This window comes from Janthinobacterium sp. GW823-FHT06H09 (genome assembly GCF_058794735.1).
In genome coordinates, this window is the sequence record NZ_JBXAHC010000011.1 from 1 (window position 1) to 57,491 (window position 57,491).

Here is a 57,491-nt window from a genome sequence, read left to right on the forward strand (position 1 = left end):
ACAAAACGCCCGATGCGGTGCATCGGGCGTTTGTGCAGCAATAAATACTGTCAACCTATTTTAGGACTGGACAGTAAACGCCCAACCAAACCTACTGCGCGCGGCGCTTTGCGGCCTGCGATGCTCACCGTACTAAAGTACGGTTGCGCTTCTTAGCCACAAATCACTGGCGCTCGCTACGGTTTTGTTGGGCGTTGCTACGTCCAAGTGCATTCACAATTAAAAAAGGCTGGCCCGGTTTCCCGGGCCAGCCTTTTTAATGCGCGGCAGGTTCTGATGCCTGCCGCGAATGTAGCGCTTATTTCAACTGGTCGTTCAGCAGACCCAGGATCTTCTCGGCCACTGGCGAGGTATCGGGTTTGCCTTCGTTGCTGAGGACGCTGACCAAGCTGGTCGAGCCAGTGCCGGCCTTGACCAGGACGCGGTAGCGCTGCGCTTCCTTGTCCTTGTCGGACGACGAGCCCCAGCTGAACAGCTTCGAGAAGAAGCCATCTTTCTTGACCGCGTCCGGATCGACGTAACGCACGAAATACGTGCCTTGCGTGCGGTCGCGGTCTTCCACGGTGAAGCCGACGCGGTCCAGCGCCAGGCCGACACGGCGCCAGGCGCGGTCGAAACCCTCATCGACTTCGATGGCGCGCGCCGGCGTGGCGGCATCGCCCACCAGCTTGGCGTGCTGCGGCTGCACAATCGCGGCATCGACGGACGTCTTCGCTTGTGCTTCGTCGCTGGCCGCGCCCAGGCGCGTCATCAGCTTGGCCAGGAATTGCGCTTCCAGGCCCGGATCGTTCGGGCGAGCGGTCCAGGTGGTGGTTTCCTTGTCGCGGCCGGTGACAACCTCTTCCACGCCGCGGTGGCTGATGTAGATCTCGGTCGAACCGTCGGCCAGGCGCTCCACGCGGGTACGGAACTTGTCTTTTTCACCGGTCGAGTACAGCGAATCGAAGGCCTTGCCGATGGTGCTGCGGATAAAGTCTTGCGGCACCTTGGCGCGGTTTTCGTTCCACTCGGTTTCCATGATGCCAGCCGTCGGCTGGTCGACGGCAATGGTAAAGCCCGAATCTTCCCAGAATTGCTTGAGCTGCGGCCACAGCACCTCGGGCGACTGCTTGACGACCAGCCAGCGCTGGTTGCCCGCGCGCTCGACCTTCACGCCGCCTGCCGTGACCGGCACCACGCCGACCACGCCGTCGGCGCCCACAACGACCGGGGTACCGGCCGTGGCATTGCGCTGCGCGTTGTAGCCGGACGCCGTGGCCACGCCGTTTTTCGCATCCGGCAAGGAGTAGCGGTTGTCCTGCTGCAATTGCGTCAGGTCAGGCGGCACGTCCAGGGTGCCGGCTTTCTTGACCGACTTGTAGTCGACCTTGTCGCCGCCGACTACCGAACTGATCATGCCGCAGCCCGCGAGGCTGGCTGCGACGGCGCCGATGACGATGCCGCGGACGGCGATGGTGGCAGGCGCCGATTGGTTTTTCTTGCAATTAGTCATGTCGTAACTGGATAAGAAGCTAAGTAGCAGCTGGAATCAGGGAAGGTCCGGACTGGTCAAGTCCGGGCTTGAAGTTCGGCCTTAAGACAGGACGCCGGCGTCGCGCAAGGCATCGCGCACGGTGGCATGGCAGTTTTCAGCCAGCGGCACCAGTGGCAAGCGTATGCCGGCAGGCATCAGGCCCATTTCGGCCATCGCCCATTTGACGGGCACCGGGTTGGGCTCGACAAACAATTTCTGGTGCAGAGGGAAAACTTTGTTATTGATGGCAATCGCCGTGGCACGCTCGCCCGCCATGGCCGCGACGCACAGTTCGTGCATGGCGCGCGGCGCGACATTGGCCGTCACGGAAATGTTGCCGTGGCCGCCGCAGAACATCAGCGCCATGGCCGTCGGATCGTCGCCCGAGTACACGGCGAAGTCGGCCGGCACCAGGCGCAGCAGGTCGATGCCGCGGCCGATATTGCCGGTCGCATCTTTCACGCCGACGATATTCGGGATGGCGGAAAGGCGCACGATCGTTTCGTTGCTCATGTCGGCAACCGTGCGGCCAGGCACGTTGTACAGGATGACGGGGATGTCGACGGCTTCGGCGATGGCCTTGAAGTGCTGGTACATGCCTTCCTGGGTAGGACGGTTGTAGTACGGCACCACTTGCAAGACAGCATCGGCGCCCGCTTCTTTCGCGTAACGCGTCAGTTTGATGGCCTCGGCCGTGGAGTTGCCTCCGGCACCGGCGATGATAGGAATGCGTCCCTTGGCATGTTCGACGGTCAACTGGATCAGTTCGCAGTGTTCCTCCACGCTGACTGTTGCCGATTCGCCCGTTGTGCCAACGATGACGATGCCGTCCGTACCCTCGGCGATATGCCAGTCGATCAGCTTGCGCAGACCTGGAAAGTCCAGACTGCCGTCTGCGTGCATCGGGGTGACGATTGCTACAATGCTGCCCTTGATCATAGTAAGTTTATAGCGCCGATAAATAAAACAACGATTGTAGCGGATAGCCCGCGCCTGTGGTGCATTCTGACATAGTATGGCCGCTCAAAACGTCGGCAGCAAGGCTGCCAACCGTGGAAAATCCGGCCGGACGGCACAAATTCGTTGCACCAGAGCAGCTTTTGGCTGTTCGACGCGCCCATCTTCATACGCTACCACACGCAAGCCCTGCTGCACGGCCCAGGTCAGCATTTCGCCTTCCTTGAGCAGGAATTTCGGATTCGACGGCTTGCCGAACTGCTCATTACCCTCGGCAAACGTTTCATACAGCAGCACGCCATCGGGCGCCAGGCTGGCAATCATGGCTTCCAGCAACGGCCGGTGCAGATAATTGGTGACGACGATGCCGGCAAAGCGGCCGGGAGCGAAGGGCCACACGGCGCCCGGCGCCTCCAGGTCCACCAGCGAGGTGGTGATACCCGTGCCGGCCGCCTTTTCCAGCATTTCCGGATCATGGTCGAGCGCGAGCACCGGGTGGCCCAGGCTCACCAGATGGCGCGCATGGCGGCCTGCGCCGCAGGCCAGGTCCAGCACTTCGCCGCCCGGGATCAGGGGCGCCCAGCGGCGCAGCCAACCGGAAATCGTTTCAGTGTCTACTGTTGGTTCAATTGCTTGCATCGGTACTTCCATCAATTATTTACAACCATCCAGTTGCTTGCATCAAGTCAACAGGGCCGTCAGGGGCGTGACCACGGTGACAAAAATGCCTATGACAAATTCGATCGCCGTCAGCAGGGCGCGGTTCAGGATGCCCGTGTACATCAGCAGCACCAGGGCGCCGAACACATACAGGCTGTAGCGCTCGATGCTGGCGTACGGGCGCGCCAGCTGCATCGGCAGCAAGCCCGTCATGATGCGTCCGCCATCGAGCGGCGGCACGGGAATCAGGTTAAAGACGAACATGGCCGCATTGACGCTGACGCCGGCGCCCGCCATCTTGCGGAAAAACATGCCCATTTCCGTCGGCGGCAGCACGCTGAGCACGACAAAGGCGATCATCCAGCCCAGGCCCATGACGAAATTGGCGCCAGGCCCGGCAAACGCCACCCAGGCCATCTGTTTCTTCGGATTGCGCAGGCGGCTGAAATCGACGGGCACCGGCTTGGCATAGCCGAACGGTACCTGGATCGTGAAATACAGTATCAACGGCAGCAGGATCGTGCCGAAAGGATCGATATGCCGGATCGGATTGAGGCTCAGCCTGCCCTCGTTCGAGGCCGTGGGGTCGCCGAAATAGCGGGCGGCGTAGCCATGCGCCGCCTCATGCAGGGAAATGGCAAACAGCACCGGCACCAGATACACCGCAACGGTCTGGACTATCGTATTGAAATCGCTCATGACCGCGATTCTACCAGAGGCGTCCCAGGCCCTTTCTTACGTTGTCATTAAGAACAAATGAAGAGCTGCGCCGCAACAGGTGGGCAATGCCCCTCTACAAGCCCAGCACGGCAGGGTCGCCGCGTCCCACGCGCACCACTTCCGGCTCCGGACCCGTCAGGTCGATCACGGTGCTGGGGCCGTGCGCGCAGACGCCGCCGTCGATGATCAGGTCGACCAGTTTTTCCAGCCGTTCGCGGATGGTGTCGGCATCCGTCAGGCTCTCCTCGTCGCCGGGCAGGGTCAATGTCGCACCCAGCAGCGGCTGGCCCAGCTCTTCCAGCAGGCATTGCACGATGCGGTGCTGCGGCACGCGCAGGCCGATGGTCTTGCGCGAAGGATGGCTGAGACGGCGCGGCACTTCCTTGGTCGCTTCCAGGATGAAGGTGTAGGCGCCCGGCGTGGCCGCCTTGAGCAGGCGGAACTGGCGGTTGTCGACCCGGGCATACACGCCCAGCTCGCTCAAGTCGCGGCACAGCAAGGTCAGATGGTGCTTTTCATCCACGCCACGGATGCGGCGCAGGCGCTCGACGGCGCCCTTGTCGTCGAGCTGGCACACCAGCGCGTAGCAGGAATCCGTGGGCAAGGCCACGACGCCGCCGGACTGGATGATCTGGGCCGCCTGCTTGATCAGGCGCAATTGCGGATTCTCAGGGTGAATCTGGAAAAATTGACTCATGTGTAAGCGTTCTGGCGAACCAGCTTGTTAAGTTAGCATTATTGTACGCTGCGCAGCGCGGCGATACGTTCTTCGATGGGCGGATGGGTGGCGAACAGCGCGCCCCAGCCGCCATTGCCGCCGCTGATGCCCAGCGCCTGCATCGATTGCGGCAGTTCGCCCGGCGGCACGCCGCCCAGGCGGGCCAGCGCATGCATCATCGGCGTGGGGCTGCCCAGCAGCTTGGCTGAACCGGCATCGGCGCGAAATTCGCGCTGGCGCGAGAACCAGGCGACGATGATGGAAGCGAGCAGGCCGAAGATCACTTCGCACACCATCACGGTCACAAAGTAACCGATGCCGCGCCCGCCGCCTTCGCGGTTGTTATTTTTCAACAGCACATTGTCGACAAAGAAACCCACCACGCGGGCCATGAAGACGACAAAGGTATTCACCACGCCCTGGATCAGGGTCAAGGTGACCATGTCGCCATTGGCAACGTGGGCGATCTCGTGGCCCAGCACGGCTTCGACTTCATCGCGGTTCATGCTTTGCAGCAAACCGGTGGACACGGCCACCAGCGCCGAATTCTTGAACGCGCCCGTGGCAAACGCATTCGCGTCGCCTTCGTACACGGCCACTTCCGGCATGCCGATGCCGGCCCGCTCGGACAGCGCACGCACTGTATTGACCAGCCACAATTCCGTCGACGAGGTCGGATTGTCGATCACGCGCGCGCCCGTGCTCCACTTGGCCATCGGCTTGCTGATCAACAGGGAAAAGATGGACCCGGTGAAACCCACCACCAGCGAAAACACCAGCAGGCTGCCCAGGTTCAGCGTACTGCCGCGCGCCGGATTGCCCACGCCCAACAAGCTGAGGACGAGCGACAGCACCAGCATCACGGCCAGGTTGGTTGCGATAAAAAGGACGATACGTTTCATGGGCGATGGCTCCAGATGACTATGTATAACAAGAATAACAAAAAGATATGCACGCAAACGCAGATTTCAAGCAGCGACACGACGGCGCATCGGCAGCCAGGAAAATCGTCACGAGCGGCAGTGATTTGTGGCCGAGAAGCGCAACCGTACTGGAGTACGGTGAGCATCGCCGGCCGCAAAGCGCGCCGCGCAGCAGATTTGCCTGGCTGCAAGCTAGAACCAGTCGTGCCAGATCGGGGTCACGTTGGCCGGCAACGGCGGCAACATGGCAAAATCCACGCGCGATTCGCCCGGCGCATGGAAATCCGTGCCGCGCGAGGCGAGGAAGCCGTAGGCATTGGCCAGCTGCGCGTATTCCGGATACTGGTCCGGACTGTGGCTGCCCGTGACGACTTCGATGGCCGCGCCGCCGAGTTGCTTGAATTCATCGAACAGCACGCCTTGCGCCATGTCGCTGAAGCGGTAGCGGCCCGGGTGGGCGATAACGGCCACGCCGCCCGCGCCGCGTATCCAGCCCACGGCTTCGGCCAGGGTGGCCCAGCGGTGCTCGACGTAGCCCGGCTTGCCTTCCGACAGGTATTTCTTGAACACGTCGGGGATATTCGCGCATTTGCCCATTTCCACGATGTAGCGGGCAAAGTGCGTGCGCGACATCAGGTCCGGGTTGCCGACGAATTTCAAGGCCCCTTCATAGGCGTCGGGGATGCCGGCCAGGTCCAGCTGGCGGGCAATCTCGCGGCCGCGCGCGTCGCGCCCCGAACGCGTCTGGTGCAAGCCCTGCACGAGGCCCGGGTTGTTTTCATCGACTTGCAAGCCCACGATGTGCACGGTTTCGCCGGCCCACGTGATCGAGATTTCCACGCCGGCCACGAAACGCATGCCCAGGTCCAGCGCGGCAGTGCGCGCGGCGGCGACGCCCGATACTTCATCGTGGTCCGTCAGCGCCCACACATCGACGCCCGCCTTGCGCGCGTGCGCAGCCACGGCGGCCGGTGACAGCACGCCGTCGGAGATATTCGAATGACAATGCAGGTCGACTTTAAGCATGTGAAAACAATACCCTGCACGGGCTCAGCATGGAAGAAGTTTTCATTGTACGCTGCTTGTCAAATCGCGCTGCGGCGTTCCCGATACACATCAGGTCAAAAATGCTTCCACCAGGCGCGCCAGTGCCGCCGGCTGATCATGATGCAGCATGTGGCCCGCGTCCAGCATCATCTCGCAGCGCACATCCTTGATGCAGGCCAAACGCCGGTCGATCTCGATGCGCGCCTGTTCCTTGGGCCCCATCCATTGCCACATATTCGTCTCAATAGCTTCCACCCACAGCACGGGCGCCGTGATGCGGCGCCAGCAGGCCATCACTTCTTCCACCTGGTACAGGATGGGATTGACGCGCTTGTGCTGCGGGTCGCCCATGATGTCCCACTCCCCCGCCTCGTTCTGCGCCGACCAGTGTTCGGCGAGAAAGGCCGCGCGGTCGTCCGGCAGGCGCGGATTGGTCTTTTGCAGGCGCTCGGCTACGGCCTTTTGCGTGGGATAACTGCGCATGGCGGGCGGCTCGCGCAATTCATCCAGCCACTTGGCGTAGCGGCCCGGCGCCTGCTCCGGTTTTGTTGCCATCATGCCGAAGCCCTCCAGGTTGATGAAGCGGCTGATGCGCTCGGGCCGCACGCCCGCGTACAGGCCAGCCACGTTGGCGCCCATGCTGTGACCGAGCAGGTTAACGGGCGCGTCCGGCGAATAGTGCAGCAGCATGGCGTCCAGGTCGGCCAGGTAGTCGGGGAACCAGTAGGTGTCCGATTGCGTGTAGTCGCTCAGGCCAAAGCCGCGCCAGTCGGGCGCGATCACGTGCCAGTCGCCGTGCAACTCGTCGACGACGAACTGGAACGAGGCGGCCACGTCCATCCAGCCGTGCACCATGAACAGGATGGGCGCGCCTTCGCGGCCCCAGTGGCGCACATGCGTGCGGGCGCCGCGGATGTTGATGAATTCGGAACGGGAAAGTTTCATGGGTTTCATCTGATTGCCTGCCTTGAAAGTGGCGCAGATGGCGCCACATGCTGTGTCTGTAGATAGGATGGACATAAAAGTACGACCGTTCGATAATTATACCGGATTGACGGTCGGCGCTCGGACTTGTCCTGCAACAGCGTAAAATAGCGCAAAACTTTCGCGTCCGGCCGCGCCCGGCGCTTCCACCACCGCCACAGGCTGACGATGACACTCTACCAATTGGGCGACTATGCGCCGCAGATTGATGCTTCCGCTTTTGTTGCCGACACGGCCAACGTGATCGGCAAGGTGACCCTGGAAGCGAATACCTCCGTATGGTTCGGCGCCACGATTCGCGGCGACAACGAACGCATCACCGTGGGCGCCAACAGCAATGTGCAGGAAGGCGCCGTGCTGCACACGGACCCGGGCTACCCGCTGGACATCGGCCGGAACGTGACCATTGGCCACCAGGCAATGTTGCATGGCTGCACGATCGGCGATGGCGCCCTGATCGGCATCCAGGCCGTGATCCTGAACGGCGCGAAGATCGGCAAAAACTGCCTGGTCGGCGCGGGCGCGCTGGTCACGGAAGGCAAGGAATTTCCCGACAATATGCTGATCATCGGCTCACCGGCGAAAGCCGTGCGGGCCCTGACGGCAGACGATATCACCAGGCTACAAGGCAACGCCGTGAACTATGTGCAGCGCGGCCAGCTATTTAATACGCAACTCAAGAAGATTGGATAAGAGAATGACGACTGAAACCACGGGCGCAGTCAGCGCAGCCGTTAGCGGCCAGGATACCCTGCAAAAATTTATTTTCGACAACGCCGCCGTGCGCGGCCAGTTCATCGACGTATCGACCACCTGGCAGGAAGTGGTGTCGCGCCACGCCTACCCCACGGCCGTGAAAAAAGTGCTGGGCGAAATGGTGGCCGCCGCCGCCCTGCTGTCGGCCAACCTGAAATTCAACGGCTCCATCATCATGCAAATCCACGGTGACGGTCCCGTGCGCCTGATGGTCGTCGAATGCGATTCCGACTTGCGCCTGCGCGCCACGGCCAAGCTGGACCCGGACGCCGCCATTCCCGACGTGGCTACCGTGCCGCAATTGCTCAACGCCACGGGCAAAGGCCGCTTCATCATCACCCTGGACCCGGCCGACAAGGTGCCGGGCCAGCAACCGTACCAGGGCATCGTGCCGCTGGACGGCGACGACATGGCCACCGTGATCGAAAACTACATGTTGCGTTCGGAACAGCTCGACACGCGTCTGTGGCTGGCCACGGACGACACCGTCTCGCGCGGCCTGCTGCTGCAAAAACTGCCGCACCATGGCGGCAAGGCCGAGGCGACGCCCGTGTCGGAAGAAGATGCGCTGGACACGTGGAACCGCGCCGTGATGCTGGCATCGACCCTGAAAGAGACGGAAATCCTGTCGACGGACATCGATACCCTGATGCAACGCTTGTTCTGGGAAGAGACGATCCGCGTCTTCGACCCGCTGCACCCGAGCTTCCATTGCAGCTGCACGCGCGAAAAAGTGGGCAATATGCTCAAGATGCTGGGCGAGGAAGAAGTCAACAGCACCCTGGAAGAAGTGGGGCAAGTGGGCGTGAACTGCGATTTCTGCGGCCAGCATTATGAATTCGACAAGGTCGATTGCGCGCAGCTTTTCATCACGGATGCGCCGGCCGAGGTGCTCATTCCACCCGCAGCCAGCATTAACTAATTGTAATATTCTTCGCGCCGCCTCTCAGGCGGCGCCTTTGTTTCTGCTGTCATCTTCCCGTCATCAGTTCGTCATCAGCCCGTCACGCGCCGCCGTTACGCTGCGCAGCTTGTATTACTTCCCACTTTCCACAGGCTGATGATGACCACCCACTTGACGCTGGCCCTGCGCCGCCATTCCTTCCACGTTTTGCTGGGCGCCTGCGCCGCAGGCTTGAGCTTGCCGGCCCTGGCGCAAACGGCCGTGGCCGCCGCCGTGGCATCCGCCACTACCGACATGGCAGCCGCTGCCGCCCCGGCTGCCGACGACAACGCACCGATGGCCACCGTGGAGATTTCCTCGCGCAAAACGCGTTCTTCCGTCGCCCTGAGCAAGAATGAAATCCAGAAAATCCTGCCCGGCACGAATCCCCTGAAAGCCTTGCAAACCTTGCCTGGTGTCAGCTTCCAGACGGCCGATCCATGGGGCAACAACGAGCAGAACCTGTCGCTGTTCGTGCATGGCTTTTCCGGCCAGCAACTCGGTTACACCATGGATGGCGTGCCGCTGGGCGACCAGCAGTACGGCAACTACAACGGCCTGTCGCCGCAGCGCGCCGTCATCAGCGAAAACGTGCGCAGCGTCGTGCTGTCCTCGGGCGCGGGCGACCTGGCGACGGCTTCGACCAGCAACCTGGGCGGCACCATCGAAACCTATTCCAGCGATCCGCTGGCCACGCAAGGCGCCAGCGTGCAGCAGACGGTGGGCAGCCACCGCACCTCGCGCACATTTGCCCGCTACGACACGGGCGTTTTCGGCGACGGCAGCAGCGCCTACTTTTCCATTCTGCACCACGAAGCGCGCGCCTGGGATTTCGATGCGCGCCAGGGCGGCGACCAGTTCAACGCCAAATACGTCAACCGCAGCGAGGCGGGCAAGCTGACCCTGTTCTTCAATTACTCGGACAAGATCGAGCCGAACGAAGACAGCACCGTGCACGTGGCGGGAGAAACGAGCGCACCGTACACGCGCCCCTTCCTGTACCCGGACTTCAAGGCGGCCCTGAACTACCTGTCGCCGACGGGCGCCACGCCTGCCGCGGACGGCAACAATTACCGCAATTACTACAGCGATGCGCAGCGCACCGATTACCTGGCCTACGCCAAGTTCGATGCAAACTTGTCCGATGGCATGACCTGGTCCAACCAGGTGTATTACCACAAGGATGACGGCGCCGGCGTGGTGGCCGGCCCCATCGGCGTGGCCGGCTTGCCGGGCCTGTTCAGCGTGTACTACCCGAAACAGAACCTGAAACAGGTGTTCGGCAACTCGGGCTACGCCGTGCGCACGACGGAATACGACATCAAGCGCGGCGGCTTCATTTCCACCGTGCGCAAGGAAATCGGCGAGCACCAGCTGGAAGCGGGCCTGTGGCTGGAACAGAACCGCTCGTCCGCCTACCGCCGCTGGTATGCGCTCGATGTCAACAACCCCACCTCGCCGTATGACCGCCCCAGCAATCCCTTGATCACGCAGTACGGCAGCGAGATCGACAACAAGGTGGTGCAACTGCACTTGCAGGATGAATGGCGCATCCGCCCCGATATCGCCCTGCAGGCCGGTTTCAAGTCCAGCCTGCAGTTTGCCGACGGTCAATTCCCCGTGCAGCCGGCGCTGGGCGCCATCGCGGGCGGCTCGACGGCCTTGCCGGTCGGCACCATCAACACGAAAAAATGGTTCCTGCCGCAAGTGGGCGCGCGCTGGGACTTCACGCCGCAAGACCAGCTGTACTTCAACATCCAGAAAAACATGCGCCAGTTCGTCACCTATGGCGGCGGCGGCGCCTCGCCGTGGAGCTTGTCGAGCCAAGCTGCTTTTGATTTGTTCAAGCGCGACGCCAAGCCGGAAACGGCCCTCACCTATGAAGTGGGCGTGCGCGGCAGCCATCAGCTGAACCTGGGCGCCATCACGGCCATCGATGGCCAGGTCAACGTCTACCACGTCGATTTCAGCAACCGTTTGCTGCAGATCAGCCCCACGCCCGTGATTTCCTCCATCATCGGCGGCAATCCCGTGCTGGCCAACGTGGGCAGCGTGCGCACGGACGGCATCGATATCGCGGGCACCGTGCACTTTGGTAACAATTTTTCGTTCTACAATGCCCTGTCGTACAACCGCTCGCAGTACGCGGACAATTACAACAATGGCGCCGCGCTGGTCTTGACCGCTGGCAAGAACGTACCGGGCTCGCCGGAATGGCTGAACAAGTTCGTGGCTTCCGCCACGTTTGGCGATATCGAAGTGCAACTGACGGGAGACTATGTGGGCAAGCGCTACGCGACGTACACCAACGATTTGTCGGTCCCCAGCTATTTCCTGATGGGCCTGGGAGTGTCGGGCAAGCTGCCGGCCATGGCCGGCTGGCTGAAAAACCCGCGCTGGCGCGTGAACGTCAGCAACCTGGCCAACCGCGAAGGATCGCTGAACGTGGTCGTGGGCGCGGCCGACAAGACGTACAACACCTTCCCCATCGCCCCGCGCCAGGGCTTCCTGACCTTGACGGCGGACTTCTGATGCGCTCACCCATCCTCGCGCAACGGCACTTTTCGCGCCGCAACTTCGTCCAGGTGGCCGTGGGCGGCCTGGCCCTGGCGGCAGCACCGGGCTTTGCCGCCGGCCTGCTGGCCACGCCCCCGAGCCGCCCGCTCGTGTTCGCCCACCGGGGCGCCAGCGCCCTGCGCCCCGAGCATACCCTGGCGTCGTACGCCAAGGCCATCCTCGACGGTGCCGACTACGTCGAGCCGGACCTGGTGGCCACGCGCGACGGCATCCTCGTGGCGCGCCACGAAAGCAACCTGATCGACACCACCGACGTGGCGCGCCGGCCCGAGTTCGCCAGCCGGCGCGGCAAGAAGATGGTCGACGGCGAATGGCACGAAGGCTGGTTCGTCGACGATTTCACCCTGGCGGAACTGAAAACCCTGCGCGCCATCGAACGCTTGCCGAAAGTCCGCACCGGCAACACCTTGTACGATGGACAATTCCAGATCCCCACGTGGGAAGAAATCATCGATTTTGTTGCAGCGCAATCTGCCGCCAGCGGCCGCGTCATCGGCCTCGTGCCGGAGCTGAAAAGCTCGACCTACTTCCGCGATGCGGGCCTGGCGCTGGAAGACCGTTTCCTGTCGACCATGCTGGCGCACGAATACACGCGCCGCGCGCCGATCGAAATCCAGTCCTTCGAAGTGGCGAATCTGAAGTACCTGCGCGAGAAGCTGGGACGGCGCGCCAACGTGCGCCTGATGCAGCTGGTGGTGGGCGGCGACGTGCATCCGATGGATGTCGTCAAGGCGGGCGGAAAGTTAACGTTTGGACAAATGACCACGCCGGCCGGCCTGCGCGACATCGCCGCCTACGCGGACGTGGTGGCGCCGCCAACGCGAGCAATCATCGCGCTGGACGCCGACCAGCGCCTGGCAAAACCCTCGTCCATCGTCGACGATGCGCACCAGGCGGGCTTGCTGCTGCACACGTGGACCTTCCGCCCGGAAAACCGTTTCCTGGCGGCCGACTTCCGCGATGGCAATGGCGAGAATGCGCGCAACGAAGCCGGTTCCGTGGCGGAAATGCGGCGTTACATCGAGACGGGACTGGACGGCTTTTTCAGCGACGATCCCGGTTTGGGACGCATCGCCGCCGGATAAACATTTGGTAACAAATTCTTTTTCAGGGCGTGGCCGGCGGCTACGCCCTTATTATTCGTTTCTTGAATTTCTGAAATTGGAATTTGAAATTAGACATATATCGCCAACTCCATTATTGTGCAATGCAACAACAGACCATTCATGGAGGGCATATGTCCACTTTTACCAACACCTACAGCAACGACAACGACAACTACTTCAGCAACCTGGGCCGTGCGACGCGCGCCTTCCTGGGCGCCCTGCTCGCTTCCAAGCCGTACAGCGAACTGGCCCAGAAGGAAGTCATCGCCACCGCGACGACCAGCGCCGACGACGAGCGCTATGTGCGCCCAAGCAAGCGCGATTTCGCCCTGCTGAACTCGGAAGCGAACCGCTACGAAAAGCTGATGCCTAACCTCGCAGCCGAGTTGCGTTTCTTGGCCTCGCGCGGCTAACTAAATACTGAAAGGATTTTTATATGATGTTTCTCGAAACCGCACTGATCGCCGTAGCCGTCGTCGTTACCGGCATCCATTTCTACCTGATCTCGACCGGCAAGGCGCGTTTCTGATCAGCAAGCAGCAAGCAGCAAGGCAATAGTGTGCAGCAGTACAAGGTAACAATATGACAGGTCAGCCTGGCAATCGGTCCAGGCTGGCAAACGGGAAATGTGTATGACTTAGTGCGGCGCAGCAGCGTCCACCGGTGTTTCCAGCAGTGGCGGGGTTTGTCCCTTGCGCACGATCTGCACGAAAATCTCATTCTGTTTGACCATGCCCAGCTCATAGCGGGCACGCTCCTCGACGGCGCCCGTACCATCTTTCAGGTCGCGCACTTCGGATTCGAGCTTGGCGTTGCGCGCCTTCAATTCCATATTCTTTTTATTCGCCACCGCCACCTGGGCTTCCATGTCGGCAACGCGCAGCCAGCCGCCTTTACCCAGCCAGAGGGGAAATTGGATCAGCAGCAGCAGGGCTGCCAGGGCGAGCGTAATCAGGCGCATGGGGTAGTCGGTTAACAAACCGGCCGGATATCTCCGGCCGGCCAGTGGGTTTTACATCAGCTTACTTCAGATTATAGAACGCATCGCGGCCAGGGTAGCTGGCGATGTCGCCCAGGTCTTCCTCGATACGCAGCAGCTGGTTGTACTTGGCCATGCGGTCCGAACGCGACATCGAGCCGGTCTTGATCTGCAGGGCGTTCGTGGCAACGGCGATATCGGCGATGGTCGAATCTTCCGTTTCGCCCGAGCGGTGCGAAATGACGGCCGTGTAGCCGGCGCGCTTGGCCATTTCGATGGCGGCGAAGGTTTCCGTCAGCGTGCCGATCTGGTTGATCTTGATCAGGATCGAGTTGGCGATGCCTTTCGAGATGCCTTCTTTCAGGATCTTGGTGTTGGTGACATACAGGTCGTCGCCGACCAGTTGCACTTTCTTGCCCAGTTCCTTGGTGAGGATCGCCCAGCCGTCCCAGTCGCCTTCATGCATCGCGTCTTCGATCGAGATGATCGGGTACTTGTCGCACCAGGTCGCCAGCAGGTTGGTGAACTCGGTAGCCGTCAGGCTCAGGCCTTCGCCTTCCATTTCGTACTTGCCGTTCTTGTAGAACTCGGACGCGGCGCAATCGAGGCCGATGGCGATCTGCGTGCCTGGCTCGTAGCCCGCTTCTTCGATGGCCTGGATGATCAGCTTGATGGCTTCTTCATGGTTGGCCAAGGATGGCGCGAAACCGCCTTCGTCGCCCACGTTGGTATTCAGGCCCTTCTTGTGCAGGATCTTTTTCAGCGTGTGGAACACTTCCGCGCCGTAACGGACGGCTTCCTTGAACGATGGGGCGCCCACGGGAATGATCATGAATTCCTGGATGTCCAGGTTGTTGTCGGCGTGCGCGCCGCCGTTGATGACGTTCATCATCGGCACTGGCATCTGCATGGCGCCCGAACCGCCGAAATAGCGGTACAGCGGCAAGCCCGCTTCTTCGGCGGCAGCCTTGGCGACAGCCATGGAGACGGCCAGGATGGCGTTGGCGCCCAGGCGCGATTTGTTTTCCGTGCCGTCCAGGTCGATCAGGGTACGGTCCAGGAAAGCCTGTTCATTGGCGTCCAGGCCCATGATGGCTTCGGAGATTTCGGTATTGATGTTTTCGCATGCTTGCAGCACGCCCTTGCCGAAGTAGCGCTTGGCATCGCCATCGCGCAATTCCACGGCTTCGCGCGAACCGGTCGAGGCACCCGACGGCACGGCCGCACGGCCCATCACGCCCGATTCCAGCAACACATCGCATTCGACGGTCGGGTTACCGCGCGAGTCCAGGATTTCGCGACCGATAATATCAACAATAGCACTCATGTCATTCTCCAAAGTTAAGCGTAACAGGGGCTGCACACTGCGTTCTGATGCGCAATTGCACAAAGGGGGCAAAGAAACTCCCGGCGGGAACCATCTGGCCGGGAGCTGTCTTACGGGTAATACTGTCGTGATCGACCGCGTTATTGCGCAGCGGCGTTGGCTTCTTTGTGCGCCAGCGCTGCCTTGATGAACGAGGTAAACAACGGATGGCCGGTGCGTGGCGTCGACTTGAACTCGGGATGGTATTGCACGCCCATATACCATGGGTGGGCATTTTCACCCGTGCGTGGCAATTCCATGATTTCGCACAAATCTTCGCTCGGCGTGCGGGCCGAGACGATCAGGCCAGCCGCTTCGACACGGGCCAGGTAGTGATTATTGGCTTCGTAGCGATGGCGGTGACGCTCGGTCACCACGCTGCCGTAGATCTCGGCAGCGAGGGTGCCCGGATTGACGGCGCAGGTCTGCGCGCCCAGGCGCATGGTACCGCCCAGGTCCGAGTTTTCATCGCGCAACTCGACTTTACCATCGTGGTTTTGCCACTCATTGATCAGTGCAACAACAGGTTGATCCGTATCAAGGTCGAACTCGGTCGAATTCGCGTTCGGCATGCCAGCCTTGTTGCGCGCGTATTCGATCAGGGCCACTTGCATGCCCAGGCAGATGCCCAGGTAAGGGATCTTGTTTTCGCGGGCGAACTGGGCCGCCTTGATCTTGCCTTCCACGCCGCGCTTGCCGAAGCCGCCCGGTACCAGGATGGCATCGTACTTGGCCAGGTTCTCGCAACCCGTCGTTTCGATTTCTTCCGAATCGATGTACTCGATGTTGACGCGGCTTTCCGTGTGGATGCCGGCGTGGCGCAGCGCTTCGATCAGCGACTTGTACGACTCGGTCAGCTCGACATACTTGCCGACCATGCCGACGGTCACTTCCGCCTTCGGGTGCTCCATCGTGTAGATCAGCTTGCTCCAGATCGACAGGTCGGCCGGTGCGGGATCGAGGTCCAGCGCATCGCAGATGATCTTGTCGAGGCCCTGGTCGTGCAGCATTTGCGGCACTTTGTAGATGGTGTCGACGTCCCACACGGAAATGACGGCGTCTTCCTCGATGTTCGAGAACAGCGAGATTTTCGCGCGCTCGTCTTCCGGGATGGCGCGGTCGGCGCGGCACAGCAAGGCGTTGGGCAAGATGCCGATTTCACGCAGCTTTTGCACCGAGTGCTGGGTCGGCTTGGTTTTCAGTTCACCGGCCGAGGCGATGTACGGCACCAGGGTCAGGTGGACGAACGCCGTGTTCTTGCGGCCGGCGCGCAGGCTCAGCTGACGCGCCGCTTCCAGGAATGGCAACGATTCGATATCGCCGACGGTGCCGCCGATTTCGCACAGGGCCACGTCGTAGCCTTCGGCGCCACGGCGGATGTAATCCTGGATTTCATTGGTGATATGCGGGATCACCTGCACGGTCTTGCCCAGATATTCGCCCCGGCGTTCCTTGCGGATCACCGATTCATAGATCTGGCCAGTGGTGAAGTTATTCACCTTTTTCATGCGGGTGGAAATGAAGCGCTCGTAGTGACCGAGGTCGAGGTCGGTTTCGGCCCCGTCGTCGGTGACGAATACTTCACCGTGTTGCATAGGGCTCATCGTGCCAGGATCGACGTTGATGTACGGGTCGAGCTTGAGCATGGTGACTTTAAGGCCGCGCGATTCGAGGATCGCGGCGAGGGAGGCGGCGGCAATCCCTTTTCCAAGGGAGGACACAACGCCACCAGTGACGAAGACAAATTTGGTCATTGCAGATGGTGCCGAACGGCACGTGCGGGAAATTGAAATTATACACTAAAGCCCGCCTGCGTCGCCCCCCGCGCGCGGAAATTTGCGCCAAATACCGACTATCCCTCCCCCTCCTGCTGTCTACGCACAACAAAATTACCCGATAGCAAGAATTGAAATATTTCCAATTCCATACTTTGTGTGGGCGAGCGAACAGACCCTGCCGCGCCCTGGCCGCAGACTGGGATTTTTCAACAGGAGGTCACCATGAGCTACGAAGAACGCGACGCCTACGGCATGTATGTCAACCGCGGCCACAAAGGCCCCGGCCCTGAACTGATGGGTGCCGACACCCTGATCGGCGACCATGTGCACAACGCCAAGGATGAACACCTGGGCGAAATCAAGGAAATCATGATCGACATGCGCAGCGGCAAGATCGCTTATGCCGTCATGTCGCACGGCGGTGTCTTCACCATCGGCGAAAAACTGTTCGCCGTGCCCTGGGAAGCGCTGCTGCTCGACACCGTCAACAAGCGCTTCACCCTGAACGTCGACAAGGAACGCATCGAAAACGCGCCCGGCTTCGATACCGATAACTGGCCGAACATGGCGGACCAGACGTGGGCCAATTCGATCCACAGTTACTACGGCACCACGCCGCGTGAGTATTAATTAAGCCAAAGCGCGGGGCTGAGGTCTGCTCTAAAAGCGGTACTCCAGCCCCGCCACATAGGTCCTGCCCCGCGCCGTGCTCAGCGGCGTGTTGTCCTGCGACTGCGACGGCATCGAGTTCAGGCGGTTCAGCGCTTCCGAAAAATCCTTGTTCATGGCGTTCTGCACGGACAGGCGCAGGAACAAGTTTTTCGACATCTGGTAACTCGCATACAAGTCGATCACGGCCGGAATCTTCGGATTGTCGGCCTTCAGCACTTCACCCGTCGCTTCATCAGCTTCGTTGTCCGGCGACAAGCGGCGGTTCGACCCCGTGTGCTTGATGATCGCGCCGATCTCCATTTTATTGTCCAGCAAACGCGTGCCCACGTCGAGATTGTAATAAGTGCTGGGCAGCTCGCTGATGTCGGCCGCGCCGAACCAGGCGCTGGCGATCGAGGTGGGCTGGCGCGTCGTTTCACGCGTGTACGACAGGCGCGCATACGCCGGTCCCAGATGATATTGCGCTTCCAGTTCCCATCCGCGCGAATACACGGGCGTGGCCGAGTTGATGTAGATATACATATTCGTCATGTAGTCATCGACATTCTGCCAATCATTGGCAAGCACTTCCGCGATATTGCACTTGCGGCCGCGGTCGCACACGAGGAAGGACTGGCTGGTGATATAGCCATCAATCTTGCTCTTGAAATACAGCGCCTTGAAATTCAGCACGTCATTCTTGCTCAGCAAGCCATGCAGGCTGGAATTGAAGCCCAGCTGATAGGTCGTCGCTTTCTCGCCCTTCAGAAACGGGTTCATCGAAGCCCCGCCGTCATTCGAGAAAAACACTTCCTGCGGATTCGGCCCGCGCATGGTGCGCTCGGCGCTGGCAAACGGCTGGAACCACGGCGTCACTTGCGCGGAAACGAGCAGCGAAGGGTTGATGCCGTGTTCCTTCAGTGCAATGTGCGAAGCCCCTTGCGGGAAACATTTCACGCGTTCATCGCAGGCCGGCTTGTAGCCGGTCAATTCAAAACGCGTGGTGTTCAGCCCCGCGTTGACTTGGTAGATGCCGCGGTTGTATTGCAGGCCCGCATACAAGCTGCTGATCTTTTGCACGCCTTCGGGGCCGAAGGTATTGTTTTCAATCGATTGCTGGTTCGCATCCGGGTTGTCCGGATCGTCGACGAGGCTTTCCACGTGCTTGCTGTACTTGTTGCGCATCAGCTTGCCGCCCACCGTCAGCAGCGCATCGCCGCCGGCCAGCTTGAAGCTGCTCGTGTTGTTGATGTCGATGGCATCGGCGCGGTTGGCCGCATTCGTGTTGATGAAATTGGTCAACGCTTCAGGCATATATTTCTGGTTACCACGGCTGCTGCTGGCCACCACATTGAGGTCGATTAACTCCGAAAACGGCGTGTAGTGATATTTGACGTAGTAGTCATTGCTGCGGATATCGCGGCGCGTAAACGTGTTGCGGTAGTCGCGTGCCGACAGCTCCAGCGCGTGGAAGTCGCTCAATCTGAGATCCAGCTTGAGCAGCTGCGACTTGGGCTTTTGCTTGTAATAGCGGTTATAACCGAAACCGAATTCCTCGCTGTTGACGCCTTTCGCATTCGTGTAGTTGTTGCCGATCACACTGGCGCTGGTGGCCGCCATAAAGCCTACGCTGCCGCCATCGAAGGCGGGGTTTTTCATGGCCACGGCCAGCATGGCGCTGCGTCCTACACCGTTGTTCCCTGTCGACATCTTCGTGCGCGCGCCCACCTTTTCGCCGGCGAAGACCACGTCATCGACGCCGATGGTGCGGAAATTGGCGCTGCCGGCCAGCGCATTGACGCCGTCGCCGCCGACGACATTGCCGCGTGACACATCCACGCCGATGATGAAGTTCGGGTCGATCAGGGCGCCGAACTGGCTGCTGGGCACGCCGCCGTGCGACACGGACGACGGCGCGCTGCCATAGTAATTCTGGCTCACGCCATCGACCATCATGTTGACGCGCCCCAGACCCGACAAGCCGCGGATGTTGACGCTGACGGCGCCCTGCGCCGGATCGATCTGGGTAAACGTGCCCGGCATGCTGCGCACGATCTGGTCCACGGGTTGCAAGCGCGTGTCCGCGCCGCGCGCGCTGACGGCGCCCGGTTTTTCCAGCGCCTGCTGTTCCGCCGGAACCGTTTCACCTGATACATTCAGCGGCGAAAACACCACCTTGCCGTCGCTACTCTCTTGCGCCCATGCCTGCTGCGCCAGCAACGCCATGCAGACGCCCACGGCTCGTGTCATTGTCTTGATATGCATACACCCTCGATTTGTTATGGTTGGATTTTTAATGAATACAATCGGCATCCTCATGCCTTGTCCTGCCCTGGCTCCAGCTTGAACGAGACGGGCAAGGTGACGGTCACCGTGCCCTGGTGTAAGACCTTGTCGGGCGGCGCCGGCAGCGGCTGCGCGCGCTGCAGCACTTGCAGCGCTTCGCGGTCGAGCAGCACCGTGCCCGATGAAGTGACCAGTTCGCTGGCCAGCAGCTTGCCGTCGCGGTCCACCTGGAAGCGTACCCAGGCGGCGCCGGCCCGCTTGCGCTGGCGCGCGTCGCCCGGATAGCGTTTGAAATGGGCCAGGTGGCTGAGCACCCGGCTTTGCCAGCTGGCGGGCGCAGCGCTGGCGGGCGGCGTGTCGCTGTCGAACGGCGCCGCCTGCGGACCGCGCACCGAACTTGGCGCCGGCGTGGCGCTGCTGCTGGCCTGGGCTTGCATGGATGCTTCCCTGGCGGCATCCTTGCCGGGATCTGGCGACGGACTGGCTTCTGCCTTCGCTTCTTTTTCGGCCGCGACGATTTGCGGCGCGGCGGCGCGCGCCAGCACGGGCAACGCTTCTTGCCCGGTCGCACTCTTTTTCGGTTGGGCTGCGCTGGACGCGGCCGACTGGCGCGCCCCTGCCGCTGCCGCCTGTTGCGTCTCCGGCGACATCGCTTGCGCGGCAAATACGACCATCACGCTGGCGGGCGGCTGCGCGGGCGCGACAGCGACGGGCTGCCAGGCCATCCACAGCAGCAGCGACAGTGCGGTAGCCGCCACCAGCGACGTGGCGATGCCCCAGCTCAATACCGGACGGGGATTCACCCGCCCTCCCGGCCCACCAGGCCCACTTTCAGATAGCCGGCCTGGCGCAGGGCATCCATCACGCCCAGCACGTCTTCATACGCGGCTTGCTTGTCGGCCTGGAAGAACAGCGTGCGCTGGCGGTCGCCGCCCGTCTGTGCATCGAGCAGGTTGCCCAGTTGCCCGCGCGCCACGGGCGACTCGCCCAGGTACAGGCTGTGGTCGGCTTTCAGGGAAACGAACACCGGTTTTTCGGGGCGCGGCTCGGGCTTGGCCGTGGCGGCCGGCAAGTCGATCTTCAGGTCGACGGTGGCCAGCGGCGAGACCACCATGAAGATGATCAAGAGCACCAGCATCACGTCGATGAAGGGCGTGACATTGATCTCACTCAATTCCGGCATGTCGGCCGTGTCGTCGTCCTGCGATGGGAAAAGGCTGGCCATGGCTCAGGCCTGCTGGCGCACGTCGAGGTCGCGGCTCAGCATCAGCAGCACTTGCGCGGAAGCGGCCCGCAGCTGCGCCTTGTACTGATTGATGCCACGGCTCAAGACGTTGTAGATGACGACGGCGGGTATCGCCGCCACCAGGCCCAGCGCTGTCGCCAGCAAGGCTTCCGCGATACCGGGCGCGACGGTCGCCAGATTCGTGCTCTGGCTGACGGCGATGCCGATAAAGCTGTTCATGATGCCCCACACGGTGCCGAACAGCCCGACGAACGGTGCCACGGCGCCTATGCTCGCCAGCAAGCCGATGCCTTGCGCCATGCTGCGTACCTTGTGCGCGATCAATTGCTCCTGGCGAAACCCGGCACGCTCCTTCAGGGCCGCCGCCGGCGCGCTGGCATGCGACAGACTCAGTTCCTGCTGCACCTCGGCCAGCAGCTGCTGCGCCAGCGAATTGCTGCCTGCGCCCTCCACTTTGACGGCCGCGTCCGGCAAGGACGTTGCCGTCTTCAGCATGGCGACGGCTTGCGCCGCCGCGCGCCGCGCTTGCAGCAAGCTGGCGCCCTTCACCAGCAAGACCACCCAGGTGGCCAGCGCGGCGAGCAGCAAGCCGATGAGCACGCTTTTGACGATCTGGTCGGCGGCGAAGAACATGCCCAGCGGCGACATATCGTGCGGCAAGGCGGACGCTTGCGCCGTGGCATGGAACAGGGAAAGAAACACGCCGCCGGCGGCGGCTTTGATACAGAGGATACGCATGGGAGCTTCAACAGGTAACAGGCATGGCTGCGCCAACGGCGCGCACGCGCATGCAAAAAAATCGGAAAAACTACCTGGCTGCTGCGAAGAAGCTTGCTGGGGAGGAGTGCCGGGCTGAACGCCCGGCGGAGTTACAACGGATTACTTGGCGCTGGCGACGGCGGGTGCCGCCACCGGCGTGTACCACACAAAATCCGCCTGCGGCGCCAGCACCGTGGCGCCCTGCTGGGCGAGGACCAGTACCAGCGGCGCGGGGCCGCCCGTCAAGTCCTGCACATGCAGCGGCACGCCCAGGTCCTTGTGCGCATGGTAGGCGCCGGCGATCAGCACGGCGGGCGCGGGCGCGGCCAGCAGGCGCTCGGCCATGCGGCGGTCGCGCTGCTGCTGCACCGACAGCATGGCGGCCAGGCGCGGCGCATCGATCTGGTTGTCGTGCATGACGCGGATGATGTCTTTGAGTTTGTCATGCACCTTGCCATCATTGGCCAGATTCGAATGCTTGCCCTGCACGGCCGGCTGGTCGACAAACAGTTGCTTGATTTCGCTGCGGTCCAGGTTGGCCGACCAGACGGGATACGGCGCGCGCATCACGGTCATGACCAGGTCGCCATATTGCGCCCACTTCCAGCCCGGCTGCCAGGCCAGCAGCTCGGCCACGTGTTCGGGGCGCACGACGGGGTCCGTCTGCAGCCACGGCTTGACCTTGTCCACCTTCGCTTGTTGGTCCGGGTTCAGCATTTCCAGCAGCACGCTGCCTTGCGGACGCTGGCCCTGCAATTGCTGCAGCAGCCACTGCTCGATCTTGTGGTGGCTGAGCTGGTCATGCTGCTCGCCCACGATGACCCTCGGGGCGGCGGCCAGCTGGGCCAGCAATTGCTCGGCAGTCAAGCGCTGGCCGCTGCGCAGGTCGACGATCTCGCCCAGCTGGCGCACGTCTTGCACAGTAGCGGATGCCGCAGTCGTGGTACTCAGCGGAGCGACGCTGCTGCAGGCGCTCAGCGCCAGCACGCAGACGGGCAGGATGGCGGCGAGGGACAGGGGGAATTTCATGGCATGGCCTTTCGGGTGGAAGCATGCATTGCAAAATAACTACTGGCGGGCATTTTAATAGAAATGATTCTCATTTACAACCTATGCACGGCGCACCATGCAAAATTTTTACAACTGGCAAAAATAGTGCTTCGGTGAAATCCCCGGGCGCGGAGTAGAATAAAAAAAACGGAGGACTTGCGTGAATCAAACTGACCAGTTGGCGGTACTGAAAAAACCGCTGCCAGAATCTCTTGCTGCCGTACTTTCCCTGATCTTTGCCGACCGCTTTTCCATGACGCAAGCCATGCGCGCACACCATGGCCGCGACGAGTCGAGCTATCCCCCCATGCTGCCCGATGCCGTCATCTTCGCCAATTCCACCGAGGAAGTGGCGGCCGCCGTCAAGCTGTGCAGCGCGCACGACGTGCCCGTCATCGCCTACGGCAGCGGCACCTCGCTCGAAGGCCATGTGCTGGCCCTGCATGGCGGCGTGACGATTGATCTGTCGCAAATGAATCACATGGTCGCCGTGCACAATGAAGACTTGACGGCCACCGTGCAGGCGGGCGTGACACGCAAGCAGTTGAACGAGGACATCCGCGACACGGGCCTGTTCTTCCCCATCGATCCGGGCGCGAATGCGTCGCTGGGCGGCATGGCGGCCACGCGCGCCTCGGGCACGAACGCCGTGCGTTACGGCACCATGCGCGAAAACGTGCTGGCCCTGACGGTGGTGACGGCCGACGGGCGCATCATCAGGACGGGGACCCGGGCGAAAAAATCGTCGGCCGGCTACGACCTGACGCGTTTATTTGTCGGCAGCGAAGGGACCCTGGGCATCATTACGGAAGTGACCGTGAAACTGTATCCGCTGCCCGAAGCGATCTCGGCCGCAGTGTGCTCGTTCCCCGGCACGGGCGAGGCCGTCAGCGCCGTGATCCAGACCATCCAGATGGGTATTCCTGTGGCACGGGTCGAGTTTCTCGATGAAAATGGCGTGAAAGCCATCAACGCCTACGACAAGATGGCCTTGCCGGAAAAGCCGCTGCTGCTGTTTGAATTCCACGGCACGCCGGCCAGTGTGGCCGAGCAGGCGCAGCTGGTGCAAGCCATCACGGCGGAACATGGCGCCAGCGATTTCGAGTGGGCCAGCCGACCCGAAGAGCGCTCGCGCCTGTGGGCTGCTCGCCACAACGCGTATTTCGCCCTGCTGCAGATGCGTCCCGGCAGCCGCGCCATTTCCACCGACTGCTGCGTGCCGATTTCGCGGCTGGCCGAATGCATCCTCGCCACCAAGGCCGATTGCGAGGCGCAGGGCCTCGTCTATGCCATCATCGGCCACGTGGGCGACGGCAATTTCCACGTGCAGATGCTGGTCGACCCCGACGACCCGGCCGACATCGCGCGCGCCGAAAAGGTCAACAGCGACATGGTCACGCGCGCCATCGGCATGGACGGCACGTGCACGGGCGAGCATGGCGTGGGCATGCACAAGATGGCTTTCCTCGTGGAAGAACATGGCGAGGGCGCCATCGACACCATGCGCGCCCTCAAGCACGCGCTCGACCCGAAGAACATCATGAATCCGGGGAAGATTGTCAGATGGTAGGTCGCTCCCTTCGGGATCGGCATTTTTCCCACTGGGAAAAATGCCCTCTCTGGGTACGTCTCCAGTCCTTGCCGTTGGCTTAATTTCTACGCCGTCATCAGAGTCATAAGCCCGCAAGCAAAAAATGGGGTCAGACCCGCCGGGTCTGACCCCAGCCTTGGCCATTTTACAATTCCATGCGCATCGGCACGAAAGCGATGCCGCCCGTTTCCACCTTCGGCCCCGTGGCGACAAAGCCCAGGCTTTGATACAGGGGCAAGGCGTAGGCCGAGGAATTGACGGTAAAGGCCGTCACATCGCCCTTGGCCAGCGACGCGTCGCGGGCCGCCTGCCACAAACGGCGCGCCATGCCGCGCCGGTGCAGGGCGCGCGGCACGAACATGTGGAACAGATGCGTGTTGTCGCGCATGGCCACCACGCCGGCCAGTTCGCCGTCGATATGCGCGAGCTGGTAGGCGTAATTGGGCAGCGACAGATAGCCTTCGATGGCGGGCTGGCGGCAGTTCTCGATGAACTTTTCCGCCCCCGCGCCGTCCGGGTGCAGGGTCAAAAAGGGCATCAAGTCGTCGATCAGGGCGACGATGGCGGGCGCGTCGGCGACCAGGGCGGGACGCAGTGTCGGTTCGGGTAATGTTGTCATATTCAAATAATGCCATGCCCTCCTCCCCGCCGGCAACTCTCAGCAAAAATCGCGGCTGCTGGTCCGCAAGCGCCCCAGCAAGTGCGACATATCGACCAGGTGCTTGGCCACCAGGTTGCGCACGATGCCCTCCCTTTGCCACACGCCGTACACGCCCAGCAGCGGCGCGCTCAGCACTTCGCGCCGCTGGCTTGCCACCAGGTCGGGCCAGACGATGACGTTGACCGTGCCCGTCTCGTCTTCCAGGGTCATGAAGATGACGCCCTTGGCCGTGCCCGGACGCTGGCGCACGGTGACGATGCCGCAGGCGCGCGCCACTTGCCCGCTCGTGTACGTCATCAGCGTGGACGCCGGCATGAAGCGCTGTTCCAGCAATTGTTTGCGCAGCAGCGCCAGCGGGTGGCGGCCCAGGGTCAGGCCTTGCGCGCGGTAGTCGCTGACGATGCTCTCGCCTTCCGTCGGCGCGGCCAGCACGGGCAAATCTTCCTCTTGCGTGGTATCGCGCAGCAAGTCCCTGTCGGGTACGGCGCCGGCCGCCTGCCACAGCGCTTCGCGCCGGTGCCCGGCCAGCGCATGCAGCGCGTTGCCGGCAGCGAGCACTTGCAAGTCATGGCGGTCCAGGCCGCCACGGCGGGCCAGGTCGGCCACATCGACGAAGGCGGCGATGGCACGCGCATCCTCGATGCGTTGGGCAGCCTGCGCGCGCATGCCGAACAGGCTATTCAAGCCCAGGCGCACGGCCGGTGCATCACGCTGCCCGCCCTGCCCTGCCGGCGCTTCCAGCGCCGCCTCCCAGCCGCTGACGGCCACGTCGACGGGCAGCACCTGCACGCCATGGCGGCGCGCATCCTGCACCAGTTGCGAAGGGCTATAAAAGCCCATGGGCTGGCTGTTGAGCAAGGCGCACAGGAAGGCAGCCGGTTCGTGGCATTTCAGCCAGGAACTGGCGTACGTCAGCAGGGCGAAACTGGCCGCGTGCGACTCCGGAAAACCGTATTCGCCAAAGCCCTCGATCTGGCTGAAGATGGCTTCCGCAAACTTGCGTTCATAATCATTTTTGACCATCGTTTCGACGATGCGTTCCTTGTAATTGTTCATGCCGCCCTTGCGTTTCCAGGCCGCCATGGCGCGCCGCAACTGGTCCGCCTCGCCGGGCGTGAAATCGGCCGCGATGATGGCCACCTGCATCACCTGTTCCTGGAAGATGGGAATACCGAGGGTGCGTCCCAGCGCCTTTTCCAGCCCCTTCGGATACTCGACCGCTTCCTTCTGCTGGCGCCGCTGCAGATACGGATGCACCATGCCGCCCTGGATGGGGCCGGGGCGCACCAGCGCCACCTCGATGACGAGGTCGTAGAATTCACGGGGCCGCAGCCGGGGCAGCATGCTCATCTGCGCGCGCGACTCGATCTGGAATACGCCGATGGTGTCCGCCTGGCACATCATGTCGTAGGTGGCGGGGTCTTCGCGAGGAATATCCTGCAGGCGGAATTCCTCGCCGCGCCGCCCACTAACCAGTTCCAGGGCGCGGCGCAGGGCCGACAGCATGCCCAGCGCCAGCACGTCGACCTTCATCAAGCCCAGTTCTTCCAGGTCGTTCTTGTCCCACTCGATGACGCTGCGCTCGGCCATGCTGGCGTTTTCGATCGGCACCAGGCGCGACAATTTTCCTTGCGCGATGACAAACCCGCCCGGATGCTGCGACAGGTGGCGAGGAAAGCCCAGCAGCTGCTGCGCCAGGCCCGCCCACTGCTGCGACAATGCCGCCTCCGGGTCGAGCCCGCATTCGGCCAGGCGCTCCAGCAGATCGCGCTTGCCGTCGAACCAGCGATGCGCCTTGGCCACCTTTTCCACGATGGCCAGGTCGATCCCCAGCGCCCGGCCGCTGTCGCGCAAGGCGCTTTTGGGCCGGTAGCTGATCACCACGGCCGCCAGCGCGGCCCGCTCGCGCCCATATTTGCCGTAGATATATTGGATGACCTCTTCGCGTCGCTGGTGCTCGAAATCGACGTCGATATCGGGCGGCTCGTTGCGCTCGCGCGACATGAAGCGCCCGACCAGGCAATTGCCGCGCGCCGGGTCCACTTCCGTGATGTGCAGGCAATAGCAGACGGCCGAATTGGCGGCCGAACCCCGGCCCTGGCACAGGATGTTTTGCGAGCGCGCAAAGCGCACGATGTCGTAGACGGTCAAAAAATACGCTTCGTAGGAAAGATCCCGGATCAGCTCCAGCTCCTGCTCGATCTGCTCCTGCACGTTGGCCGGAATACCGAGCGGAAAGCGCATGCGCGCGCCCGCATACGTTTCTTCGCGCAGATACGTCGCCGGCGTGTGGCCGTGCGGCACCAACTCGACGGGATAGTCATAGCGCAGGCTGTCGAGCGAAAACGTGCACAGTTTGGCGATGCGTACGGTTTCCGCCAGCGCTTGCGGCGGATACACATTGGCCAGGCGCAAGCGCGCGCGCAGATGCTGCTCCGCATTTTGCGCCAGCGCATAGCCGCACTCGCCCACGGGTTTGCCCATGCGGATCGCGCACAGGGTGTCGAGCAAGGGCTTGCGCGACCGCACGTGCATGCACACATGGCCGACGGCTGCCACGGACAAGCCCAGCGCCTGCGCCGCCTCCTGCACGGCGCTGCGGTGCGCGTCATCCTGCGCCCGCTGCAGCAGGTTCAGGCCGATCCAGCTGCGCTCGCGGCCAAAGGTGGACGCCATCCACTCACCCTGCGCGCGCACGGTTTCCGCCTCGGCCGCATAGCTGGGCAGCAAGATCATCAGACAGCCGGGCAAGCCCCGCAAATGGGCAAACTCCGCCGCAGGCGCGGTGAAATCATCGGGCGTCAGCAGATAGCGCCCCTTGGCCGCCCGCGTGCGCGCCATGGTGATCAATTCCGACAGATTGCCGTAACCGTCGATATCGCGCACCAGCGCCAGCAGGGACGGCCCCGGACTGCCGTCGGCCTGCGTCAAATGAAAATGCGCGCCGATAATCAGGTGAAAACCGGCCCGCTTGGCCACCGCATGGGCGCGCACGACGCCGGCCAGCGAACACTCGTCAGTAATGGCCAGCGCCTTGTAACCGAGCTGCACGGAGCGCGCCACCAGCTCCTCCGCATGCGAGGCCCCATGCAGGAAGCTGAAATTGCTCAGGCAGTACAACTCAGCATACTCGGGTAAGACGACGCCCCACATGATCTACCTCAATACTGTATATAAACACAGTATAATATACTCATCCTGAGTCAAGTAGCCGGTTTCAGCCGGATAGTGTTCATTTTGATGGGCGCACGGAGCGTCTGCCGGCCCGCGCTAGGCTTTGGCCTGTCGCATGACGGACCACATTGATAGTCCGGCAAATCAGTTAGCAACTATGCGAAACTCCGTCGCTGTGGCTACGGGGCGAACTTGATTTCGCTCCCGTTTCAATTCCACGATGCCGTAATTGGACATTGTTTTCAATGTGCGCGACAGGTTGCTCGGTTTACGGCCCGTTGTTTCAGCCAATGCAGAGATGGATTCCGGTTGTGTTTCCAGAATCACGTGCAACAACGCCCGGTTTTCGTCGCTCAGGACTTCCGCCAGCGATTTGATCGAAGTGAACCAGACCTTGGGCTCATCCGCCTTCGGTTTATATATGCCGCGAGCGATGGCGAGCACGCGTTCGCGGATTTTCTCTTGCGGCATGATGCCAATAAAAATCGGTTTCATTGCTTTTTTATCTCCAGCAAAATGCGGTCCACGTCAGCAAAGAAATCATTGATGAGATGCTGCGCATCCTTGAATTCGTATGGCACTCCCTGATCTGACGGATGCCGGTGTTTATGGTCGAATGCCACGATACGTCCCGCATATTTGAATTTCTTTGGCGGCTTTACCATGTGCGCATTGTCGTAACCGAGGATGCGTTTGCCATACGGTTCGTGCAGCGTCAGCGAGTAGCGTATGCCGTGAGGAATCTCATCCGACACTTCCGTCCGCCTGGCTTCTATCTTGATCCAATAACCCCCATCCTGGTCGAGGATGGAACCATCCAGGTCCAGCAATGTATCGATGGCAGGATCGGTCCTCATGCGGGAAGTATATCATCTGCTGATATGTCACTTCCACGAAAGCGTCAATAGGCGCAGCCTTTGACTCCATCCAGCCAAGACATCGCGAAGCTTTGCACTTATTTTCGTTTATGCTGATGTTTTATCTTGCCCATCGACCGCCATGATCATTCACTTATTAAAATGTTTCGGCACCGTACCCGGCGGCGGCAATGCGGCACTGGTCGTGGAAAACGACGGCAGCAGCGAAACGGCGCGCCAGACCTTCGCGCGCGAACGCCAGGTCAGCGCCTGCGTCTTCCTCGACCGGCAGGCGGACGGTGCCATCGTGCTCGACTATTTTTATCCGCACACGCGCAGTCCCTTGTGCCTGCACGCTACCCTGGCGGCCGCGCACGTGCTGCTGACGGCGCCCGGCGCGCCGGCGGCGCTGACGGTGAGCACGGCCATGCGCGGGCAAGCCTTGCAGCTGGTGCGCCGCGCGGAAGGGATATTCATCGGCTTGACATCGCAGCCGGCACCGGCCGTCTTGCTGGAAACATATGTGCCGTCGGAACTGATGGGCCAGCACATGCACTTGCTGTCGCCGCCCGTGATCGCGTCCGTCGGCAGCCCGAAGCTGCTGCTGGAAGTGGCCGACCGCACCACCCTGCGCGCGCTGCGGCCTAACCTGGAACTGATCGCCGACTGGAGCGCCTTGCATCAGGTCAGCGGCTGCTATGCGTATTGCCGCACGGGCGAGCATGAATATGAAGGGCGCAACTTCAACCACCGCGATCCGGCGCTGGAAGACAGCGCCACGGGCGTGGCGGCGGGCGCGCTGTCAGCGCACCGACAACAGTCGCTGCGTCTGCATCAGGGCCACGTGACGCAGCAGCCGTGTCTGATCGAGGTGCAATACAGCACGCAGGCAATCTGGGTGGGCGGCATGGTGCAACGCAGCACCTGAACGGGGCATCGCGCACCAGTACAAGGCAAGCCCGGCAGCGGCCAAAAGAGAATCAACCAGGAAACAACAGTTACAGCAAATTTGTAATAACAAAACAAAGTATCGCTGGTGAATGCTGAAATGATGGCACTAGAATCAAGTCACGAATCTTGCTCATCAGCCACTTGGAGATACTGCGTGCCGACCCTCACCACCTTGCGTAAAGCCATCCTCATCAGCCTGTACGGCAGCGCCGCCCTGGCCGCCTTCAGTCCCGCCGCCATGGCCCAGTCCACGGAAGCGGCCGCCACGGATGGTCCCGTGCAAACGGTCAGCGTGGTCGGCTCGCGCCGGGTCGCCAGCTCCTCCACCGATACGATGGTGCCGGTCGATATCATTCCGATTTCCAAGGTGGCCGAGCAAGGCGGCCAATTCGACCTGGCGCAATCGCTGCAATACATCTCGCCCTCGTTCAACTCCACGCGCCAGACGGGCGCCGACGGGGCCGACCTGATCGATTCGGCCGCCCTGCGCGGCCTCGGTTCCGACCAGACCCTGGTGCTGGTGAATGGCAAGCGGCGCCACACGACGGCCCTGGTCAACCTGTTTGGCGCGCGCAACCGCGGCAACACGGGCACGGACATGAATGCGATTCCTTTGCTGGCGATCAAGAACGTGCAAGTGCTGCGCGACGGCGCCGCCGCCCAGTATGGCTCGGACGCCATTGCCGGCGTGATCGACATCGAACTGAAGAAAAGCCTGGGCTGCGAAGCGGTGGCCGGCTACAGCCAGTATTCCGAAGGCGACGGCAAGAATTACATGACGTCCGCCTACTGCGGCATCGCGCTGGGCGACAAGGGCACGCTTGCCATCACGGGCGAATACCTGGACCGGGGCCGCTCGAACCGGGCCGACGCGGACAGCATGCGCATCATCGGCGACACCAAGTCCAGGAACAAGACCCTGTACGTCAATGGCGACTACGCCACCAGCGGCACGGGCAAGCTGTACTTCACGGCCGGCGCGCAGACGCGCGACGCGTCCAGCGCCGCGTTCGGCCGGGGCGGCATCGGCAGCGACGACATCCCTGCGCGCAATTCGGCCGCCATGTACCCGGACGGTTTCGTACCGTTCATTAACGGCAAGATCGACGACCAGTACGCCACCATCGGCCACCGCAGCCAGATCGGCGAATGGCATGCGGACTTTTCGCAAACCTATGGCTACAACAAGATGCGCTACGACATCAGCCATACCCTGAACGCCTCGATCGCCAACCTCGACCTGATGAACGGCGGCAAGGGCGTCAGCGCCAGCAACTTTGACGCGGGCGGCTTCTCGTTCCAGCAGCTGACCAGCAACGCCGATTTCAGCCGCTACTACGATACGGTGATGAGCGGCATGAACGTGGCCTTCGGCGCCGAGTACCGCAGCGAGGAATACAAGATCATGGCCGGCGAACCGGGCTCCTACATCGACGCCGACGGCGTGGGCGTGGGCGGCAACGGCCGTAGCCAGGGCTTTCCCGGCTTCCAGCCCAGCGATGCCACCAAGGCCAGACGCCACAGCATCGCCGCGTATGGCGACGTGGAACTGGACTGGACGGAACGTCTGAAAACCCAGGCCGCCCTGCGCTACGAAAAATTCAGCGATTTCGGTTCCACCGTGACGGGTAAGCTGGCCGCCAGCTACAAAGTGGCGCCCAACGTGCTGCTGCGCGGCTCGGCCAGCACGGGCTTCCGCGCGCCGTCGCTGCAGCAAGTGTATTTCTCGTCCACCTTTACCGACTTCGTCAGCGGCGTCGCCACCGACGTGGTGCTGGCGCCGAACGGCGGCGCCGTCGCCAACGCGGCCGGCATTCCCAAGCTGAAAGAGGAAAAATCCACCAGCTTTACGTTTGGCGCTACCTGGACGCCGACGCAGGCCATTTCCGTGACGGCCGACTTGTACAATATCAAGATCAAGGACCGCATCGTGCTGTCGGGCCGCTTCAATGCCGGTAACTATCCTGACCTGGCCGCGCGCCTGGCCCTGCTGGGCGTGACGGAAGCGCAATTTTTCGTCAATTCCGTCGACACGCGCACGCGCGGGCTGGACCTGACGGCCTCGCACAAGGGAGAATTCGCCGGCAACCGCCTGAACACCTTCCTGGCCTTGAATTTGAGCAAAACGGAAGTGACGAAAGTCAAGACGCCCGCCTCGCTGACGGGCTTTGAAGACGTGCTGCTGTCCGAGCGCGAACGCCTGTTCATCGAACAGGGCGGCCCGCGCGCGAAAGCCACCCTGGGCTTCGACTACATCACGGGCAAGCTGGAATCGGACTTGCGCATCATTTATTTTGGCCCGCAAACCCTGGGCACCTTCAGCGGCACGGCCGAGGGCGTACCGAACGCCCGCTACGCGGCCAAGACCTCGGCCGACCTGAGCTTCACCTACAGCATCAACAAAAATACCAAGCTGACCTTTGGCGGCAACAACATCTTCAACGTCAAGCCGACCACGCAAAACGCGGACGAGACGGACAACGGCTTCAAATACGACAGCGTGCAATTCGGCCTGAACGGCGCCTCGTATTTCGGCCGGCTGTGGGTGAAGTTCTGATCACCGTGTCCACCTGAAACAACAGCGGCTGCGCCGGCATGGGCAGCCGCTGTTGTTTTATGCCGGCATCCATACACTCACGTCCAGCCGGGATTGTCGCTTGACTTGAAATGATGAAACAGTGACTCGTAAGGCCAGCCGTCTTCGGCCACGACACTGCAATCGGTGGCATGTACGCAGTCATGCAGCAATCTGACTGGATCAGCAATGGCCGGAACAAGTAAAGAGTCTGCTATCCTTTTCCTGGCAGCAGGAAATTCGGCGTATTCCTCTGCAAAGTCCTGTTCGCTGAACCGAGCGGTCCGGCGCATCTCTTGCAAGTTGCCACGATCTGAAAACTTGAGCAGGTCGCGCCAGTATGGCAGCGCCAGCATCATGGCAATCAGCTCCGTGAGATTGGCGGCGATACGGCCGGCATGGCCCTCGGAGCTGACATATAGGACCGGGCGTCGTTCGATCTCGCCCTCCCCGTAGGCAAGAAAAACACCACCGCTGCTTTCACCGGCCAGTACCATGAAAGACTTTTCTGGCAGCAACTTGATCCAGGAGCTGTCCCGCGCAGCACGGCCAAGGTCAAAATCGCACTGCGATGCGAGCTCGTCCATCACAGTTTGCGATTTTTTTATATCAGCAAGAATAATCATAATAGAGAGACAACCTTCAGTGCGATAGGTGAAAAGCAATGGACTACCAGCCTGCTGCATAAGGGAACATACCCCTTGCCTGCCCTGCCGGCCTGGTCCAGCGGCGAACGGCCAGCACGGCCGCAGTGAACAATCTTTGTCCCGCGGCGGAAAGCAAGGATAATAGCGCCTAACTCATAAGCACAGTATTGGATTACCTCATGGAAATTAAAGTCAACTTTCTCGACAAGCTGCGTCTCGAAGCCAAGTTCGACGATTTTACGGTCATCGCCGACCAGCCCATCCGCTACAAGGGCGATGGCTCGGCGCCCGGCCCGTTCGATTACTTTTTGGCATCATCGGCACTGTGCGCGGCCTACTTCGTGAAGTTGTATTGCGATACGCGCAATATTTCCACGGAAAATATCCGCCTGTCGCAAAACAATATCGTCGATCCGGAAAACCGCTACCAGCAGATTTTCAAGATCCAGGTCGAGCTGCCGGCCGATATTTCGGCCAAGGACCGCCAGGGCATCCTGCGCTCGATCGACCGTTGCACGGTGAAAAAAGTAGTGCAAACGGGTCCAGAGTTCGTCATTGAAGAAGTGGAAAACCTGGACGCCGATGCCCAGGCCTTGCTGGCCCTGAATCCCGCGCCGGGCGCTAGCACCTATATCGTCGGCAAGGATTTGCCGCTGGAACAGACCATCGCCAATATGTCGGGCTTGCTGGCGGGCCTGGGCATCAAGATTGAAATCGCCTCGTGGCGCAACATCATTCCGAACGTGTGGTCGCTGCATATCCGCGATGCGCATTCTCCCATGTGCTTTACCAACGGCAAGGGCGCAACCAAGGAAAGCGCGCTGGCGTCGGCCCTGGGCGAGTATATCGAGCGCCTCAGCAACAACCATTTCTACGCGGGGTCGTTCTGGGGCAACGACATCGCCAACGCGGATTTTGTCCATTATCCGAACGAGCGCTGGTTCAAGCCGGGCCGCAAGGATACGCTGCCGAAGGAAATCCTCGATGCGTACACCCTGGGCATCTACGCCCCCGATGGCGAGCTGCGCGGCTCGCACCTGATCGACACCAATTCCGGCAATGCCGAGCGCGGCATCTGCTCGCTGCCGTATGTGCGCCATTCCGACGGCGAGGTCGTGTATTTCCCGTCGAACCTGATCGAAAATCTATATGTCAGCAATGGCATGAGCGCCGGCAATACTTTGGTCGAAGCCCAGGTGCAATGTCTGTCGGAAATTTTCGAACGGGCCGTCAAGCGCGAAATCATCGAAGGCGAGATCGCCCTGCCCGACGTGCCGCAGGAAGTGCTGGCGAAATATCCGGGCATCCTGGCGGGCATACAGGGGCTGGAAGAACAGGGTTTCCCCGTGCTGGTGAAAGATGCGTCGCTGGGCGGCGTGTACCCGGTGATGTGCGTCACTCTGATGAACCCGCGCACGGGCGGCGTGTTTGCCTCGTTCGGTGCGCACCCGAGCCTGGAAGTGGCGCTCGAGCGCAGCCTGACGGAATTGCTGCAGGGCCGCAGCTTCGAAGGCTTGAACGACTTGCCGCAGCCGACGTTTGCCAGCGAAGCCGTCACCGAGCCGAACAACTTCGTCGAACACTTCATCGATTCGAGCGGCATCGTCTCGTGGCGCTTTTTCAGCGCCAAGGCCGATTACGATTTTGTCGAGTGGGATTTTTCCGGCCACGGCGAAAACTCGAATGCCGAGGAAGCGGCGACCCTGTTCGGCATCCTCGCCGGCATGGGCAAGGAAGTGTACACGGCCGTGTATGACCAGCTGGGCGCCACCGCCTGCCGCATCCTCGTGCCCGGTTATTCGGAAGTGTATCCGGTGGAAGACTTAATCTGGGACAACACCAACAAGGCGCTGCTGTTCCGCGCCGACATCCTGAACCTGCATCAGCTGGACGATGCCAGCCTGGAAGACTTGCTCGACCGGCTGGAAAACAGCGAGCTCGACGAGTACGGCGACATCGCCACCCTGATCGGCATCGAGTTTGACGAAAACACGGTGTGGGGCCAGCTGACGACCCTGGAATTGAAGCTGCTGATTCATCTCGCCTTGCAGCAATTCGAGGAAGCAAAAGAGCTGGTGGAAACCTTCCTGCAGTACAACGACAACACGCTCGAGCGCAAACTGTTCTATCAAGCCTTGAACGTGGTGCTGGAAGTGGAACTCGATGACGAACTGGAGCTGGACGACTACGTCGTCAATTTCCGCCGCATGTTTGGCAACGAACGCATGGACGCGGTGCTGGGCTCGGTAGATGGCAGCGTGCGCTTCTTCGGCCTGACCCCGACCAGCATGCAGCTGGAAGGCCTCGACAGGCACCAGCGCCTGATCGACAGCTTCAAGAAACTGCACGCGGCGCGCGCCAAGGCGGCTGCGGCCTGACCCAGGAGCGATACCATGGCGGCACTGGAATTCTGGTTCGATTTCGGCAGCAACTACAGCTACCTGAGCGCCATGCGCATCGAAGCGCTGGCGCGTGAAAAGCAGGTCCCTGTGATCTGGAAACCCTTCCTGCTGGGCGTCGTCTTCAAGGCGCTGGGCTGGGAGACGTCGCCCTTCATCCTGCAAAAACTCAAGGGCGATTACATGTGGCGCGACATGGCGCGCCAGTGCGAAAAGTACGGCTTGCCATGGCGGCAACCGGGCACCTTCCCCCGCACGGCCCTGCTGCCCATGCGCGTGGCGCTGATCGGCGCGGACCAGGGATGGATTGCGCCCTTCGCGCGCAGCATGATGATGATGAATTTTGCCGCGGACCGCGATATCGACAACATCGAGGCCGTCAGCGAGGCTTTGCAGGAACTGGGCCTCGATGCACGCGCCATCCTGGCGCTGGCTTTAACGCAGGACAACAAGCTGCGCCTGCGCCGCCAGACCGAGCAGGCACAAGCGCTCAAGCTGTTCGGCGCCCCTAGCTTCATCAGTGACGGTGAACTGTTCTGGGGCAACGACCGGCTCGACGATGCGCTGCAGCATGCGGCGGGCATACGGGCAGGCGGTAGCGCCGGCTTGGTCGCTTCCCTCTACTCGCTGGGCCAGCAATAGACGCTGTACGCCAGGGCGGCCTTGGGCGAGCTTGCCCTGGCCGCAATCGGCTCCTGCATCCTGATCGGCAAACCCAGGGCGGAATCAATCCCTTACGGTGAACTTTCACCGGAGTGCGATGACAAACCATATTCCGATGACAACCTGGAGCATACCCATGGACAAGGAACTGAGCAAACAAATCATCGCGGCGGCCAATAGCGATGCACTGCTGCACGCAGCCCAGCAGCGCGCGGCTGCGGAGCTTGGGCTGAAAAACGCACAGCCGCCGCTGGAGAAAGGTTGCGCGGCAACATTGAGCGCACTGCTGATCTCTGCAGGCGTGGATATCCCCCTCACCTTGGGCGCGGGACACCTGGCGCAACGCCTGGGCGGCAGCGGCAGTCAATCGCGCCGCTGGCAGCGCATCGGCGTAGGAGAGCAGCAGGCCGGCGATGTCGGCGTCACGTATGACCTGAAGAAGCCGCCTGGCGCCGACCACATCTACCTCGTGGCGGAACGCCTCGACGCCGATGCCATGCGCATCGCCGACAACCAGCAGGCGCAGACCCATACACGCTATGCCTCAGGCAAGGACAAAACACGCACCGAGTATTTCCTGCGCCCCAGCGATCCAGACATCGCCACCGCCCCGCTGACGGCACCGGCCTTGCCGCTGCCAGCTGATGTGCCCGCCCAATTGCCGGCCCAGTTACAAGCAACAATACTGGACATTGCAGCCCATTCCGAACTGGCACGTTACGACTGGCCCGAGCGCGGCATCGCGCCGGCAGGCTACATCAAGGGCATGGCCCTGGCATTTACCAAGGCATACCACAACTGGCAAGAAAACGATGCCACGGCCGTGGCAATGGCCGCGGCCGCACATGGCAACGACAACGACGATGCGCTGGACTGGTATGGCGGACAATTCGCGGCCTTGGGGATGCGGAATGACAAGGATGGCGCCGATACCCTGCGGCACTTATATGTGCTCCTGACCGGCCTGGGCATGCGCGAAAGTTCAGGCCGCTATTGCGAAGGCCGCGACAAGAGCGCCAAGAATACGGCAGCCAGCACGGCCGAGGCGGGACTGTTCCAATCCAGCTATAACCTGATCGGGCACTCGCGGCTGATGCGCCAGCTATACGCGTCGTACACCAACTCCACGGAACTACTATCGGTTTTCCAGGAAGGCGTGCATCGCAGGCCCGGCGATCTGGAAAATCATGGCGTGGAAAAGGATGGCCTGGCGTTCCAGCAACTATCCAAATCCTGCCCCGCCTTCGCCGTCGAACTGGCGGCCCTGGGACTCAGGCAGAATCGCCACCATTGGGGGCCCATCAACAACCGGGAGGCGGAACTGCGCCTCGAATGCGACTGGATGCTGCTGCAGGTACAACATGCGGTGAAGCGATCCACGCAATAGACGCGGGCGGCGGCAAACGCCCGCGCATCGGATCAGCCGCCCGCCAGCGCTGCGATCTCTTTCTGCATGTTGTCAATCGCCCGCTCGTTGTACTGGTCGGCGAAATACGCATCGCCAAACAGCTGGCCCGCCTGTGCCTTGGCGCACAGATGCTGCAGGGCCAGGCCCCGCTGTTCGTTGAAACGCGCGGGGTCCACGTGCGCGTATTCTCTTCCGATGGCTTGCGTGTAGGCTTGATACACTTCTTCATCTTGCCCGAGGATGGCCAGGTCGGCGCTGAGCATGGCGTCTTTCAACGCGTGGCTGATGCCGGGGCCCTGGAAATGGTCGGTGGCGCGTATCAATTGCGCTACATCCTGATTATCGCCCGCATCGAGGCCGCTGGCCAGCCACAGCTGGGCACTCGCCTCTTCGCTCGAATACAGGGTATCGTCGTCGTGGCTGTAGACGGCATCGTGGAACCAGAACGCCTTCTTGACCAGCGCGCTGTCGCGCTTGGGCGCATAGGTGTTGTCGGCCCACACGCGGATTTCGGACAGGCCGTGCACCAGATGGTCGAGGTTGTGATAGTGGCGGTCCGCGCCGCCATACGCCTGCGGTCCCGTCAGGTGCGCGAACCAGTGGTCAAACAGGGCGATGTCCGCTTGCGAGGCGGTCGCGTAGTGCCACAACGCTTCCCACTCCTTGCGCAGGCAGTCGAGTATCCATGCCTGGTAGGCCGGACCGGGAACGAATTTCTTCATGGTCCAGTTCCAGCCGACAGGCCCTTCCAGCGCCTTGACGAAGCTGGAACTGACGGAGCCGAGGTCGCGCGGCGGCATGACGAAGATCGTCTTGGCGCCCTGCAACACGTCCACATTGGTTTGCTGGATCAGGTTTTCATAGTCGAAATCAGCCGTCGTGCGGATGCCGCGGATCAGGTAGTCGCAGCCGTGCTTTTTCGCCGCGCGCGCCGTGTAGTCGCCCTTGACGATAACCACCTGCACATTGTCCCAGCCGCACTCGCGCGCGCTCTGTTCGATGATGCGCTTGCGGTCTTCGGCGGGAAATTGGGGACGCTTGGCGGGGTTTTGCGACAGGAACACGATCACCTCGTCGGCGAGCGAACGCGCTTCGCCGATCACCCACATGTGGCCGTTGGTGATGGGGTCGAGGGTTCCTGAAAATCCGATTCTCTGCATGCTGCGCTCCGTGGTCTGGTTCTGCTTGTTTCGCAGACAATATAGGGCCACGGCGCGCGCGTCAATGCAACATGCCAAAGATGACGATTAAAACGCTCATTTCACGGCTTGCGGGAATTCCACGCGCACGCACAGGCCGCCCAGGCGCTCGGATTTATCGAGCACCAGACGCGCGCCATGGCGCTCGGCGATGGCCTTGATGATGGCCAGCCCCAGGCCGCTGCCGTTGGCGTCCGTGCCGGGCACGCGGTAGAAGCGGCTGAAGACGCGCTCGCGCTCTTCGGGCGGGATGCCGGGGCCGCTGTCTTCCACCGATAACGTCACGCCGACGGGGCTGGCGCGCAGGTCGATGTCGACAGTGCCGCCCTGCGGCGTGTACTTAATGGCGTTGTCGACAAGATTGCGCAGCATGATGTTGAGCGCATCGGCCTGTCCGGCCACCTTGGCCGCATCCATGTGGTGCAGGCCCAGATCGATCTTGCGTGCCTGCGCGATGCCGGCCATGTCGCCCAGCGCGCGCTTGACGACGTCGTTCAAGTCCACGACCTGCAGCTGGTCGCCGCTGGCGGCGCTCGCTTCCTGGCGCGCCAGCACCAGCAGCTGCTCGACCAGGCGCGTGGCCCGCTCGATGCCGGCGCTCACGCGGCTGATCGCCAGGCTGCGCTTTTCTGCCGATTCGGCCCGTTCCAGGCTCAATACCTGCAGTTTCAATGCCGCCAGCGGCGTGCGCAATTCATGCGCGGCATCGGCGACGAAATGCTGCTGTGCGTCGAACGCCGTCTTGACACGGCCGAACAAAAGATTGAGTTCATGCACCAGGGGCCGCACTTCGTCGGGCAAGCCCGCTTCCGATACGGGAGATAAATCGTCCGCCTGGCGCGCCGCCACCTGCTTGCGCACGCGCGAGACGGGTGCCAGCGAACCGCTGACGACCCACCAGACGACGAGCATCAAGATAGGCGCCATCAGGGCGATGGGCCCCACCGTGCGCAGCGCCAGGCTGCCGGCCATGCGCTTGCGCACGGCCATGTCCTGGGCGATCTGCACGGTCTGGGAACTGGTTTGCACGGAAAAGATGCGGTAAGTCGTGCCGTTGGCTTTCACGTTGGAAAAGCCCAGCACGGCGCGCTGCGGCAATTCCGCGCGCGTGATCGAGCGGAACACCTGCACGCCGTCCGGCGTCCACACCTGCACCACCATGTCGTTGTTGACAGGGTCGGCCGGCAAGGCTTGCGCGTGGTTGGCCAGCGGCGCGCCGGAGCGCAGCGACAGGGCCATCTGCTGCATGTGATAGTCGAAAATCTGGTCGGCGTCGTACAGGGCGCTGCGGTAGGCGATCGACGCCTGCGCCAGGGCCGCCATGATGATGGCCGCCAGCAAAAACCACAGCAGGCGGCCGCGCAGCGAGTGCGTCACCGTAACCTTCATCCTCATGCTTTGGGCACCATGTAGCCGAGGCCGCGCACGTTCTGGATCAAGTCGCTGCCCAGCTTCTTGCGCAAGCCGTGGATATACACTTCCACGGCATTGCTGTTGACTTCATCCTTCCAGCTGTACAGTTTTTCTTCCAGCTGCGCGCGCGACAGCACGATGCCGGGGCGCGCGATCAACGCTTCCAGCACGGCCCATTCGCGCGCCGACAGGTTCACGGGATGGCCCTCGGCGATCACTTCGCGCGTCAGCGGATTGATGGAGACGCCCTGGTGCTCGAAGACCGGTTCCGGCCGTCCCGAGGCGCGCCGCAGCAGGGCGCGGATGCGCGCCAGCAATTCGTCAAGGTCATACGGTTTTAATACGTAATCGTCGGCGCCCGCGTCGAGGCCGGCGATGCGCTGCTCGACGGCGTCGCGCGCCGTGGCGACCAGCACGGGCGTGTCGAGCTTGCGCAAGCGCATCGAGCGCAGCACGTCGAGACCGTCCTTGCGCGGCAAGCCCAGGTCCAGCAGCACCAGGTCATAGGTCTGCGTCTGCAGGGCCGTATCGGCCATGTCGCCATCCTTGACCCAGTCCACCGCGTAATGCTCGGCGCGCAGCAAGTCGAGCACCACCTCGCCGATCATCGTGTCGTCTTCTACCAGCAATAGCCGCATGGCCGCTCCTTTTTTATTTATTTGCCCCATAGCGGAAGGCTGGGGTCAGACCCGGCGGGTCTGACCCCGGTATTTACCCCAGCCGCACGGGGATGAATATCTTGTCCGGTCCCCGCTGTATCAGCAAGGCCACCGACTTGGCGGATTTCTCCACCACGTCGCGCACCTGCTCGACCGTGTTGACGGGGCGGCCATTGACCGACAATAGCACGTCGCCCGGCTGCACTCCGGCATTCGCGGCGGCACCGCCCGCGTCTTCCACCAGCAGGCCGGCGCTGATGCCCGCCTCGCGTTTTTCATCCGATTGTAACGGACGCAGGGCCAGGCCCAGCTTTACCTTGCCGGCGGCGCTGTCGCTCTTGGCCACTTCGGCCACCTTGTCGGCCGCATTGCCCAGGGTTGCCGTCAGGCTGACGATCTTGCCGTCACGCCAGACATCCATGGTGATCTTGTCGCCTGGCAAGGACGTGCCCACCAGCGCCGGCAAGTCGGCCGAGCCGATGATGCGCTGGCCATTCACCTTGCGCACGACGTCGCCCGATTTCAGGCCCGCCTTGTCGGCCGGGCTGCCCCGCTCGACGTTGGCCACCAGCGCGCCTTCCGGCGTGGCCAGCTTGAACGAGTCGGCAAAGCCCTGGTTGACTTCCTGCACCGTCACGCCCAGCTTGGCATGGCTGGCCTTGCCCGTGGCGACGATCTGGTCCTTGATGCGGCCGGCCAGGTCGATCGGGATGGCGAACGACAAGCCCTGGAAGCCGCCCGTCTGGCTGTAGATCTGCGAATTGATGCCGACCACTTCGCCGCGCGTATTGAACAGCGGACCGCCCGAGTTGCCGGGGTTGACCGCCACGTCCGTCTGGATGAACGGCACATTGCTGTCGTCGGGCAGGGAACGGCCCTTGGCGCTGACGACGCCGGCCGTCACCGTGCTGTCGAAACCGTATGGCGAACCGATGGCCAGCACCCACTCTCCCACTTTCAGGTCGCTCGAATGGCCGAGCGGCACGACGGGCAGGTTGTTGGCATCGATCTTCAGCACGGCGATATCGGTCTTCGGATCGGTACCGAGCACCTTGGCGCGGAATTCGCGGCGGTCGTTGAGCTTGACGGTCACTTCGCGCGCATCGCGCACCACGTGGGCGTTGGTCATGATGACGCCGTCGGGGCTGACGATGAAGCCCGAACCGAGGCCGTGCGTGGGCACGTCGCGCCCGCCCCGCTGTCCGCCTTGCGGGCCCTGGAAGCGGCGGAAGAATTCGAAGAAGGGGTCGTTGCCGAAGTCGTCGTTGCCGGCCTGGGCCGATGGGTCGTAGGCCACCTTGGTGCTGCCCGTGACGCTGATATTGACGACGGCCGGGCTGTTGCGCGCGGCGATCTGGCTAAAATCGGGCAAGGCCACCAGCGGCGCGCTGGCTGCAGGCGCCACGGCGGCAGCCACGGGGGCGGCGGGGGCGCCAGCGGCGGCGGCATTCGCGCCGGCATTGTTCTGATGCACCACCATGGCGCCGCCGGCGCCCAGCACACCGATCGCGGCCAGCGCGGCTACGGTGCGTTTGATTTTCAGGGATGCGGTATTCGTTTGCTGTTCCATGAATTGCTCCTCATTCAATGAGATTTTGATGTATGCAATATTGGGCCACGAGTCTTAGGCGGTGCTTAACATTTTTCCATTTGGAAACAGGCATTTGCGCCTTTAAGCAGGGTTTAATCTTGCGTGCCGCATGACAATCAATGGAAGCCCGAACGGGCTCCGGACGTGACACTGGCCGGATCAACCGGCCAGTATTTTACTGCATGAGAGAAGCTAGCCCGGGCGCCCTAGGGGCGCCGCGATCAGATCAGGCTGCCTGGCGCTGTTCCAGCACACTGACGGTATCGCTGCCGGTGCCGGTACCGATCTCGATCTTGCGCGGTTTCAGCGCTTCCGGCACTTCGCGCACCAGGTCGATGGTCAGCATGCCGTTTTCAAACGTGGCGCCCGTGACCTTCACGTGGTTGGCCAGCTGGAAACGCTGTTCGAAATCGCGGGCAGCGATGCCGCGGTGCAAGAACGTGCGCTCGACGCCATCTTTCTGCTTGCGGCCCGTGACGTGCAGCGAGTCGCGTTCGGTGATGATGTCGATCTCTTCGCGCGAGAAGCCGGCCAATGCCATCACGATACGGTATTTATCTTCCGACACCAGTTCGATGTTGTAAGGCGGATAGCTCGGTTGCGCATCGGCGCGCTGTTCGTTGAGCAGCTGTGCCAGGCGGTCAAAGCCGATGGCGGAACGATACAGAGGAGCAAGGTCAAAAGTACGCATGATAAATATCCTTTTCAAATGAAGCGATAAGAGGGGCGGACCTCACCATGAGCATCCGCCTGTTACCGATATACGGCCTCTCCACTCCCTTTCAAGGCCTTGAAATTGGCGTAAAACGCCCCAGACGGCCTCAAATTTGTAAGAAATTTTTACAGAATGCTAGACTCGGCCTTTGTCCTCCCCGCCGCCCCGTCCCATGCCCCGCTCCATGCCCTATTCCCGTGCCGTCCTGTCCCTGTCCTTCTCGCTTCTCGTTTCCACTGCGGCCCAGGCCGCCTCGCCCACTGCTCCCCCCATCGTGCTGCACGTCGATGCCAGCAACGTGGCGCAGCAACTGTTCAGCATCCGCGCAAGCATTCCCGCCGCGCCCGGCAAGCTGACCTTGCTGTATCCGCAATGGGTGCCGGGCAACCACGGCCCCAGCGGCCCGCTGAACCAGCTGGCCGGCCTGCGCCTGTCCGCCAATGGCCAGCCCCTGGAGTGGCGGCGCGACCCCGTCAATATGTTCGCCTTCCACCTCGACGTGCCGGCCGGCGCCACGGCCGTGGAAGCGCAATACCAGCTCCTTTCGCCCGTCGACACGAGCCAGGGCCGCATCACCATGACAAGCGCCATGCTGGGCGTGCAATGGCATGCGATGACCCTGTATCCGGCGGGCCGCGCCGCGCGCGACATCCTCGTGCAACCGAGCCTGACCCTGCCGGCCGGCTGGGAATTTGCCAGCGCCCTGGAAGTGCGCGCGCGGGCGGCCACGCCGGCCAGCCAGCAAGTCGATTTCGAGCCGCTGGACCTTGACACCCTGGTCGACTCGCCCGTCTTTGCCGGCCGCCATGTCGAGCGCATCGACCTCGACCCGGGCGCCAAGGTGCCCGTGCTGCTGAACGTGATGGCCGACAGCGCCGACAGCCTGGAAGCGTCGCCGCAGCAAGTCGAGCAACACCGGGCCATGCTGCAGCAAGCCTACAAATTGTTCGGCGCGCGCCACTACCGCCACTATGATTTCCTGCTGGCCTTGAGCGACGAGTTCGGCGGCATCGGCCGCGAACACATGCAGTCGAGCGAAAACGGCGTCAAGCCCGGCTATTTCAGCGAGTGGGACAAGAACGAGGCGGGCCGCGTGCTGCTGCCGCACGAGCTGGTGCACTCGTGGAACGGCAAGTTCCGCCGTCCCGCCGGCCAGGACACGCCGGACTTCAACACGCCGCTGCAAAACAGCCTGCTGTGGGTCTACGAAGGCCAGACGCAATATTGGGGCAATGTGCTGGCGGCCCGTTCCGGCCTGGTGGCGCCAGCCAACATGCGCGACCTGTTCGCCGCCACGGCAGCCCATTACGACGTGATGCCCGGGCGCAGCTGGCGCACCATGCAGGATACGACGAACGATCCCATCATCAATGGCCGGCGTCCCATAGCCTGGAGCAGCTGGCAGCGCGACGAGGATTACTATATGGAAGGCGCGCTGATCTGGCTCGACGTCGACACCACCATCCGCGCACTGTCCCACGAGCGCCGCTCGCTGGACGACTTCGCCCGCAGTTTCTTTGGCATGCAGGATGGCAGCACCACGCCCCTGCCCTACACCTTCGAGGATGTGGTGGCGGCCCTGAACGCCGTGCAGCCGCACGACTGGGCCGCCTTTCTGCGCACGCGCCTGGAGAGCCACGGCCCCGGCGCACCGCTCGATGGCCTGGCCCGCGCCGGCTGGAAACTCGTCTACCGCGACACGCCGACGCCCTTCCTGAAAGCGAATGAAGAGCGCAGCAAGAGCACGGACCTGAGCTATTCGCTGGGTTTGACGATCGACAAGGATGGCAAGCTGGGCAAGCTGCTGTGGGACGGCGCCGCCTTCCAGGCAGGTTTGTCCGGCAACACGACCTTGCTCGCCGTGAATGGCACGGCTTACACGCCCAAGTTGCTGAAGGCGGCCATCCAGGCGGCCAAGGCCAGCCCGCAGCCGATCAACTTGCTGGTCAAAAAGGGCAAGCAATTCCAGACGGTAGCGCTCGACTACCACGGCGGCTTGCGCTACCCGCAACTGGAACGCATCGCCGGCACGCGCGACCGCCTGTCGGCCATCCTGCAGGCGCGCTGAGGCGGAGATTGCCCGGCGATTTTGTGCCGCGCCCCCTATGCGGGGCCGGCTTTTGGTGTATGCTGGCGGCATGAACAATGACACCGACATCCAGCTCAGCGGCCCCTTCAAGGCCACCGACGGCTCCGGCCGTGCCCACGACATCAAGGCCATCCGCATCTTTGACGAAGGCTACGGCATCATCGACGTCTACGTCGACTTCGCCGCCCCGCTCGAAACGGGCGCGTACAAGGACAAGACCCTGGTCGGCCACATCCTGGCCCGCCTGCGCAGCCTCGGCTACGTGGGCCCCGACTTCGGCCATGGCGACCTGGGCTTGCAAGACAAGAAACTGATCGTCCTGGAAGCGCCCGAGGAATTTTCCGCCTTTGCCGTCAGCAAGGGCTGGAAGGATCTATCCGCCGAATTTGACGAAGACTGAGAACACCTGACCAAATCTACTGCGCGTCGCGCTTTGCGGCCGGCGATGCTCACCGTGCTTTAGCACGGCTGCGCTTCTCGGCCACAAATCACTGCCGCTCGCTACGATTTTGTCAGGTGTTGTAAAGTACCAATAGTATCTGCGCCGCGCCAGCTTCTGCTGACGCGGCGTTTTTCATGGGCGACCGCTTAGTTCAGCTTAGTTGATATAACGCGCGCTCCACGCGGCGATGACATTGGCGACATAGGCCGCATCATTGCGTCCCGTCAATAAGTGGTCGGCGTCGTCGAGCGACACAAAACTTTTCGGGTGCTTCGCGGCCGTGAAAATATCCATCGCATTTGACAGGCTCACCGTCGTGTCGTTCGGCGCGTGCATCACCAGCAGGGCGCGGCGCAGGCCGGCGATGTGCTCCTTTAAACTGTGGCTGCCAGCGTCGTCGACGAATTGCTGGCGGATGCGGAAAGGCCGCCCTTCCAGCTGCACCAGCGCTTCGCCTTCGGCGGCGATTCGCTCCAGATGCTCGCTGAACATGCGCGTCACGTAGGCGGGCGTGCTCGGCGCGGCCAGGGTGGCAATGGCCGTCGCTTCCGGCACGTGCGCGGCAGCGGCCAGCACGGCGGCGCCGCCCAGGCTGTGGCCGATCAGCAATTGCGGCGCAGCATGTTTTGCCCGCAGGAAATCGGCGGCCGCGACCAGGTCGTCCACGTTCGACGAGAAATTCGTGGCGGCGAACTCGCCTTCGCTGGCGCCCAGTCCCGTGAAGTCGAAGCGCAGCACGGCGATGCCGTGTTCCGTCAAGCCTTGCGCGATGCGCCGCGCGGCCAGCACATCCTTGCCGCAGGTAAAACAGTGGGCGAACAGCGCGTACGCGCGGATGGCGCCGTCGGGCGCGTCGAGGCGCGCCGCCAGCACATGGCCGTGGGCGCCGGGAAAATCTTGCCGGGTGGATTTCATTGTCTCAGATCAAAGCTGCCGCGCAGCGCGGCCGATGGCGCATTGTAGCGCCGCCCGGCCGCCGCCTGTTTTAACCACGCTTGGGAATATCCACGCCCCTGGCAACGGCTGGCCTGGCCAGGAACGCGTCCAGCGCGCGCTGCACGTTCGGGAAATTATCAAAACCGACCAGGTCGCCCGCGCCATAGAAACCCACCAGGCAGCGCACCCACGGGAAGATGGCAATGTCGGCAATCGTGTACTGACTGCCCATGATCCAGTCGCGGCCCTGCAGGCGCTGCTCGAGCACGCCCAGCAAACGCTTCGCTTCGCCCAGGTAGCGTTCGAGCGGACGCTTGTCTTCGTATTCCTTGCCGGCGAATTTGTGGAAGAAGCCCACCTGGCCGAACATGGGGCCGATACCGCCCATCTGGAACATCAGCCATTGGATGGTTTCATAGCGCAGGCCCGCGTCCTGCGGCAGGAACTTGCCCGTCTTTTCCGCCAGGTACAGCAGGATGGCGCCCGACTCGAACAGGGCCAGCGGCTTGCCGTCGGGACCGTCCGGGTCGAGGATGGCGGGAATCTTGTTGTTCGGATTGAGGGACAGGAAGGCGGGCGACAGCTGGTCGTTTTGCTCGAAGCTGACCAGGTGCGGCTCGTACGCCAGGCCCAGCTCTTCCAACAGGATCGAGACCTTGATGCCGTTCGGCGTGGGCAGCGAGTACAGCTGCAGGCGCTCGGGGTGCCGGGCAGGCCATTTTTGGGTGATGGGGAAGTCGGAAAGCGGTACCATGGATATCCTTCATTTCAATTAAAGACGCGACGCAAGAAAGCAAGTATAGCCAAGCATGGCCGTTTCAGCAGGACAGCCCTTTCATCCAAACAAGCCATGCAAAAACCAGCGCGGCGCGGCGTCTTCTCCGCTGCCGGCGATGCGTTCGCGGTAGACCCAGTAGTGGGCGTGGTCGAGGCCTTCCGCAATAAAATAATCGCGCGCCTGCGACTGGCCCCACCAGCCCGCTTCGATGCGCTCGGCAACGGACACCATTTTCAGGGGCGAGCCATAGAAGGGCCGGTGTTCGCGCATCAAGAGGGCAATGGGCTGGGCCAGCAGCCAGCCGGGACGGGGCATGCCGGACAAGCCGGGCGGCAAGTCGGGTGGCGCGTTCTTGCCACTGCCCCTGGCCGGCAGCGGCAGCCACTGGTTGGCCGCCTCGGGGCGGTAATCGGCGCGCGGTGCGGCCTGCAAGACATTGTCTGTGCCCAGGCGCGCCACCAGCAATTCCAGCAGGCGCTGGCGCTCCTGCGGCGTGCCGCCCGGCTCGGGGAACAGGCTCTCGCTGGGCGGCGCCATCGCTTGCACCTGCAGCGCTTCCAGGCTCAGGCCGATCACGGGCGCCTCCAGCGCCAGCTGCGCCAGGCGTTCCTTGAGCAAACGCACCAAGTGCTCGTCGCGCCAGACGGCTTCGCCCAGCGCCAAGTCGATGACGGTGGGCGGGCGCGCCACCCTGCCCCGCTCGTGCGCCAGCAGCAGCTGTATGCGCTCGACGGCAAATTGCCGCGCGCACAGCCAGCCCGTCATTTGCTGCAGCAGGCGGCGCGCGCCGAACAGCAGCGCGTCGGCGTGCTCCACGCGGTCGAACAGTTCCAGGCTGGCGCGGAACGTGGGCGGCGCTTCGAGCCAGACGAACAGTTCCGTGCTGTGGCCATGCGCGTCGTCGAGCATGTCCAGCAAGGCCCCGCCGCAGCGGCGCTGCAAGCCGGGCCGGGGCAAGTGGCGCAGCTGCCCCAGGGTGCGGCAGCCGATGCCCTCGAACCAGTCGAGCCAGGGGCGCGCGGGCGGCAGCAAGGCGCACGGCAAGCCATCGAGGCGGCGCACGAGGCTGGCCATGCTCAAGGTCCGGCCCCGGCGCGTAGCGGCGCGCGCCAGCAGCCAGGCACCGCGTGCCGTGGGGGCGCACGACAGCTGGGCCGTGTAGCCGAGCGCGCGCAAGCTGGCCGCGATGTGCCGGCACAGGGCGCGCACGCCGCCGAACAGGCGCAGGCTGGCGCCCGCGTCGACGAGCAGGGTCGCTTCCTCGCCCTGCGCCACCAGCGGCGAATATTGCAGCAGCGCCAGCGCCACCGCCTGCAGGGCCTGCGCTTCCAGCTCGGGCGAGCGCTCGTGCAAACGCGCCTGCGGCGCCAGCATCAGCGCGCCCGCGCGGCGCATGCCGGGCCGGATGCCGGCGGCCCGCGCCAGCGGCGACAGGGCCATCACTTGCTCCTGCTCCAGTACTACGCCGAGGCTGTCAGCCGACCAGCGCGGGCAAAATACTTCGAGCGGGAGCCGGGGCAGGTACAGGCCGATCCAGAGTCGCATGGCGCAGCAATAATGAAGGAGGTTGCAGGGGCAGGAACAACGGCGCGTCGCGCTGCGGTCCCCGGCGCTTGATGAAGCCGATCTCGATGCCGCCGGCGGCCGGACGCACGGACAGGCGCAAGGGCGCGGGCGACGCATCCTGCGCGCCGTGCAAGGGGCGCAGCATGCAGAACAGGGTGTTGCCCGACTGCGCGGCCAGGTGCAGCCGGCGCAGGCTGTCCGCGCGCACGTGCGATTGCCAGAACAGCAGGGCGCCGCACGTGCCGCTGCGCAAGATGTTCTCGGCCGCCCACAGGGCATCCTTGCTGCCGGCGCTTTTGAGCCACAGCAATTGCGACGGCGCCAGCCCCTGCGCGGCCAGGGCCAGCGCCTGCGGCGGATGGGGCGGCTGCAGCAGCACGATGGGCAAGCCCGGCAGCTGCGCCAGCGCGGGCGCCAGCAGCCGCAATTCGCCGCTGCCCGGCTGCTGCACCAGCAGATCGATGAGGCTGCCGCTGGGCCAGCCGCCGCCGGGCAGCTGCGCCGACAGGGCGGCAAAGCCCGTATCCAGGCAGCGCGCGGCGCCCTGGCCCAGCTGCGATGCGCGCCATAAAGACGGATGCAGGGCTTCCGGCGACGCCATCAATTGGGAATGTTGCATAATTGAATATCAAGATGAATACTGTATGCATATACAGTACTATCCAGGCCCGCTTTTGGCAAGGCTTATCTGCGCAGCGCCTGCCCGCAGGCCGCTCCGCCATGTCCGAAAAACCCCGTTTCTGGCATCGATTGCTGTACCATAAGCACTCTCCTTACCGCTCGGCAATGCACCGGGCGGCTTCCTCCGTCCATAAGGAAACGCATTTGACCACCATCCAACTCATCAGCGCCATCGTCTTCGGCCTTGCGCTCATTCACACCTTCGCCGCCAAGTCGTTTGAAACATTATCGCGGCGCCACCCCCGCCATGCGGGCTTGCTGCATCTGCTGGGCGAAGTGGAAGTCGTGTTCGGCTTCTGGGCCTTCATCCTGATCATCATCATGGCCTTTGTCTCGGGCAGCGATGCGGCCATCGAGTACGCCGAGTCGCGCCATTACACGGAACCGCTGTTCGTCTTCGTCGTCATGGTCGTGGCCGCCTCGCGCCCCGTGCTCGACGCCGTGCAGCGCCTGTTGAAAGGCGTGGCACGCGTGATGCCGCTGCGCACGGAACTGGCCCTCGTCTGGCTGGGCCTGGCGCTCGTGCCCCTGACGGGCTCCCTGATCACGGAACCGGCCGCCATGACCCTGGCCGCGCTGATGCTGGCGCCGCAAATCTTCCGCCCGGGCATCCCTGAATGGCTGAAATACGGCGCCTTGGGCGTGCTGTTCGTCAACGTTTCCATCGGCGGCACCCTCACCTCGTATGCGGCGCCGCCCGTGCTGATGGTAGCCACCACATGGAACTGGGACAGCGCCTTCATGGCCACCCATTTCGGCTGGAAAGCCGCCATCGCCGTGCTGGTCAATGCCACGGGCGTAAGCATATTGCTGCGCAAATACCTGCATAGCAACACCTCCGACATCAAGCCGAAAGCCGGTGAAGTCGAAGCGCCGAAAGTGCCGCTGGCCGTCAGCCTCGTGCACATGATCGTGCTGGCCGGCGTCGTCACCCTGGCGCATCATCCCGTGCTGTTCATCGGCCTGTTCCTGTTCTTCCTCGGCTTCGTGCAGGCGTATGAGCGCTATCAAAGCCCGCTGATCCTGAAAGAGGGTTTATTGGTCGGCTTCTTCCTCGGCGGCCTGGTGGTACTGGGCGGCATGCAGCAATGGTGGCTGCAACCGATCGTCTCGAGTCTGAAGCCGCTGGCCCTGTTCTTCGGCGCCCTGGGCTTGACGGCAATTACCGACAATGCAGCCCTCACCTACCTCGGTTCGCTGATCGTCGGCATGACGGACGAAGCGAAATACATGCTGATGGCCGGCGCCGTGGCCGGCGGCGGCCTGACCGTCATCGCCAATGCGCCGAACCCGGCCGGCGTGGCCCTGCTGCGCCGCGGCTTCAAGGATGAATCGATCGGCGCCGTCGGCCTGCTGGCCGGCGCCCTGCTGCCGACGGCCGTGGCGGGCCTGGCCTTCCTGGCCTTGTAGGCACCCTCGCGGGGCGGCTGCCGGCCGCCCCTGCTCTCCCTCAGTTTCCCCTCAGTTTCCCTCATACACGAGGAAATGCAGCCGGTCATAGAACAGGCTGTAGGCATAGTCGAACGTGCCCACGCTGCGAAAACCCTTGTGCAGATACACTTGCAGCGCTTCGCTCTTTTCCCACACCGTCAGGGTGATGCGCGCGCAGCCCTTGCGGCTGGCCAGGTCGCGGATCTCATGGAACATCTGCCTGAATAAACCCTGCCCCCGGTATTTCTCGTCGATGGCCAGGCTGCTGACGAAACAGTCGTCGGCGCGCGCATGCGCGAGCACGAAGGCGTCATACGCATCGTCGAGCGCCTTCATATCGTCACGGTAATATGACACGGCGCCGCAGGCCTGGAACTCGTCCATCGTCGCGGCCGTGAAAAAGCCGATGAAGCGCTCGTCCTCGTCATGCAGGCCGTGGATGTGCGCCAGATACGGATCGATGTTTTGCCGCCGCTGCAATTCGACGAACTGCAGATTGAGTTTATTGCCGAACGAGCAGTATTCCAGGTAGCTGGTGGCAAACAGCAATTTGGCCATGCGGTTCTTCGTCTCGTCGCCCAGCAGTTCACCTGCCACCAGCTTGAGCGGCGCATGCGACAGCAAGCCCGCCTGCGCCTCGTCACCGGGCGGGGCGGCCTCGCTGACGGCCGGCATGCGGCTGCCGTGGCGACCGACGGTGGGGCGCCAGAAATTGCCGGCGGCAATATGCTGCGAACGGTGGGCCAGCAGGTAGCGGCAAAAGACGTCATTTACGCGATCGAGCTGCGGATCGCTTGAGAGCACCGAGTAATAGTGGAAATGATCGATGTCCGCCCGCAGCTGGGCCGCATACGCCATGCGCGGCACTTCCTCGATGTCGAACACGTCGACGATGTCGGGCAGGCGCAAAGGATCATCGAGTTGCCAGTCGATCTCGTCGAGCCGCGCCACGCAGCGCGCATACGCGCGCCGCTCTTCGTCGCTCAAGGGGATGTGCATGCCGGTAATGATATCGTCCAGCAAGCGCATGCCGCGGATGCCGCCCGCCACCGCTTCGCGCACGCCGTCATACAGCACGCAATAGCGCTGGTAGAACTCGGCATGGCTGAGCAGGGTCACGCCGAGATTTTTCTTCCATTCCGCATAGAACTGGCCGAACAGCTGCGCCTCGAATTGCGGACAGGAACGGGGAATCTGCGCATCGATGCCCGCATAGGCGAGGTTCACATTACGCTGGATCACGCGCAACGCGGCGTCGTTTTTCTTGGCGATCAGCATGCCCGTTTCATCGAGAAACAGATTCATCCAGCTGACATGCCGGCGCTCTTCGCTGTCATCACTCTTGCGCTGGAAATAGTCGGGCACTTCCGGCTTCATCAGGAAAATCGTCGCCGGATTGTGCGGGATCGTATCGACGTCCATGTACATGCCGCCGTATTCGCACATGATGAGGATGCGGAAATAATCGGACAGGGTGGCGAAGTAGCGCTGCGTATGCAGGGTGTCGAGGATGTCGAAGCGGGCCGGTGCGAAATCGAGCGCCAGCGCGCGCAGCGAGTTGATGTGCAGGGTCGTGCCACCGATGGCGTAGCGGCCTATCGTGTAACGCCCGGCGCCGCCCGTGGGGCTGAAGCGTTCGTCATTGCGCAGCTGCTGCGCATCCCACACCCACAGGATGGAGACATACGGCGCGCCGCCGTTGTGCCGTACTTCTTCCAGCGCCGCGCCCCACTGCCCGATCGCGTCAAATGCGATGGCCGGCAACGGCCCGCCCATCCAGATGCGGTGCAGGTAGCGCTCGTCGTCACCGAGGGCGCGCGTGGGGATGCAGCTGAGCGAGGAACAGCTTGCCGCATTGAAATGGTTAAAGTTCAGACCGACGAAGCTGCGCAGGGCGGCGATGCCCGCCTGGTGTTCCGCGGCCAGTTGTTCCAGATCAATGCCAGGGGGCCGCACATCGGCCAGAGTGATGTAATCGAGCTTCAGCCGGTTGATGCGGAACTCGTATTCCAGGTTGAAAATCTTTGCTTGATCGTGTTTTGAGGCCAGGTCATCTATTTTCATGGGCGCACCATTTTCCGCAGGAGAGTGTCAATAAACGTCGCAGGGGGTAAAACAAGGTCGAGAACATGCGCTGCGCCATCAGCGCCGGGCCAGCCGCACCTCGCTTTCCCGGCGCTCCGCCATGCCCCGCGTAAACAACAGCAGGCAGGCGGCGATGACCACGATGACGGGAATATTCAGCAGCGCATACGTTTCCAGCGCATAGCCGAAGCGCTGGCACAGCACGTTGTACAGCTGCAGCCAGGCGGACAGATAAATGCAGTACAGCAAGCTCATGGCGGCCGTCGTCAATGTCATCGACTCCTTGCTGGCCGTGATCGCGCTGCGGAGCAAGGCGCCGTTGAACAGGCCGAAGCCGATGGAATAGACAAACATGCAGGCCGCAAACACATCGACGTGATGGCGGCCCGCGCCGGCGCCCAGCATGCCGGCCGCCGCGATCAGCCCGCCCATGCGCAGCAGATGGACGAGGGGGAAATCCTGGCGCAGGCGCTGGATGGCGATGCTGCTGAGGACAAAGCCCGACAGAATCACGCATTGCAGCGCGATATAGGTGGCGTAGGACGCGCCCATTTCCTGCAGCACGAAGATGGGCGAAAAGCCGATCCAGGCCGTCAGAGGCACGGTGGCCAACCCGGCAGTGAACATGCCGAACATGAAGCGCCCGTTGCTGAAAATGGCGGCATAACTGCGCATGATGGCGGCAAGGTCCAGGCGCGTGACCGTGGGCGCCGTGCGCGGCATGGTCTTGAACAGGCCCAGCAGGGACAACAGCGCCAGCAGGCCCGAGAGGAAAAACACGTAGCGCCAGTCCAGCCGGCTGACGATGGCGCTGCCGAGGATGGGACCGGCCAGGGGCGCAAGGATGGTGGTGCTCGACAGAATGCTGCTGAGCTTGACGGCGGCCATGTCGTCGAACAGTTCATGGATCATGGCATAGCCGACGAAGATGAAGCAGCAGCCCATGCCCTGGATGAAGCGCACGGCGAGAAATTGCTCGATCGAGGCGGTCAATGGCACGGCCAAGGTGGCCAGCAGGAACAAGGCATTACCCGTGAGCACCAGCTTGCGCTTGCCGATCGTGTCGGCCAATGGTCCCAGGAAAATCTGCAGGGAACTGCCGCCCAGCAGATACAGGCTCAGGGATAGCGGGACGAACTTTTTCTCCGCCTGGAACTCCTCGACGATGCCCAGCATCGCCGGCATGATCATGTCATTGGACAGATAGATATTCAGTTCAAAGACGAGAAAAAACGCAAAAAACCACAGCAATTGCTTGGACTTGATGGACATGGCGCGTTCCGTAACGTGGGTGGCTGCCGTCAGTGCATGCCGGCCGTCAGGGCATGGGACGGCGAACACGATTCACACTAAAAACGTGTACCAATTGTATACCAGTTCGTATTTTTAACGCCGATTTTTGTGTTTTTTAAATACCGCAGCAATACCACTTACGTAATTCCATGGCATTGCGGGAATGGCGCCTGCCCTGAAAAGGGCGCGCCAGCATGCCGGCGCGTTGGCGCGGGCATGCCGGGAAGGGAAAAACGATGCGTACCAGTGGGCGCGCGGGGAGCCGCTTACCGGCGGCGGTGGCCGGCGAAGAAATCGAGCAGCATCTTGCTGGCGTCGGGCTTGGCCTTGTCGTTGAACGGCAGGCTGGCGTCGCCGCCGCTCCACGCGTGCTCGAGGTGCTCGATCTGCGCCACGCGCAGTAACACCTGCTTGCCCACCTGATAGTCGTGCAGCGCATAGGCATGGGCTGGATTGCGCCCGCCCGCAGCGCCGCCGGGCAGGCGCTGCGCCGTTACCAGCGTATCGGCGGGCATGCGGTTCACACGCACGCTCTGGCGTACCAGCTGCGTCTGGTTAATGGGACGCACCACCTTGTCGGACAGCCCTTGCAGCAGGATGGTGGGCAGGCGGGGGAACGCGGGCTGGCGCGCCAGCACTTCATCGATGGCCGCATCGGCGCGGGCACTGGCGCCATGCTGCATCACGCCCAGCGCGCCGATCAGGTTATGGCCGGCGCCAAACACAGGACCCGAATGCAGGCCCAGCGCGGCGAACAGATGCGGGTGATTCAGGGCCACGATATGCGCCATGCCGGCGCCGGCGGAAATGCCACAGATGTAGATGCGCGCGCGGTCGATCGCATAGCGGGCCGCCACCTGCTCGATGGCGCCGACGATCAGGCGCACATCGCCGCCGCCCTCCTGCGTCAGCTTGTCGTACCACTTCCAGCAGCGGCGCGCATGCGCGCGCAGCGATTGCTGCGGATACAGCACGGCATAGCCCTTGCGCTCGGCCAGGCGGTTCATGCGCGTGCCGTCGGCAAACTGCGTGGCGCTCTGCTCGCAGCCGTGCAGCATCACCAGCAGCGGCCGGCCACGGCTGCGCATGGCGGCGCTCGGCGCTTTTTCGGGCAGGTACAGGAAATATGGCAGGCGCCGTCCGGGCAACTGCCCCAGTTCCGCCAACGGCGCGTAGTGGGCGGCCAGCCACTTGCCCGGCGGGGGCGCCGTTCGCTTGCGCACGCGCGGTGGCGACAGGGGCGTGGCAAACGGCGCCAGCGAGGGCACGGCGTCGCTGGCGCGCGGCGTCGGCCTGGTCTTGGCCACAGGCTTGCTGCGGGGCTTGGCAGGCACGGGCCCGAACAGCACCTTGGCCAGCTTGGTTGCCGTGCGCTGCTGTGCCTTACCGGCGCGCAATAGCCCGCGCAGCCATTTGGTGGCGGGCTTTACCATGGCGCTCGGCGCGCGTGTCTTGGTGGAGCGTACCGCAAGTTCATCCCTCTGCATCGTTGCATCGTCAGCATGCGCGGCCTCCTCCGTAGAACGCATAGAGTACCGCAATTGGCCGACCACACCGTACGTTTGCACACGGATAAAAGTGCCGCTAAGTAATCCTCAGGAAATTATTGTGAATTTATGACGAACAGAACCGGATGCTATGCAAGGCGCCCACTGCGACGCAGTGCGAGCACTGCTAGCAGTGGGCAAGCCTCGTCGGCCACCTTGCAGAGCGCCGGTTATGGAAGTCAGAAATCATAATAATTTATTGGGGGTTACTTAACACCATTGAGGCAGATCAAACGCGAACAGGTGCGTAAGCTTAATCTGCATGTTCGATCAGCATTTCACCAGAGGAGAGAACACCATGAGCTATCTGGACCGCGACATCCTGGGCATGTACCGCAACCACGACGGCCCGGGGCCAGCCCTGATGGGGGCCGACACCCTGATCGGGGACGAAGTCTACAATCACAACGACGAGGAGCTGGGTGACATCAAGGAAATCATGCTCGACATGCGCACCGGCCAGATCGCGTATGCCGTGCTGTCCTTCGGCGGTATCCTGGGCATGGGCGACAAATTGTTTGCCGTGCCCTGGGAACGCCTGACCCTGGACACCGTCAACAAGCGCTTCCTGCTCAACGTGGATAAAGACCTGCTGAAAAATGCTCCCGGCTTCGACAAGAACAACTGGCCCGACATGGGCAGCGATGCCTGGAACCAGCAGATGGAAGCGTTCTATGGCAGCGGCACGCGCTACAGCAGCGGCGCCATGGCCGGCAGCCGCATGCCATCGGGCAGCGACCTGCGCAGCGGCGCCAGCCTGCAATCGGGCAGCGAAGGCAGCCTGTCCGGCAGCTCCATGAGCGGCAGCCGCGCCGGCACCAGCAGCCAGAGCGGCTCGCGCTCATCGCTCAGCGACGATGATCTCAATAAAGATAGAACGTAGATCGGACAGACCGGACAGGTCGCACTGGTCGGGTAGGTCGGGTAGGTCGGATTAGCGGCGCAGCCGCGTAATCCGACACCACCAGCGACACCGTTAACAGCGCACCATCCAGCACAGCGCACCATCCAGCGCACCATCGCCCAGGCCAACGATGACGTCGGATTACGCGCGCCCTGCGGACGCGCTAATCCGACCTACCGCTGCATCGATTCCCACACCTTCTGCAAACGCTTGGCAG

Annotated in this window: 49 protein-coding genes; 16 read left to right on the forward strand and 33 right to left on the reverse strand. The window is 62.5% G+C overall.

Features of this window, described 5'->3' with window-relative positions; translation table 11 throughout:
- Positions 1-298: 298 nt before the first annotated feature.
- The 8 genes from bamC to AC1Q6X_RS19355 form a co-directional block, all read right to left on the reverse strand.
- A complete protein-coding gene (bamC, locus tag AC1Q6X_RS19320) occupies positions 299-1,492 on the reverse strand; it encodes an NlpB/DapX family lipoprotein (RefSeq protein WP_070221425.1) in 1,194 nt (397 codons plus the stop codon).
- Positions 1,493-1,573: 81 nt separating this feature from the next.
- Positions 1,574-2,452 carry a 4-hydroxy-tetrahydrodipicolinate synthase gene (gene dapA, locus AC1Q6X_RS19325; RefSeq protein ID WP_086136194.1) on the reverse strand — a complete coding sequence of 293 codons (879 nt, stop codon included), beginning with the start codon at positions 2,450-2,452 and terminating at the stop codon, positions 1,574-1,576.
- An 84-nt stretch (positions 2,453-2,536) separates the two neighbouring features.
- Positions 2,537-3,109, reverse strand: coding sequence for a class I SAM-dependent methyltransferase (locus AC1Q6X_RS19330; protein WP_121670209.1), 573 nt, complete (start codon positions 3,107-3,109; stop codon positions 2,537-2,539).
- Between the two features lie 42 nt (positions 3,110-3,151).
- Positions 3,152-3,829 carry a site-2 protease family protein gene (locus tag AC1Q6X_RS19335; RefSeq protein ID WP_070221427.1) on the reverse strand — a complete coding sequence of 226 codons (678 nt, stop codon included), beginning with the start codon at positions 3,827-3,829 and terminating at the stop codon, positions 3,152-3,154.
- A gap of 94 nt (positions 3,830-3,923) precedes the next feature.
- Entirely contained in the window at positions 3,924-4,547 is a 624-nt protein-coding gene (locus AC1Q6X_RS19340) for an L-threonylcarbamoyladenylate synthase (RefSeq protein WP_070221428.1), read from the reverse strand.
- 38 nt (positions 4,548-4,585) lie between these two features.
- Positions 4,586-5,470: a protease HtpX gene (gene htpX / locus AC1Q6X_RS19345; protein WP_492417828.1), complete on the reverse strand. Its 885-nt coding sequence runs from the start codon at positions 5,468-5,470 to the stop codon at positions 4,586-4,588.
- A 213-nt stretch (positions 5,471-5,683) separates the two neighbouring features.
- Positions 5,684-6,517: a 3',5'-nucleoside bisphosphate phosphatase gene (locus AC1Q6X_RS19350; protein WP_492417830.1), complete on the reverse strand. Its 834-nt coding sequence runs from the start codon at positions 6,515-6,517 to the stop codon at positions 5,684-5,686.
- A 90-nt stretch (positions 6,518-6,607) separates the two neighbouring features.
- Complete coding sequence (locus AC1Q6X_RS19355; protein WP_230505710.1) at positions 6,608-7,483, reverse strand: alpha/beta fold hydrolase; 876 nt, start codon at positions 7,481-7,483, stop codon at positions 6,608-6,610.
- Positions 7,484-7,690: 207 nt separating this feature from the next.
- Here AC1Q6X_RS19355 and AC1Q6X_RS19360 point away from each other — a divergent pair, with 207 nt between their 5' ends.
- From AC1Q6X_RS19360 to AC1Q6X_RS19380, 5 genes are all read left to right on the forward strand, one after another.
- Positions 7,691-8,215 (forward strand): gamma carbonic anhydrase family protein, encoded by a 525-nt coding sequence (locus AC1Q6X_RS19360; RefSeq protein WP_070221433.1) that lies wholly within the window; start codon positions 7,691-7,693, stop codon positions 8,213-8,215.
- Between the two features lie 4 nt (positions 8,216-8,219).
- A complete protein-coding gene (gene hslO / locus AC1Q6X_RS19365; protein WP_099408975.1) occupies positions 8,220-9,200 on the forward strand; it encodes an Hsp33 family molecular chaperone HslO in 981 nt (326 codons plus the stop codon).
- A gap of 138 nt (positions 9,201-9,338) precedes the next feature.
- Positions 9,339-11,753 carry a TonB-dependent receptor gene (locus AC1Q6X_RS19370; RefSeq protein WP_492498171.1) on the forward strand — a complete coding sequence of 805 codons (2,415 nt, stop codon included), beginning with the start codon at positions 9,339-9,341 and terminating at the stop codon, positions 11,751-11,753.
- 11 nt (positions 11,754-11,764) lie between these two features.
- Complete coding sequence (locus tag AC1Q6X_RS19375) at positions 11,765-12,883, forward strand: glycerophosphodiester phosphodiesterase (RefSeq protein WP_492498255.1); 1,119 nt, start codon at positions 11,765-11,767, stop codon at positions 12,881-12,883.
- A 152-nt stretch (positions 12,884-13,035) separates the two neighbouring features.
- A complete protein-coding gene (locus AC1Q6X_RS19380) occupies positions 13,036-13,317 on the forward strand; it encodes a hypothetical protein (protein ID WP_058049567.1) in 282 nt (93 codons plus the stop codon).
- Positions 13,318-13,541: 224 nt separating this feature from the next.
- Here AC1Q6X_RS19380 and ftsB read toward each other — a convergent pair whose 3' ends face one another.
- The 3 genes from ftsB to pyrG all read right to left on the reverse strand — a co-directional run bounded on the left by ftsB (position 13,542) and on the right by pyrG (position 17,003).
- The gene (gene ftsB / locus AC1Q6X_RS19385) at positions 13,542-13,865 is read right to left on the reverse strand and encodes a cell division protein FtsB (protein WP_035821182.1); all 324 of its coding nucleotides are present in this window, start codon (positions 13,863-13,865) and stop codon (positions 13,542-13,544) included.
- A gap of 61 nt (positions 13,866-13,926) precedes the next feature.
- Positions 13,927-15,210, reverse strand: coding sequence for a phosphopyruvate hydratase (gene eno / locus AC1Q6X_RS19390; RefSeq protein WP_070260371.1), 1,284 nt, complete (start codon positions 15,208-15,210; stop codon positions 13,927-13,929).
- A 140-nt stretch (positions 15,211-15,350) separates the two neighbouring features.
- On the reverse strand, positions 15,351-17,003 hold the full coding sequence (gene pyrG, locus AC1Q6X_RS19395) for a CTP synthase (RefSeq protein WP_070291785.1): 1,653 nt from the start codon (positions 17,001-17,003) through the stop codon (positions 15,351-15,353).
- A gap of 246 nt (positions 17,004-17,249) precedes the next feature.
- Between pyrG and AC1Q6X_RS19400 the strand changes: the two genes are divergently transcribed.
- Positions 17,250-17,657 (forward strand): PRC-barrel domain-containing protein, encoded by a 408-nt coding sequence (locus AC1Q6X_RS19400; protein WP_070221439.1) that lies wholly within the window; start codon positions 17,250-17,252, stop codon positions 17,655-17,657.
- A 30-nt stretch (positions 17,658-17,687) separates the two neighbouring features.
- Here the strand turns inward: AC1Q6X_RS19400 and AC1Q6X_RS19405 are convergent, their stop codons facing one another.
- The 5 genes from AC1Q6X_RS19405 to AC1Q6X_RS19425 all read right to left on the reverse strand — a co-directional run bounded on the left by AC1Q6X_RS19405 (position 17,688) and on the right by AC1Q6X_RS19425 (position 22,998).
- Positions 17,688-19,943, reverse strand: coding sequence for a TonB-dependent receptor domain-containing protein (locus tag AC1Q6X_RS19405; RefSeq protein WP_492498172.1), 2,256 nt, complete (start codon positions 19,941-19,943; stop codon positions 17,688-17,690).
- A 50-nt stretch (positions 19,944-19,993) separates the two neighbouring features.
- Positions 19,994-20,767, reverse strand: a complete 774-nt coding sequence (locus tag AC1Q6X_RS19410) for an energy transducer TonB family protein (RefSeq protein WP_492498173.1) — start codon at positions 20,765-20,767, stop codon at positions 19,994-19,996.
- Positions 20,764-21,189 carry a TonB system transport protein ExbD gene (gene exbD, locus AC1Q6X_RS19415; RefSeq protein WP_492498174.1) on the reverse strand — a complete coding sequence of 142 codons (426 nt, stop codon included), beginning with the start codon at positions 21,187-21,189 and terminating at the stop codon, positions 20,764-20,766. Before exbD ends, AC1Q6X_RS19410 begins: the two co-directional genes overlap by 4 nt.
- A gap of 3 nt (positions 21,190-21,192) precedes the next feature.
- A complete protein-coding gene (exbB, locus tag AC1Q6X_RS19420; RefSeq protein WP_492401994.1) occupies positions 21,193-21,948 on the reverse strand; it encodes a tonB-system energizer ExbB in 756 nt (251 codons plus the stop codon).
- 141 nt (positions 21,949-22,089) lie between these two features.
- Positions 22,090-22,998: a ChaN family lipoprotein gene (locus AC1Q6X_RS19425; RefSeq protein ID WP_121670215.1), complete on the reverse strand. Its 909-nt coding sequence runs from the start codon at positions 22,996-22,998 to the stop codon at positions 22,090-22,092.
- A gap of 181 nt (positions 22,999-23,179) precedes the next feature.
- On the opposite strand from AC1Q6X_RS19425, the gene AC1Q6X_RS19430 reads away from it, so the two are divergent.
- Positions 23,180-24,589 (forward strand): FAD-binding oxidoreductase, encoded by a 1,410-nt coding sequence (locus AC1Q6X_RS19430; protein ID WP_492498175.1) that lies wholly within the window; start codon positions 23,180-23,182, stop codon positions 24,587-24,589.
- 166 nt (positions 24,590-24,755) lie between these two features.
- On the opposite strand, the gene AC1Q6X_RS19435 is transcribed toward AC1Q6X_RS19430, so the two are convergent.
- The 4 genes from AC1Q6X_RS19435 to AC1Q6X_RS19450 all read right to left on the reverse strand — a co-directional run bounded on the left by AC1Q6X_RS19435 (position 24,756) and on the right by AC1Q6X_RS19450 (position 29,302).
- Entirely contained in the window at positions 24,756-25,229 is a 474-nt protein-coding gene (locus AC1Q6X_RS19435; protein ID WP_230505698.1) for a GNAT family N-acetyltransferase, read from the reverse strand.
- Positions 25,230-25,268: 39 nt separating this feature from the next.
- The gene (locus tag AC1Q6X_RS19440; protein ID WP_492498176.1) at positions 25,269-28,424 is read right to left on the reverse strand and encodes an error-prone DNA polymerase; all 3,156 of its coding nucleotides are present in this window, start codon (positions 28,422-28,424) and stop codon (positions 25,269-25,271) included.
- Positions 28,425-28,589: 165 nt separating this feature from the next.
- Entirely contained in the window at positions 28,590-28,940 is a 351-nt protein-coding gene (locus AC1Q6X_RS19445) for an HVO_A0114 family putative DNA-binding protein (RefSeq protein WP_070291776.1), read from the reverse strand.
- On the reverse strand, positions 28,937-29,302 hold the full coding sequence (locus AC1Q6X_RS19450) for a toxin-antitoxin system TumE family protein (protein ID WP_099408966.1): 366 nt from the start codon (positions 29,300-29,302) through the stop codon (positions 28,937-28,939). Before AC1Q6X_RS19450 ends, AC1Q6X_RS19445 begins: the two co-directional genes overlap by 4 nt.
- Before the next feature lie 142 nt (positions 29,303-29,444).
- Here AC1Q6X_RS19450 and AC1Q6X_RS19455 point away from each other — a divergent pair, with 142 nt between their 5' ends.
- Entirely contained in the window at positions 29,445-30,230 is a 786-nt protein-coding gene (locus tag AC1Q6X_RS19455; RefSeq protein WP_492498177.1) for a PhzF family phenazine biosynthesis protein, read from the forward strand.
- A 177-nt stretch (positions 30,231-30,407) separates the two neighbouring features.
- On the forward strand, positions 30,408-32,810 hold the full coding sequence (locus tag AC1Q6X_RS19460) for a TonB-dependent receptor plug domain-containing protein (protein WP_230505695.1): 2,403 nt from the start codon (positions 30,408-30,410) through the stop codon (positions 32,808-32,810).
- A gap of 77 nt (positions 32,811-32,887) precedes the next feature.
- On the opposite strand, the gene AC1Q6X_RS19465 is transcribed toward AC1Q6X_RS19460, so the two are convergent.
- A complete protein-coding gene (locus tag AC1Q6X_RS19465; protein WP_492498178.1) occupies positions 32,888-33,514 on the reverse strand; it encodes a hypothetical protein in 627 nt (208 codons plus the stop codon).
- Between the two features lie 140 nt (positions 33,515-33,654).
- Between AC1Q6X_RS19465 and AC1Q6X_RS19470 the strand changes: the two genes are divergently transcribed.
- The 3 genes from AC1Q6X_RS19470 to AC1Q6X_RS19480 all read left to right on the forward strand — a co-directional run bounded on the left by AC1Q6X_RS19470 (position 33,655) and on the right by AC1Q6X_RS19480 (position 37,924).
- Positions 33,655-35,853 carry an OsmC domain/YcaO domain-containing protein gene (locus AC1Q6X_RS19470; protein ID WP_492498179.1) on the forward strand — a complete coding sequence of 733 codons (2,199 nt, stop codon included), beginning with the start codon at positions 33,655-33,657 and terminating at the stop codon, positions 35,851-35,853.
- Positions 35,854-35,868: 15 nt separating this feature from the next.
- On the forward strand, positions 35,869-36,516 hold the full coding sequence (locus AC1Q6X_RS19475; protein ID WP_492498180.1) for a 2-hydroxychromene-2-carboxylate isomerase: 648 nt from the start codon (positions 35,869-35,871) through the stop codon (positions 36,514-36,516).
- Between the two features lie 157 nt (positions 36,517-36,673).
- Positions 36,674-37,924: a hypothetical protein gene (locus AC1Q6X_RS19480; RefSeq protein WP_230505691.1), complete on the forward strand. Its 1,251-nt coding sequence runs from the start codon at positions 36,674-36,676 to the stop codon at positions 37,922-37,924.
- Positions 37,925-37,956: 32 nt separating this feature from the next.
- On the opposite strand, the gene coaD is transcribed toward AC1Q6X_RS19480, so the two are convergent.
- The 5 genes from coaD to AC1Q6X_RS19505 all read right to left on the reverse strand — a co-directional run bounded on the left by coaD (position 37,957) and on the right by AC1Q6X_RS19505 (position 43,498).
- Positions 37,957-39,105, reverse strand: a complete 1,149-nt coding sequence (gene coaD, locus AC1Q6X_RS19485) for a pantetheine-phosphate adenylyltransferase (RefSeq protein ID WP_492498181.1) — start codon at positions 39,103-39,105, stop codon at positions 37,957-37,959.
- Between the two features lie 96 nt (positions 39,106-39,201).
- Positions 39,202-40,533, reverse strand: coding sequence for an ATP-binding protein (locus AC1Q6X_RS19490; RefSeq protein WP_492498256.1), 1,332 nt, complete (start codon positions 40,531-40,533; stop codon positions 39,202-39,204).
- A gap of 2 nt (positions 40,534-40,535) precedes the next feature.
- Positions 40,536-41,195: a response regulator gene (locus AC1Q6X_RS19495; protein ID WP_070221454.1), complete on the reverse strand. Its 660-nt coding sequence runs from the start codon at positions 41,193-41,195 to the stop codon at positions 40,536-40,538.
- Positions 41,196-41,268: 73 nt separating this feature from the next.
- A complete protein-coding gene (locus AC1Q6X_RS19500) occupies positions 41,269-42,786 on the reverse strand; it encodes a Do family serine endopeptidase (protein ID WP_070221472.1) in 1,518 nt (505 codons plus the stop codon).
- A 247-nt stretch (positions 42,787-43,033) separates the two neighbouring features.
- A complete protein-coding gene (locus AC1Q6X_RS19505; RefSeq protein ID WP_070221455.1) occupies positions 43,034-43,498 on the reverse strand; it encodes an Hsp20 family protein in 465 nt (154 codons plus the stop codon).
- A gap of 208 nt (positions 43,499-43,706) precedes the next feature.
- Between AC1Q6X_RS19505 and AC1Q6X_RS19510 the strand changes: the two genes are divergently transcribed.
- Positions 43,707-45,590 carry a M61 family metallopeptidase gene (locus AC1Q6X_RS19510; RefSeq protein WP_492498182.1) on the forward strand — a complete coding sequence of 628 codons (1,884 nt, stop codon included), beginning with the start codon at positions 43,707-43,709 and terminating at the stop codon, positions 45,588-45,590.
- Positions 45,591-45,660: 70 nt separating this feature from the next.
- Complete coding sequence (locus AC1Q6X_RS19515; RefSeq protein ID WP_230505688.1) at positions 45,661-46,011, forward strand: hypothetical protein; 351 nt, start codon at positions 45,661-45,663, stop codon at positions 46,009-46,011.
- Between the two features lie 198 nt (positions 46,012-46,209).
- Here AC1Q6X_RS19515 and AC1Q6X_RS19520 read toward each other — a convergent pair whose 3' ends face one another.
- From AC1Q6X_RS19520 to imuA, 4 genes are all read right to left on the reverse strand, one after another.
- Positions 46,210-46,968, reverse strand: a complete 759-nt coding sequence (locus tag AC1Q6X_RS19520; RefSeq protein WP_070310960.1) for an alpha/beta hydrolase family protein — start codon at positions 46,966-46,968, stop codon at positions 46,210-46,212.
- A 70-nt stretch (positions 46,969-47,038) separates the two neighbouring features.
- Positions 47,039-47,743, reverse strand: coding sequence for a glutathione S-transferase N-terminal domain-containing protein (locus AC1Q6X_RS19525; RefSeq protein WP_492498183.1), 705 nt, complete (start codon positions 47,741-47,743; stop codon positions 47,039-47,041).
- Positions 47,744-47,824: 81 nt separating this feature from the next.
- Complete coding sequence (locus AC1Q6X_RS19530) at positions 47,825-49,312, reverse strand: Y-family DNA polymerase (RefSeq protein WP_492498184.1); 1,488 nt, start codon at positions 49,310-49,312, stop codon at positions 47,825-47,827.
- Entirely contained in the window at positions 49,242-49,952 is a 711-nt protein-coding gene (gene imuA / locus AC1Q6X_RS19535; protein ID WP_070221460.1) for a translesion DNA synthesis-associated protein ImuA, read from the reverse strand. Before imuA ends, AC1Q6X_RS19530 begins: the two co-directional genes overlap by 71 nt.
- Before the next feature lie 206 nt (positions 49,953-50,158).
- Here imuA and AC1Q6X_RS19540 point away from each other — a divergent pair, with 206 nt between their 5' ends.
- Positions 50,159-51,424 (forward strand): putative Na+/H+ antiporter, encoded by a 1,266-nt coding sequence (locus AC1Q6X_RS19540; protein WP_070221461.1) that lies wholly within the window; start codon positions 50,159-50,161, stop codon positions 51,422-51,424.
- A gap of 51 nt (positions 51,425-51,475) precedes the next feature.
- On the opposite strand, the gene AC1Q6X_RS19545 is transcribed toward AC1Q6X_RS19540, so the two are convergent.
- From AC1Q6X_RS19545 to AC1Q6X_RS19555, 3 genes are all read right to left on the reverse strand, one after another.
- Positions 51,476-53,509 (reverse strand): GNAT family N-acetyltransferase, encoded by a 2,034-nt coding sequence (locus AC1Q6X_RS19545; RefSeq protein ID WP_492498185.1) that lies wholly within the window; start codon positions 53,507-53,509, stop codon positions 51,476-51,478.
- Positions 53,510-53,587: 78 nt separating this feature from the next.
- Positions 53,588-54,802 (reverse strand): MFS transporter, encoded by a 1,215-nt coding sequence (locus AC1Q6X_RS19550; RefSeq protein ID WP_492498186.1) that lies wholly within the window; start codon positions 54,800-54,802, stop codon positions 53,588-53,590.
- A gap of 287 nt (positions 54,803-55,089) precedes the next feature.
- Positions 55,090-56,256 carry an extracellular catalytic domain type 1 short-chain-length polyhydroxyalkanoate depolymerase gene (locus AC1Q6X_RS19555; protein ID WP_492498187.1) on the reverse strand — a complete coding sequence of 389 codons (1,167 nt, stop codon included), beginning with the start codon at positions 56,254-56,256 and terminating at the stop codon, positions 55,090-55,092.
- Between the two features lie 412 nt (positions 56,257-56,668).
- On the opposite strand from AC1Q6X_RS19555, the gene AC1Q6X_RS19560 reads away from it, so the two are divergent.
- On the forward strand, positions 56,669-57,253 hold the full coding sequence (locus AC1Q6X_RS19560) for a PRC-barrel domain-containing protein (RefSeq protein ID WP_492498188.1): 585 nt from the start codon (positions 56,669-56,671) through the stop codon (positions 57,251-57,253).
- Positions 57,254-57,491 lie beyond the last annotated feature (238 nt).

Coding starts and splice junctions, on each gene's coding strand:
- bamC (WP_070221425.1), bottom strand. CDS start 1,492: ATGACTAATTGCAAGAAAAACCAATCGGCGCCTGCCACCATCGCCGTC.
- dapA (WP_086136194.1), bottom strand. CDS start 2,452: ATGATCAAGGGCAGCATTGTAGCAATCGTCACCCCGATGCACGCAGAC.
- AC1Q6X_RS19330 (WP_121670209.1), bottom strand. CDS start 3,109: ATGCAAGCAATTGAACCAACAGTAGACACTGAAACGATTTCCGGTTGG.
- AC1Q6X_RS19335 (WP_070221427.1), bottom strand. CDS start 3,829: ATGAGCGATTTCAATACGATAGTCCAGACCGTTGCGGTGTATCTGGTG.
- AC1Q6X_RS19340 (WP_070221428.1), bottom strand. CDS start 4,547: ATGAGTCAATTTTTCCAGATTCACCCTGAGAATCCGCAATTGCGCCTG.
- htpX (WP_492417828.1), bottom strand. CDS start 5,470: ATGAAACGTATCGTCCTTTTTATCGCAACCAACCTGGCCGTGATGCTG.
- AC1Q6X_RS19350 (WP_492417830.1), bottom strand. CDS start 6,517: ATGCTTAAAGTCGACCTGCATTGTCATTCGAATATCTCCGACGGCGTG.
- AC1Q6X_RS19355 (WP_230505710.1), bottom strand. CDS start 7,483: ATGAAACTTTCCCGTTCCGAATTCATCAACATCCGCGGCGCCCGCACG.
- AC1Q6X_RS19360 (WP_070221433.1), top strand. CDS start 7,691: ATGACACTCTACCAATTGGGCGACTATGCGCCGCAGATTGATGCTTCC.
- hslO (WP_099408975.1), top strand. CDS start 8,220: ATGACGACTGAAACCACGGGCGCAGTCAGCGCAGCCGTTAGCGGCCAG.
- AC1Q6X_RS19370 (WP_492498171.1), top strand. CDS start 9,339: ATGATGACCACCCACTTGACGCTGGCCCTGCGCCGCCATTCCTTCCAC.
- AC1Q6X_RS19380 (WP_058049567.1), top strand. CDS start 13,036: ATGTCCACTTTTACCAACACCTACAGCAACGACAACGACAACTACTTC.
- ftsB (WP_035821182.1), bottom strand. CDS start 13,865: ATGCGCCTGATTACGCTCGCCCTGGCAGCCCTGCTGCTGCTGATCCAA.
- eno (WP_070260371.1), bottom strand. CDS start 15,210: ATGAGTGCTATTGTTGATATTATCGGTCGCGAAATCCTGGACTCGCGC.
- pyrG (WP_070291785.1), bottom strand. CDS start 17,003: ATGACCAAATTTGTCTTCGTCACTGGTGGCGTTGTGTCCTCCCTTGGA.
- AC1Q6X_RS19400 (WP_070221439.1), top strand. CDS start 17,250: ATGAGCTACGAAGAACGCGACGCCTACGGCATGTATGTCAACCGCGGC.
- AC1Q6X_RS19405 (WP_492498172.1), bottom strand. CDS start 19,943: ATGCATATCAAGACAATGACACGAGCCGTGGGCGTCTGCATGGCGTTG.
- exbD (WP_492498174.1), bottom strand. CDS start 21,189: ATGGCCAGCCTTTTCCCATCGCAGGACGACGACACGGCCGACATGCCG.
- exbB (WP_492401994.1), bottom strand. CDS start 21,948: ATGCGTATCCTCTGTATCAAAGCCGCCGCCGGCGGCGTGTTTCTTTCC.
- AC1Q6X_RS19425 (WP_121670215.1), bottom strand. CDS start 22,998: ATGAAATTCCCCCTGTCCCTCGCCGCCATCCTGCCCGTCTGCGTGCTG.
- AC1Q6X_RS19435 (WP_230505698.1), bottom strand. CDS start 25,229: ATGACAACATTACCCGAACCGACACTGCGTCCCGCCCTGGTCGCCGAC.
- AC1Q6X_RS19440 (WP_492498176.1), bottom strand. CDS start 28,424: ATGTGGGGCGTCGTCTTACCCGAGTATGCTGAGTTGTACTGCCTGAGC.
- AC1Q6X_RS19445 (WP_070291776.1), bottom strand. CDS start 28,940: ATGAAACCGATTTTTATTGGCATCATGCCGCAAGAGAAAATCCGCGAA.
- AC1Q6X_RS19450 (WP_099408966.1), bottom strand. CDS start 29,302: ATGAGGACCGATCCTGCCATCGATACATTGCTGGACCTGGATGGTTCC.
- AC1Q6X_RS19455 (WP_492498177.1), top strand. CDS start 29,445: ATGATCATTCACTTATTAAAATGTTTCGGCACCGTACCCGGCGGCGGC.
- AC1Q6X_RS19465 (WP_492498178.1), bottom strand. CDS start 33,514: ATGCAGCAGGCTGGTAGTCCATTGCTTTTCACCTATCGCACTGAAGGT.
- AC1Q6X_RS19470 (WP_492498179.1), top strand. CDS start 33,655: ATGGAAATTAAAGTCAACTTTCTCGACAAGCTGCGTCTCGAAGCCAAG.
- AC1Q6X_RS19475 (WP_492498180.1), top strand. CDS start 35,869: ATGGCGGCACTGGAATTCTGGTTCGATTTCGGCAGCAACTACAGCTAC.
- AC1Q6X_RS19480 (WP_230505691.1), top strand. CDS start 36,674: ATGGACAAGGAACTGAGCAAACAAATCATCGCGGCGGCCAATAGCGAT.
- coaD (WP_492498181.1), bottom strand. CDS start 39,105: ATGCAGAGAATCGGATTTTCAGGAACCCTCGACCCCATCACCAACGGC.
- AC1Q6X_RS19490 (WP_492498256.1), bottom strand. CDS start 40,533: ATGAAGGTTACGGTGACGCACTCGCTGCGCGGCCGCCTGCTGTGGTTT.
- AC1Q6X_RS19495 (WP_070221454.1), bottom strand. CDS start 41,195: ATGCGGCTATTGCTGGTAGAAGACGACACGATGATCGGCGAGGTGGTG.
- AC1Q6X_RS19500 (WP_070221472.1), bottom strand. CDS start 42,786: ATGGAACAGCAAACGAATACCGCATCCCTGAAAATCAAACGCACCGTA.
- AC1Q6X_RS19505 (WP_070221455.1), bottom strand. CDS start 43,498: ATGCGTACTTTTGACCTTGCTCCTCTGTATCGTTCCGCCATCGGCTTT.
- AC1Q6X_RS19510 (WP_492498182.1), top strand. CDS start 43,707: ATGCCCTATTCCCGTGCCGTCCTGTCCCTGTCCTTCTCGCTTCTCGTT.
- AC1Q6X_RS19515 (WP_230505688.1), top strand. CDS start 45,661: ATGAACAATGACACCGACATCCAGCTCAGCGGCCCCTTCAAGGCCACC.
- AC1Q6X_RS19520 (WP_070310960.1), bottom strand. CDS start 46,968: ATGAAATCCACCCGGCAAGATTTTCCCGGCGCCCACGGCCATGTGCTG.
- AC1Q6X_RS19525 (WP_492498183.1), bottom strand. CDS start 47,743: ATGGTACCGCTTTCCGACTTCCCCATCACCCAAAAATGGCCTGCCCGG.
- AC1Q6X_RS19530 (WP_492498184.1), bottom strand. CDS start 49,312: ATGCGACTCTGGATCGGCCTGTACCTGCCCCGGCTCCCGCTCGAAGTA.
- imuA (WP_070221460.1), bottom strand. CDS start 49,952: ATGCAACATTCCCAATTGATGGCGTCGCCGGAAGCCCTGCATCCGTCT.
- AC1Q6X_RS19545 (WP_492498185.1), bottom strand. CDS start 53,509: ATGAAAATAGATGACCTGGCCTCAAAACACGATCAAGCAAAGATTTTC.
- AC1Q6X_RS19550 (WP_492498186.1), bottom strand. CDS start 54,802: ATGTCCATCAAGTCCAAGCAATTGCTGTGGTTTTTTGCGTTTTTTCTC.
- AC1Q6X_RS19555 (WP_492498187.1), bottom strand. CDS start 56,256: ATGGTAAAGCCCGCCACCAAATGGCTGCGCGGGCTATTGCGCGCCGGT.
- AC1Q6X_RS19560 (WP_492498188.1), top strand. CDS start 56,669: ATGAGCTATCTGGACCGCGACATCCTGGGCATGTACCGCAACCACGAC.